Annotated in this window: 53 protein-coding genes and 1 pseudogene (1 of these 54 cut by a window edge); 33 read left to right on the forward strand and 21 right to left on the reverse strand. The window is 75.9% G+C overall.

What is annotated here, in order from left to right; translation table 11 throughout:
* The first annotated feature begins 126 nt into the window (after window positions 1-126).
* Complete coding sequence (locus tag HL054_RS16165) at window positions 127-684, forward strand: DinB family protein (protein ID WP_369140047.1); 558 nt, start codon at window positions 127-129, stop codon at window positions 682-684.
* Here the strand turns inward: HL054_RS16165 and HL054_RS16170 are convergent.
* The 3 genes from HL054_RS16170 to HL054_RS16180 form a co-directional block, all read right to left on the reverse strand.
* Entirely contained in the window at window positions 650-2,251 is a 1,602-nt protein-coding gene (locus HL054_RS16170; RefSeq protein WP_369140048.1) for a peptide chain release factor 3, read from the reverse strand. The genes HL054_RS16165 and HL054_RS16170 overlap by 35 nt on opposite strands.
* Before the next feature lie 61 nt (window positions 2,252-2,312).
* Complete coding sequence (locus HL054_RS16175) at window positions 2,313-3,500, reverse strand: GNAT family N-acetyltransferase (RefSeq protein ID WP_369140049.1); 1,188 nt, start codon at window positions 3,498-3,500, stop codon at window positions 2,313-2,315.
* On the reverse strand, window positions 3,497-4,756 hold the full coding sequence (locus tag HL054_RS16180) for an MFS transporter (protein ID WP_369140050.1): 1,260 nt from the start codon (window positions 4,754-4,756) through the stop codon (window positions 3,497-3,499). The genes HL054_RS16175 and HL054_RS16180 overlap by 4 nt, the downstream gene beginning before the upstream one ends.
* 152 nt (window positions 4,757-4,908) lie before the next feature.
* Here HL054_RS16180 and moaA point away from each other — a divergent pair, with 152 nt between their 5' ends.
* From moaA to HL054_RS16195, 3 genes are all read left to right on the forward strand, one after another.
* Entirely contained in the window at window positions 4,909-5,967 is a 1,059-nt protein-coding gene (moaA, locus tag HL054_RS16185) for a GTP 3',8-cyclase MoaA (protein WP_369140051.1), read from the forward strand.
* 4 nt (window positions 5,968-5,971) lie between these two features.
* A complete protein-coding gene (locus tag HL054_RS16190; protein ID WP_369140052.1) occupies window positions 5,972-6,223 on the forward strand; it encodes a MoaD/ThiS family protein in 252 nt (83 codons plus the stop codon).
* Window positions 6,224-6,313: 90 nt separating this feature from the next.
* Entirely contained in the window at window positions 6,314-6,514 is a 201-nt protein-coding gene (locus HL054_RS16195; RefSeq protein WP_369140053.1) for a hypothetical protein, read from the forward strand.
* 18 nt (window positions 6,515-6,532) lie between these two features.
* Here the strand turns inward: HL054_RS16195 and HL054_RS16200 are convergent, their stop codons facing one another.
* The 8 genes and pseudogenes from HL054_RS16200 to HL054_RS16230 all read right to left on the reverse strand — a co-directional run bounded on the left by HL054_RS16200 (window position 6,533) and on the right by HL054_RS16230 (window position 11,461).
* The gene (locus HL054_RS16200) at window positions 6,533-6,952 is read right to left on the reverse strand and encodes a molybdenum cofactor biosynthesis protein MoaE (RefSeq protein ID WP_369140054.1); all 420 of its coding nucleotides are present in this window, start codon (window positions 6,950-6,952) and stop codon (window positions 6,533-6,535) included.
* Between the two features lie 20 nt (window positions 6,953-6,972).
* Window positions 6,973-7,572 carry a nucleotidyltransferase family protein gene (locus tag HL054_RS16205; RefSeq protein ID WP_369140055.1) on the reverse strand — a complete coding sequence of 200 codons (600 nt, stop codon included), beginning with the start codon at window positions 7,570-7,572 and terminating at the stop codon, window positions 6,973-6,975.
* Window positions 7,569-8,192: a TetR/AcrR family transcriptional regulator gene (locus HL054_RS16210; protein ID WP_369140056.1), complete on the reverse strand. Its 624-nt coding sequence runs from the start codon at window positions 8,190-8,192 to the stop codon at window positions 7,569-7,571. Before HL054_RS16210 ends, HL054_RS16205 begins: the two co-directional genes overlap by 4 nt.
* 263 nt (window positions 8,193-8,455) lie before the next feature.
* Window positions 8,456-8,911 carry a TOBE domain-containing protein gene (locus HL054_RS22345; protein WP_440347951.1) on the reverse strand — a complete coding sequence of 152 codons (456 nt, stop codon included), beginning with the start codon at window positions 8,909-8,911 and terminating at the stop codon, window positions 8,456-8,458.
* 120 nt (window positions 8,912-9,031) lie between these two features.
* Window positions 9,032-9,472: pseudogene (locus HL054_RS22350) on the reverse strand (ATP-binding cassette domain-containing protein); the annotation flags it as partial.
* 29 nt (window positions 9,473-9,501) lie between these two features.
* Window positions 9,502-10,314 carry an ABC transporter permease gene (locus tag HL054_RS16220; protein ID WP_369140058.1) on the reverse strand — a complete coding sequence of 271 codons (813 nt, stop codon included), beginning with the start codon at window positions 10,312-10,314 and terminating at the stop codon, window positions 9,502-9,504.
* The gene (modA, locus tag HL054_RS16225) at window positions 10,311-11,072 is read right to left on the reverse strand and encodes a molybdate ABC transporter substrate-binding protein (RefSeq protein ID WP_369140059.1); all 762 of its coding nucleotides are present in this window, start codon (window positions 11,070-11,072) and stop codon (window positions 10,311-10,313) included. The genes HL054_RS16220 and modA overlap by 4 nt, the downstream gene beginning before the upstream one ends.
* Complete coding sequence (locus HL054_RS16230) at window positions 11,069-11,461, reverse strand: TOBE domain-containing protein (RefSeq protein WP_369140060.1); 393 nt, start codon at window positions 11,459-11,461, stop codon at window positions 11,069-11,071. Before HL054_RS16230 ends, modA begins: the two co-directional genes overlap by 4 nt.
* Before the next feature lie 185 nt (window positions 11,462-11,646).
* Here HL054_RS16230 and HL054_RS16235 point away from each other — a divergent pair, with 185 nt between their 5' ends.
* The 5 genes from HL054_RS16235 (at window position 11,647) to HL054_RS16255 (ending at window position 18,382) form a co-directional block, all read left to right on the forward strand.
* Window positions 11,647-13,371, forward strand: coding sequence for a RecQ family ATP-dependent DNA helicase (locus HL054_RS16235; RefSeq protein ID WP_369140062.1), 1,725 nt, complete (start codon window positions 11,647-11,649; stop codon window positions 13,369-13,371).
* Window positions 13,372-13,490: 119 nt separating this feature from the next.
* Window positions 13,491-14,696 (forward strand): HNH endonuclease signature motif containing protein, encoded by a 1,206-nt coding sequence (locus HL054_RS16240; RefSeq protein ID WP_369140063.1) that lies wholly within the window; start codon window positions 13,491-13,493, stop codon window positions 14,694-14,696.
* A 107-nt stretch (window positions 14,697-14,803) separates the two neighbouring features.
* Window positions 14,804-16,465 carry a carbamoyltransferase family protein gene (locus tag HL054_RS16245; protein ID WP_369140064.1) on the forward strand — a complete coding sequence of 554 codons (1,662 nt, stop codon included), beginning with the start codon at window positions 14,804-14,806 and terminating at the stop codon, window positions 16,463-16,465.
* Between the two features lie 123 nt (window positions 16,466-16,588).
* Entirely contained in the window at window positions 16,589-17,062 is a 474-nt protein-coding gene (locus HL054_RS16250) for a DUF4383 domain-containing protein (protein WP_369140065.1), read from the forward strand.
* A gap of 108 nt (window positions 17,063-17,170) precedes the next feature.
* Entirely contained in the window at window positions 17,171-18,382 is a 1,212-nt protein-coding gene (locus tag HL054_RS16255; protein WP_369140066.1) for an acyl-CoA dehydrogenase family protein, read from the forward strand.
* Window positions 18,383-18,403: 21 nt separating this feature from the next.
* On the opposite strand, the gene HL054_RS16260 is transcribed toward HL054_RS16255, so the two are convergent.
* Window positions 18,404-18,604 (reverse strand): hypothetical protein, encoded by a 201-nt coding sequence (locus HL054_RS16260; RefSeq protein WP_369140067.1) that lies wholly within the window; start codon window positions 18,602-18,604, stop codon window positions 18,404-18,406.
* Window positions 18,605-18,685: 81 nt separating this feature from the next.
* Entirely contained in the window at window positions 18,686-18,892 is a 207-nt protein-coding gene (locus HL054_RS16265; protein ID WP_369140069.1) for a hypothetical protein, read from the reverse strand.
* 96 nt (window positions 18,893-18,988) lie between these two features.
* On the opposite strand from HL054_RS16265, the gene HL054_RS16270 reads away from it, so the two are divergent.
* On the forward strand, window positions 18,989-19,984 hold the full coding sequence (locus tag HL054_RS16270; RefSeq protein WP_369140071.1) for a LacI family DNA-binding transcriptional regulator: 996 nt from the start codon (window positions 18,989-18,991) through the stop codon (window positions 19,982-19,984).
* 6 nt (window positions 19,985-19,990) lie between these two features.
* Here the strand turns inward: HL054_RS16270 and HL054_RS16275 are convergent, their stop codons facing one another.
* A complete protein-coding gene (locus HL054_RS16275) occupies window positions 19,991-20,953 on the reverse strand; it encodes an intradiol ring-cleavage dioxygenase (protein WP_369140072.1) in 963 nt (320 codons plus the stop codon).
* 119 nt (window positions 20,954-21,072) lie between these two features.
* On the opposite strand from HL054_RS16275, the gene HL054_RS16280 reads away from it, so the two are divergent.
* The 6 genes from HL054_RS16280 to galE all read left to right on the forward strand — a co-directional run bounded on the left by HL054_RS16280 (window position 21,073) and on the right by galE (window position 25,762).
* On the forward strand, window positions 21,073-21,360 hold the full coding sequence (locus HL054_RS16280) for an ArsR/SmtB family transcription factor (protein ID WP_369140073.1): 288 nt from the start codon (window positions 21,073-21,075) through the stop codon (window positions 21,358-21,360).
* Window positions 21,357-21,740: a VOC family protein gene (locus tag HL054_RS16285; protein WP_369140074.1), complete on the forward strand. Its 384-nt coding sequence runs from the start codon at window positions 21,357-21,359 to the stop codon at window positions 21,738-21,740. Before HL054_RS16280 ends, HL054_RS16285 begins: the two co-directional genes overlap by 4 nt.
* Before the next feature lie 64 nt (window positions 21,741-21,804).
* On the forward strand, window positions 21,805-22,578 hold the full coding sequence (locus HL054_RS16290) for a (Fe-S)-binding protein (RefSeq protein WP_369140075.1): 774 nt from the start codon (window positions 21,805-21,807) through the stop codon (window positions 22,576-22,578).
* The gene (locus HL054_RS16295) at window positions 22,575-24,053 is read left to right on the forward strand and encodes a LutB/LldF family L-lactate oxidation iron-sulfur protein (protein ID WP_369140076.1); all 1,479 of its coding nucleotides are present in this window, start codon (window positions 22,575-22,577) and stop codon (window positions 24,051-24,053) included. The genes HL054_RS16290 and HL054_RS16295 overlap by 4 nt, the downstream gene beginning before the upstream one ends.
* Before the next feature lie 37 nt (window positions 24,054-24,090).
* Window positions 24,091-24,723, forward strand: coding sequence for a LutC/YkgG family protein (locus HL054_RS16300; protein ID WP_369140077.1), 633 nt, complete (start codon window positions 24,091-24,093; stop codon window positions 24,721-24,723).
* Window positions 24,724-24,772: 49 nt separating this feature from the next.
* Complete coding sequence (gene galE / locus HL054_RS16305; RefSeq protein ID WP_369140078.1) at window positions 24,773-25,762, forward strand: UDP-glucose 4-epimerase GalE; 990 nt, start codon at window positions 24,773-24,775, stop codon at window positions 25,760-25,762.
* 18 nt (window positions 25,763-25,780) lie between these two features.
* Here galE and HL054_RS16310 read toward each other — a convergent pair whose 3' ends face one another.
* Window positions 25,781-27,421, reverse strand: a complete 1,641-nt coding sequence (locus tag HL054_RS16310) for an LCP family protein (protein ID WP_369140079.1) — start codon at window positions 27,419-27,421, stop codon at window positions 25,781-25,783.
* Window positions 27,422-27,747: 326 nt separating this feature from the next.
* On the opposite strand from HL054_RS16310, the gene HL054_RS16315 reads away from it, so the two are divergent.
* From HL054_RS16315 to HL054_RS16350, 8 genes are all read left to right on the forward strand, one after another.
* Window positions 27,748-28,710 (forward strand): acyl-ACP desaturase, encoded by a 963-nt coding sequence (locus tag HL054_RS16315; RefSeq protein WP_369140080.1) that lies wholly within the window; start codon window positions 27,748-27,750, stop codon window positions 28,708-28,710.
* Window positions 28,711-28,797: 87 nt separating this feature from the next.
* Window positions 28,798-29,682 (forward strand): alpha/beta fold hydrolase, encoded by an 885-nt coding sequence (locus tag HL054_RS16320; protein WP_369140082.1) that lies wholly within the window; start codon window positions 28,798-28,800, stop codon window positions 29,680-29,682.
* A 129-nt stretch (window positions 29,683-29,811) separates the two neighbouring features.
* Window positions 29,812-32,457 (forward strand): nitrite reductase large subunit NirB, encoded by a 2,646-nt coding sequence (nirB, locus tag HL054_RS16325; protein WP_369140083.1) that lies wholly within the window; start codon window positions 29,812-29,814, stop codon window positions 32,455-32,457.
* The gene (gene nirD / locus HL054_RS16330; RefSeq protein ID WP_369140084.1) at window positions 32,454-32,810 is read left to right on the forward strand and encodes a nitrite reductase small subunit NirD; all 357 of its coding nucleotides are present in this window, start codon (window positions 32,454-32,456) and stop codon (window positions 32,808-32,810) included. The genes nirB and nirD overlap by 4 nt, the downstream gene beginning before the upstream one ends.
* 43 nt (window positions 32,811-32,853) lie before the next feature.
* Complete coding sequence (locus HL054_RS16335; protein ID WP_369140085.1) at window positions 32,854-33,657, forward strand: exodeoxyribonuclease III; 804 nt, start codon at window positions 32,854-32,856, stop codon at window positions 33,655-33,657.
* 255 nt (window positions 33,658-33,912) lie between these two features.
* Window positions 33,913-34,188: a hypothetical protein gene (locus tag HL054_RS16340; protein WP_369140086.1), complete on the forward strand. Its 276-nt coding sequence runs from the start codon at window positions 33,913-33,915 to the stop codon at window positions 34,186-34,188.
* Between the two features lie 11 nt (window positions 34,189-34,199).
* Window positions 34,200-34,799 carry a hypothetical protein gene (locus HL054_RS16345; RefSeq protein WP_369140087.1) on the forward strand — a complete coding sequence of 200 codons (600 nt, stop codon included), beginning with the start codon at window positions 34,200-34,202 and terminating at the stop codon, window positions 34,797-34,799.
* A gap of 125 nt (window positions 34,800-34,924) precedes the next feature.
* Complete coding sequence (locus HL054_RS16350; protein WP_369140088.1) at window positions 34,925-36,040, forward strand: spore photoproduct lyase family protein; 1,116 nt, start codon at window positions 34,925-34,927, stop codon at window positions 36,038-36,040.
* 75 nt (window positions 36,041-36,115) lie between these two features.
* Here the strand turns inward: HL054_RS16350 and HL054_RS16355 are convergent, their stop codons facing one another.
* Together HL054_RS16355 and HL054_RS16360 are read right to left on the reverse strand one after the other, a co-directional pair.
* A complete protein-coding gene (locus HL054_RS16355; protein WP_369140089.1) occupies window positions 36,116-37,000 on the reverse strand; it encodes a PP2C family protein-serine/threonine phosphatase in 885 nt (294 codons plus the stop codon).
* A 90-nt stretch (window positions 37,001-37,090) separates the two neighbouring features.
* Window positions 37,091-37,849 (reverse strand): class I SAM-dependent methyltransferase, encoded by a 759-nt coding sequence (locus HL054_RS16360; protein WP_369140090.1) that lies wholly within the window; start codon window positions 37,847-37,849, stop codon window positions 37,091-37,093.
* A 54-nt stretch (window positions 37,850-37,903) separates the two neighbouring features.
* Between HL054_RS16360 and yaaA the strand changes: the two genes are divergently transcribed.
* Window positions 37,904-38,665, forward strand: a complete 762-nt coding sequence (gene yaaA / locus HL054_RS16365; protein ID WP_369140091.1) for a peroxide stress protein YaaA — start codon at window positions 37,904-37,906, stop codon at window positions 38,663-38,665.
* A gap of 76 nt (window positions 38,666-38,741) precedes the next feature.
* Entirely contained in the window at window positions 38,742-40,187 is a 1,446-nt protein-coding gene (locus HL054_RS16370; protein ID WP_369140092.1) for an amidase, read from the forward strand.
* Here the strand turns inward: HL054_RS16370 and HL054_RS16375 are convergent.
* Together HL054_RS16375 and HL054_RS16380 are read right to left on the reverse strand one after the other, a co-directional pair.
* Window positions 40,157-40,609, reverse strand: coding sequence for a PGPGW domain-containing protein (locus HL054_RS16375; RefSeq protein ID WP_369140093.1), 453 nt, complete (start codon window positions 40,607-40,609; stop codon window positions 40,157-40,159). The genes HL054_RS16370 and HL054_RS16375 overlap by 31 nt on opposite strands.
* Before the next feature lie 82 nt (window positions 40,610-40,691).
* Window positions 40,692-43,538: a helix-turn-helix transcriptional regulator gene (locus HL054_RS16380; protein WP_369140094.1), complete on the reverse strand. Its 2,847-nt coding sequence runs from the start codon at window positions 43,536-43,538 to the stop codon at window positions 40,692-40,694.
* A 185-nt stretch (window positions 43,539-43,723) separates the two neighbouring features.
* Between HL054_RS16380 and HL054_RS16385 the strand changes: the two genes are divergently transcribed.
* The gene (locus HL054_RS16385) at window positions 43,724-44,332 is read left to right on the forward strand and encodes a hypothetical protein (RefSeq protein WP_369140095.1); all 609 of its coding nucleotides are present in this window, start codon (window positions 43,724-43,726) and stop codon (window positions 44,330-44,332) included.
* Window positions 44,329-44,886, forward strand: a complete 558-nt coding sequence (locus HL054_RS16390) for a YceI family protein (RefSeq protein ID WP_369140096.1) — start codon at window positions 44,329-44,331, stop codon at window positions 44,884-44,886. The genes HL054_RS16385 and HL054_RS16390 overlap by 4 nt, the downstream gene beginning before the upstream one ends.
* On the opposite strand, the gene HL054_RS16395 is transcribed toward HL054_RS16390, so the two are convergent.
* Window positions 44,852-49,795, reverse strand: a complete 4,944-nt coding sequence (locus HL054_RS16395; protein ID WP_369140097.1) for an NAD-glutamate dehydrogenase — start codon at window positions 49,793-49,795, stop codon at window positions 44,852-44,854. The genes HL054_RS16390 and HL054_RS16395 overlap by 35 nt on opposite strands.
* Window positions 49,796-49,863: 68 nt before the next feature.
* Window positions 49,864-50,247, reverse strand: coding sequence for a phage holin family protein (locus HL054_RS16400; RefSeq protein ID WP_369140099.1), 384 nt, complete (start codon window positions 50,245-50,247; stop codon window positions 49,864-49,866).
* 241 nt (window positions 50,248-50,488) lie between these two features.
* Between HL054_RS16400 and HL054_RS16405 the strand changes: the two genes are divergently transcribed.
* From HL054_RS16405 to HL054_RS16425, 5 genes are all read left to right on the forward strand, one after another.
* Window positions 50,489-51,100, forward strand: a complete 612-nt coding sequence (locus HL054_RS16405) for a septum formation family protein (protein ID WP_369140100.1) — start codon at window positions 50,489-50,491, stop codon at window positions 51,098-51,100.
* A complete protein-coding gene (locus tag HL054_RS16410; RefSeq protein ID WP_369140101.1) occupies window positions 51,097-51,807 on the forward strand; it encodes a hypothetical protein in 711 nt (236 codons plus the stop codon). Before HL054_RS16405 ends, HL054_RS16410 begins: the two co-directional genes overlap by 4 nt.
* An 8-nt stretch (window positions 51,808-51,815) precedes the next feature.
* A complete protein-coding gene (locus HL054_RS16415) occupies window positions 51,816-53,030 on the forward strand; it encodes a hypothetical protein (RefSeq protein ID WP_369140102.1) in 1,215 nt (404 codons plus the stop codon).
* Between the two features lie 57 nt (window positions 53,031-53,087).
* Window positions 53,088-55,760 carry a LuxR C-terminal-related transcriptional regulator gene (locus tag HL054_RS16420; protein ID WP_369140103.1) on the forward strand — a complete coding sequence of 891 codons (2,673 nt, stop codon included), beginning with the start codon at window positions 53,088-53,090 and terminating at the stop codon, window positions 55,758-55,760.
* Between the two features lie 392 nt (window positions 55,761-56,152).
* Window positions 56,153-57,001, forward strand: partial view of an AAA family ATPase gene (locus HL054_RS16425; RefSeq protein ID WP_369140104.1) — the 5' portion only. 342 nt of this gene lie beyond the right edge of the window; the window shows 849 of its 1,191 coding nt (coding positions 1-849); it begins with the start codon at window positions 56,153-56,155; its stop codon lies off the right edge, out of view.

The following is a 57,001-nucleotide window of genomic DNA, read 5'->3' on the forward strand; positions in this document are numbered from 1 at the left end:
GGTTTCGCGCGCCTTCCCACGCGCGGTTTCGCGCGCCTTCCCACGCGCGGTCCCGCGCGCCTTCCCACGCGTGCACGCACGCCGTGCGCACCCGCCCCGAGGAGCCGACGGGGGCAGGATGCCGGGATGGGCATCCCTGCCGTCCCGGCGCTGCCGGCCGAGGACCACGTCTGCGCACCCTGCGGGCTGGGCTACGCCGACCTCGACGTCGCCGCGGCGGCCGCGGAGGTCGCGGCGGTGCCCGGACTCGCCCGGGCCGCTGTCGCGGGCCGCCCTGACCCGGAGCTGCGCCGCCGTCCGGGGCCGGGCACCTGGTGCGCCGCGGAGTACCTGTGCCACCTGCGGGACGTGTACGTCACCAGCACGATCCGGCTGCACCGCGCCCGCACCGAGGACCTGCCGGTGGTCGAGCCGATGCTCAACGACCTACGGGCCCGCCGCTTCCGGTACGCCGGCCGCGACGTGCCGGCGGTGCTGGACGAGCTCGCCGCCGCGGTCGCCGGGGTGGGTGACGAGGTGCGCCGGGTGGCGGCCGACGGCTGGGACCGGCGCGTCGTCCGGCAGCCCGGTGAGGAGCGGACGGCACGCTGGCTGCTCCGGCACGCCGCCCACGAGGGCCGGCACCACCTCGGCGACCTCACCGCGGTGCTCAGAGCTGCGCGGCCACCAGCGGCTCGAGGGTGAGCTCGGGGCTGCGCTGCTGCAGCGTGCGCAGGTCCCACTTGTCGCGGAACAGCGCCAGCAGCTCGCCGTCCTCGCGCTCCATGACCTCCACGCCGCGGGACGCCCCGACGGCCGGCGCCGAGGCGGCGTCGGTGCGCACCGCGATCGTGTAGGAGAGGTGGTCCAGCTCGACCGGCGCGCCGAACTCGTTCTCCATCCGGTGCTGGGCGACCTCGAACTGCATCGGCCCGACGACGGCGAGCACCGGGGCCTGGTCGCCGCGGCGGTCCGAGCGCAGGATCTGCGCGACGCCCTCGGAGCCCAGCTGGCCGATGCCCCGTCGGAACTGCTTGAACGTGGCGCTCGTGCGGGCTCGCATCACCGCGAAGTGCTCCGGCGCGAACGTCGTCAGCGGCGGGAAGGCCACCTTGGACTCGACGTACAGCGAGTCGCCGACGCTCAGCGCGTTGGCGTTGACCAGCCCCACGACGTCGCCGGGGTAGGCGACGTCGACGCTCTCCCGGTCGCGGCCGAACACGTGCTGGGCGTACTTGGTGGCGAACGGGCGGCCGGTGGTCGAGTGGGTGACCACCATGCCGCGCTCGAAGACGCCCGAGCAGATCCGGATGTAGGCCAGCCGGTCGCGGTGCGCGGCGTCCATGCCGGACTGGACCTTGAAGACGAACGCGCTGAACGGGTCGTCCAGCTTGCGCACCGCACCGTCGGCGTCCGGGCGGCCGGACGGCGGGGGCGCGAGGTCGACCAGCACGTCGAGCAGCGCACCGACGCCGAAGTTGGACACCGCCGAGGCGAAGATGACCGGCGTGGTCTCCCCGGCCAGGAAGCGCTCCTGGTCGTGGTCGGCCTCGGTGGCGTCGAGCAGCTCGCCCTCCTCGACCGCCTGGTCCCAGACGTCACCCTCGCGGGCGGCCGCGGCCGAGGCCGGCAGCACCTCCTCGGGGGCGATGGTCGCGCCACCGGCGGTCCGGGTGAACCGGTGGTAGGTGCCGTCGCGGCGGTCCAGCACGCCGCGGAAGTCACCGGCGATGCCGACCGGCCAGGTGAGCGGGGTGGGCACCAGGCCGGTGCGCTCGCTGACCTCGTCCATCAGCTCGAGCGCGTCCTTGCCCGGCCGGTCCCACTTGTTCACCACGGTGATCACCGGGATGCCGCGGTGCCGGCAGACGGCGAACAGCTTCATCGTCTGCGCCTCGAGGCCCTTGGCGGCGTCGATGAGCATCACCGCGGCGTCGACGGCGGTCAGCACCCGGTAGGTGTCCTCGGAGAAGTCCGCGTGCCCGGGGGTGTCGAGCAGGTTGACCACCGCGTCGCGGTACTCGAACTGCAGCGCCGCGGAGGTGATGGAGATGCCGCGGGCCTTCTCCATGTCCATCCAGTCCGACACCGTGCCGCGCCGGCCGGCCTTGCCGTGCACCGCGCCGGCCTGGCCGATCACCCGCGCGTGCAGCGCGAGGGCCTCGGTCAGGGTGGACTTGCCGGCGTCCGGGTGGCTGATGACGGCGAAGGTGCGCCGCCGCGCCGCCTGCGGGAGCACCTCGGCCGCGACGGTGCTCGGAGGGCTGCTCATGGACGTGCGGGATCTCCTCGGGTGGGGCCGGTGTACCCGTCGACTGTACGGCGGGTGCCGGTCAGAAGTAGTCGAGCAACTGGGCCCGCGGCCCGCTCGACAGCAGGTCCAACGCCGCCGGGTCGCCGTTTCCTCCCGCCAGGCCGGCCTGCGCGGCGGCCCGGCCGGTGGCGGCGCCGCAGTACAGGACGGCGAAGCCCCGCACGTCCAGCGTCAGGTCGGGCTCGGCCGCCGTCCGGGTCAGCGCGCCGGCGCCGTCGGCGACCGCCAGCTCCCAGGTCCCGTCGTTCCACGGCGCCAGCACGTCGGTCAGCCGGAAGGCGACCCGGCCCCGCACGTGCGCCGGCCAGCCCCGCGTGGCGACGGCGCGGACCACGTCGACCGGCCGGTGCATCCACGCCTCGCCCGAGCGCCGCTCGGCCCGCTCCAACGGCAGGACCTGGGAGACCGGGTCGCCGAGCAGCAGCGGCACCCGCACGGTGCGGGTGACGGTGCGCCAGCCGGCCAGCACGCCGACGAGCGCCCGGGCGGTCGCCGGGTCGCGGGCCACCAGGGTGCCGACGTCCAGGTGCCCCTCGGGTCCGTAGCCGCGGCCCCGGCCGTAGAGCAGCGCGCCGGTGAGCTCGCCGCCCACCTCGGCGAGGGTGACCGCGTCGACGCCGCGCGGCAGCGGGGTGTCCGGCGGGTCGAGCTCGAAGAAGCCGCCGCGCCGGGTCAGCAGGCCGTCGCGCACCCGGGCGACCTGCTCGTAGAGGTCGGTCACCCGGGGCAGGTCGGCCGCGCCGCCCGGGCCGAGCTGCACCGCGCCGGTGTCCCGCGGCCCGGGCAGCCCCGCGACGTCGAGGTGGACGGCGTCCAGCGTGCCGCCGACCTCCCAGCCGGCGGCGCGGTACACGGCCGACACCGTCGGGTGCAGCGTGCTGATCGCCGCACCCCGCTCGCGGGCGTGCGCCAGCAGCGCGCCCAGCAGCGTCCGGGCCACGCCGCCACCCCGGCTCTCCGGCCGGACGGCGACCCCGCTGACCCCCGAGGAGACCACCCGGCGGCCACCCCACCAGTGCTCGTGCGGCAGGTCGGTGATCTTGCCGACCAGCCGGCCGGCGTCGTCGAAGGCGCCCAGCCGGGTGACGCCGGGGACCTCGCGCAGCGCGGACGCCGGGGCCTCCTCGGGGCCGCCGAACGCCAGCCGGCCGAGCTCCCACGCGGCGGCCAGCTCGTCGGCGCGCACCGGGCGGACCTGCAGGCTCACGCGGCGACCTCGCCGGCGCCGACCTCCGCCTCGGCCGGTGCCCCGGCGGGCACCGGGGTGCGCCGGAGCACCAGCCAGGCGGCCACCGCCAGCAGCCCGGCCGCGGCGGCGCCCAGCGCGGGCACCACGAACGCGGTCTCGGCGCCCCACTCGTCGACCGCCGTCCCGGCCAGCGCGGAGCCCGCGGTGAGCCCCACGGTGAGCCCGGTCGACGTCCAGGTCAGGCCCTCGGTCAGCGAGGCGCGCGGCACCCGCGACTCCACCACCGACATGCCCGACACCAGCACCGGGGCGATGGCCAGCCCGGCGACGAAGGCGATGACGACCAGCGCCGGCAGCGAGCCGACCAGCAGCAGCGCCTGGGCGGCGACGGCGAAGAGCACGGTGGCCGCGAGGAAGCGGGTGGCCAGCGAGCCGGGCAGCCGGGCGATGCCGTAGGCCAGCCCCGCGACCAGGCTGCCCGCGGCGTAGGCGGACAGCGCGACCCCCGCGGCGGCGGGCCGGCCCTCGTGCTCGGCGAACCCGACGACGACGACGTCCATGGCACCGAAGACGGTGCCGACGGCGAGGTAGGTGATGCCGATCGCGACCAGCCCCGGGGTGAGCACCCGGGTGCGCACGCGCGGCTCGCCGGCCACCCGCCGGGCGACCGGCGGCGCGGTGGACTCCTGGCGGGAGAGCACCAGGGCGCCCACGACGCCGATGAGCATGCCGGTGAGGAAGCCCAGCGGCGGGGCGATGAGCGCGGCGAGGAAGGTGACCGCCGGCGGCGCCACCACGAAGACGACCTCGTCGGCGACGGACTCGAAGGCGAAGGCGGTCTGCCGCTGCTCGGGCCGGGCCAGGGCGTTGGCCCAGCGGCTGCGGACCACGGACCCGACGTTGGCCGCGGTGAGGCCGGCCAGCGCGGCCAGGGCGAACCAGGTCCAGTGCGGCGCGTCGGTCACCACGGCGGCGACGAAGGCCAGCCCGATGACGAGGGACAGCACGGCGGTCAGCCGCAGCACCGGGCCCTGCCCGACGCGGTCCATCGCCCGGGCCCACTGCGGGCTGCCGACGGCGAAGCAGAGCGACAGGGTGCCGGCGACCGCGCCGGCGAGGGCGTAGCTGCCGCTCTCGCCCTGCACGAGCAGGACCGAGCCCAGCCCGGCGGTCGACATCGGCACCCGGGCCAGCAGGCCCGCGGAGGAGAACGCACGGGTGCCCGGGACGGTGAACAGATCGGTGTACGGGGTGAGGACGGTGCGGGGTGACACAGCTGCTTCTCGCGCTTCCTGGCCACAGGCGAGTGCGGGGATGCCCGCCGGACCCTCGGGTGGCTCCCCGACCGTAACAGCGGAGGGCCCTTGTTCGCGGCTGCGTTCCCCGGCCGGCGCCATCCGTGCCGCCGTCGCACTACATTCGGCCTGTGACGACTCCCAGCCCGCTCCCCGACCCCCGGGTCCGCCCGCAGGTGGGCGCCGTGCCCGCGGGATCCGGCGGACTGGTCGACCGGCACGGCCGGGTCGCCACCGACCTGCGGGTGTCGCTGACCGACCGCTGCAACCTGCGCTGCACCTACTGCATGCCGCCCGAGGGCCTACAGTGGCTCCCCAAGGTCGAGCAGCTCACCGACGAGGAGGTCGTCCGGCTGGTCCGGATCGGCGTCGAGCAGCTCGGCATCCGGGAGGTCCGGTTCACCGGCGGTGAGCCGCTGCTGCGCCCCGGCCTGCCCGGCATCGTGGCTGCGACGACGGCGCTGGCCCCCCGCCCGGAGGTCTCGCTGACCACGAACGCGGTCGGGCTGTCGCGGATGGCGCCGGCGCTGGCCGCCGCCGGGCTGGACCGGATCAACGTCAGCCTGGACACCCTGGACCGCGAGCGGTTCAAGCAGCTGACGTACCGCGACCGGCTGCCCGACGTGCTCGCCGGTCTCAAGGCGGCGAAGGACGCCGGGCTGACCCCGGTGAAGATCAACACGGTGCTGCTGCGCGGGATCAACGAGGACGACGCCGTCCCGCTGCTGGAGTACTGCCTGGAGCACGGCTACGAGCTGCGCTTCATCGAGCAGATGCCGCTGGACGCCCACCACGCCTGGACCCGCGGCGAGATGGTCACCGCCGAGGACATCCTGGCCCGGCTCACCGCCAGCCACACGCTGGTGCCCGACGTCGAGGAGCGCGGCGCCGCCCCGGCCGAGCGCTGGCTGGTCGACGGCACCGGCCTGACCGTGGGCGTCATCGCCTCGGTCACCCGGTCGTTCTGCGGCGCCTGCGACCGCACCCGGCTCACCGCCGACGGGCAGATCCGCAACTGCCTCTTCGCCCGCGAGGAGTCCGACCTGCGCACCGCGCTGCGCGAGGGCGCCGGGGACGCGGAGATCGCCGACCGCTGGCGGATCGCCACGCTGTCCAAGCTGCCCGGGCACGGCATCGACGACCCGAGCTTCCTGCAGCCGTCCCGGCCGATGTCGGCGATCGGTGGCTGACGGCGTGACCGCCCCGACCGTGACCGTGCGCTACTTCGCCGGGGCCCGCGCCGCCGTCGGCGTGGACACCGAGACCCGGGAGGCCGGCACGCTCCAGGAGCTGGTCGGCCAGCTCGTCGACGCCCACGGCGAGCGGCTGGAGCGGGTGCTCACCGCCTGCTCGTTCCTGGTCGACGGAACCACCACCCGCGACCGCGCGTTGGTGCTGACGCCCGGCTCGGTGGTGGACGTCCTGCCGCCGTTCGCCGGAGGCTGACAGCCTCGGGAGCATCGCAGCGAGGAACGAGCGAGGAGCGGACCGAGGCGCGGAAGCCGACCCAGGGACATCGAGGGTGAGGAGGGCGAGATGAGCCTGTTCGGGAAGGCCAAGGCCAAGGCGGAGGAGCTGCTCGGCCACGCCGAGGAGGTCTACGGCCAGTCGCACGGCGATGCCGCGGCGACGCTGGACGGCGAGGCGCGCCGGCTGGAGGGCGAGGCCGAGGAGGAGCAGGCGGAGCGCACGGCCCGCCGCGACGACGACGGCCTGGCGGGTTCCGGGGTCCGCTGACCCCGCGCGCCGGTCACCTCACGGGCAGGCGACCCACTCCTCCTCGCCGTCGGTGAACACCTGGCGCTTCCAGATCGGCAGCCGGGCCTTCACCTCGTCGACCAGCTCGGCGCAGGCGGCGAAGGCCTGACCGCGGTGCGCCGCGCTCACCGCGCAGGCCAGCGCGACGTCGCCGATGGCGAGCAGCCCGACGCGGTGCGAGACGGCGACCGCCTGCACGTCGGGGCGGGCGGCGAACTCGGCGGCGATCTCGGCGATCAGCTCGGGCGCGGTGGGGTGGCCGACGTACTCCAGCTCGGTCACCGACCGCCCGCCGTCGTGGTCGCGGACGACCCCGGAGAAGGAGACGACCGCGCCGGCGGCCTCGTCCGCGACGGCGGCCTCGTGCTCGGCGACCGACAGCGGTTCCCCGGTGACCCGGGCCAGCAGGGTGTCCACGGCGCGACGGTACCCGCGGCTCAGCGCTGCGGGGGCTGGTCGGGTGGTGATGCGGGTGGCACGTCCAGGTCGGTCGGGTCGGCCAGCCCGGTGCAGTCGACCTCCACGACGTCGTGGGCGGCGAGGTAGCGGCGGGCGCCCTCGTCGCCGGTCGCGGTCGCGGCCACCCCGGCCCAGTGGTCGCGGCCCAGCAGCACGGGGTGCCCGCGGACGCCGTCGTACGCGGCGACGGCGAGCGCGTCGGGGGCCGCGTGCTCGGCCATCCGGTCCAGCGCCGCCGGCGTCATGCCCGGCATGTCGACCAGCTGCACCAGCACGGCGTCGACCCGGCCCGGCCAGCCGCGCAGCCCGTCGAGCCCGGTGCGCAGGCTGGAGGCCATCCCGGTCTCCCAGTCGGCGTTGGCCAGGACGACAGCTTCGGAGAGGTCGGCCCGGCGCCACACGTCCACGGCCTGCGCGCCGAGCACGACCAGCACCGGGTCGCAGACCGCGGCCGCCGTCCGGACCGCCCGCTCCACCAGCAGGCTGCCCCCGTACTCGACCAGCGCCTTCGGCATGCCGTAGCGGCGTCCACCGCCGGCGGCGAGCACCAGCCCGGCGACCGGCACGTCCGACGTCACGCCTGCCCCACGCCGGGCCGGGCGGCGAGCGCCGCGCGGACGAAGTCCGCCGTCCGGTCGGCGAGGCCGTCGGCGAGGTCGGCCCCGGTCGAGGAGAGCAGCTGCATGCCCAGGCCGCGGAGCATGCCCAGCAGCACCGCCGCGGTGGCGGCCGGGTCGGCGTCCGCCCGGACCGACCCGTCGGCGGCGCCGTCGGCCACGTAGCGGGCCAGGTCGGCGCGGAAGGCCGTGTCCCGCTCGGCGAACAGCGGCCCGAGCACCGGGTCCGCGGCGACCGACTCCGCCCACAACAGCAGGAACGCCCCGGTCGCCGGCCCGCGGCTGCGCAGCTGGTCGAGGTAGGCGTGCACCACGCCGGCGAGCCGGTCCAGCGCGTTGCCGGGCACCTCCGGGACGTCGAAGCGCTGGGCGTGCCGGACGACGGCGTCCAGCAGCTGCTCCCGGCTGCCGAAGTGGCTGTGCACGATCCCGCGGCTGTAGCCGGCCTCCCGGCCGACCTCGCCCAGGGTGACCGCCCGCGAGCCCCTCTGCGCGATCAGCCGGACCGCGGCGGCGATGACGCGCCGTTCGGTCTCCGCGCGCCGCTCCTGCTGCGTCCGCCGCCCGTCCTGCTCCACCACGGGGGTCACTGTGCCATCGACCGCCCTCGTCCTCCGTGGGTACTTGCTTGCGTGCATGCAAGCAAGTACCATCGAGGGCAGCCGCAGGTCACCCCGACCCGCGCAGAGGGGACAGCCATGACGCAGCCCGATCGAGACCCCCGCTCCCCGTCCCCGCGACGGCCGGTGCCGGCCGGCGGCGACTGGGGCACCGCGCCGCTCCGCCTGCCGTTGCGCCGTGCGCTCCGCGCGCAGGGGCGGCGTGCGGAGCTCTGAACCCGTCGTCAGCGGGCGTAGACGGCCACCTCGGAGGCCTTGACCGACGCCCAGACCGCGGCGCCCGGCGCCAGGCCGAGCTCGGCGAAGGCGGTGGCGGTGACGTCGGCGGTCAGCGGCACCTCACCGGCGAGGTCGCAGCGCACAACCGAGCCGTGCGGGGTCGCCGACACCAGCTGCAGCGGCCAGACGTTGCGCGGGCTGCCCGCCGGGCGCTCCAGGTACAGCGCCACCGACTCCGGCCGGACGGCGACGAAGACCTCGCCGGCGGCCTCCTCGGCCACCGCCACCACCCCGCCGCCGTCCAGGGCGACCTGCTGGCCGGCGCCGGTGCCCGGCAGCAGCACCAGCCCGACCAGCCGGGCGACGTAGTCGGTGCGCGGCCGGCGGGCGACGTCGGCCGGCGTGCCCGCCTGGACGACCCGGCCCTCCTCCACCACCACCACCCGGTCGGCCAGCGCCATCGCGTCGACCGGGTCGTGGGTGACCAGCACCGCGCTGCCGGCGTAGTGGGCGAGGTGCCGGTGCAGCTCGGCACGGACGGTGAGCCGGGTGCGCGCATCGAGGGCGGACAGCGGCTCGTCGAGCAGCAGCACCCGCGGGTCGCCGACCAGCGCCCGGGCCAGCGCGGCCCGCTGCGCCTGGCCCCCGGACAGCTCGCCGGGGCGCCGGTCGCCGAGGCCGGCCAGCCCCACCCGGTCCAGCCACTGACCCGCCGCCGCCCGGGCCGCCGGCCGCCGCACCCCCCGGGTGCGCAACCCGAAGGCGACGTTCTCGGTCACCGACAGGTGCGGGAAGAGCAGGTGGTCCTGGAAGACCATGCCCAGCGCCCGCCGGTGGGCCGGGACGTGCCGGTCGGCGGAGTCCCAGGTCTGGTCGCCGTCCACCACCACCTGGCCGCCGTCCGGGGCGAGGAGGCCGGCCAGCACCCGCAGCAGCGTGGACTTCCCGGCGCCGTTGGGGCCGAGCACGGCGAGCACCTCGCCGTCCGCGACGTCCAGCGCGACGTCCAGGGCCAGCGACCCGCGCCGGACGACGACGTGCGCGGCCAGGCTCATGCCACCCCGCCCTGTCCGGCGCCCCGCCCCAGCCACCGGCCGCGGAGCAGCAGCAGGGTGGCCAGCGAGACCGCCAGCAGCACCAGGCTGAGCACGATCGCGGCGTCCGGGTCGCGCTGCAGGGCCAGGTAGACCGCGAGCGGCATGGTCTGCGTCGTCCCGGGGAAGTTGCCGGCGAAGGTGATGGTCGCGCCGAACTCGCCGAGCGCCCGGGCCCAGCAGAGCACCGCGCCGGCCGCGACGCCGGGCGCGACCAGCGGCAGGGTGACCCGGCGGAACGTCGTCCAGCGGTCGGCGCCGAGGGTGGCGGCGGCGTCCTCGAAGCGGGCGTCGGCGGCCCGCAGCGCGCCCTCCACGCTGATCACCAGGAACGGCATGGCCACGAACGTCTCGGCCACCACGACCGCGGCGGTGGTGAACGGCAGGCTCAGGCCGGTCGTCTCGTACAGCCACCGGCCGACCAGCCCCTGCCGGCCGAGCACCAGGAACAGCGCGACCCCGCCAACCACCGGCGGCAGCACGAGCGGCACCGTGACCAGCGCCCGCAGCAGCGACCGGCCGCGGATCCGGGACCGGGCCAGCACCCAGGCCAGCGGGACGCCGAGCAGCAGCGAGACGACGGTGGCCAGGGTCGCCGAGACCAGCGACAGCCGCAGGGCCTCGCCGACCCCCGGCCGGGTCAGCTGCGGGCCGAGGTCGCCCCAGGGCGCGCGGACCACCAGCCCGACCAGCGGCAGCACCAGGAACGCCACGCCCAGCAGCGCCGGGACCAGCAGCGGTGCCGGGACGCCGGCGTCCCGGCGCCTCACGGACGCGCGAAGCCGGCCGCGGCCAGGGCGTCCTGGCCCGCCTCGGAGGTGACCAGCTGGACGAAGGCCAGCGCACCGGCCGGGTTGGGTGCCGCGGTGAGCGTGCAGATGGCGTAGCCGTTGACCGCATCGGCGGCCTCGGGGAACTCGATCCCCTCCACCGCGTCGCCGGCGGCCTGCACGTCGGTGCGGTAGACCAGCGCCGCGTCGACCTCGCCGAGCTGCACCTTGGTGAGCGCGGCCCGGACGTCCTCCTCCAGGGTGTCCGGCGCGGCGGTGAGCCCGGCGGCGTCGAACACCTCCTCGGTGGCGGCGCCGCAGGGCACCTCGGCCGCGCACAGCGCGATGGTCCGCGCGGGGTCGGCGAGGTCCGCCAGGTCGGTGATGCCGCCGGGGTTGCCCGGCGGGACGGCGATCTCGAGGGTGTTGGTGGCGAACAGCGTCGGCGCCCGGGACACCAGCTCGTCGTTGGTGACGACGTCCATCTGGTCGGTGTCGGCGGAGGCGTAGACGTCGGCCGGGGCACCCTGGGTCAGCTGGGCGGCCAGCGCGGAGCTGCCCGCGAAGTTGAAGCGCACCGCCAGGCCGGGGTGGTCGTCCTCCAGCCGGGCGCCGAGGTCGGTGAAGACGTCGGTGAGCGAGGCGGCCGCGAAGACGGTGACGGTGCCGCTGAGCTCGTCGTCCGCGCCGTCGTCGCCTGACCCGCACCCCGCGAGCGCCAGGACGGCCACCGCGGCCGCGGCGAATCGCCGCCTCACGGCACGTCCACGCTGACCTGCGTCGCCTTGACCGTCGCGACCGCGCGGACGCCCGGCTCCAGTCCCAGCTCGTCGGCGGCCTCCCGGGACATCAGCGAGACCAGCCGGAACGGCCCGGCCTGCAGCTCGACCTGGGCCATCACCGTGTCGCGGACGACGCGGGTGACGATGCCGGTGAGCCGGTTGCGGGCCGAGGACGACCGGGTGGCGCCCGGCTGCGGGGCGGCGTGCAGCTCCGTGGCGACCCGGGCGAGGTCGGCGCCGTCCACGGTCGTCGGGCCGGCCTCGCGGACCGCGGGCAGCCGGTCGCTGTCGATCCAGCGGCGGACCGTGTCGTCGCTCACGCCGAGCAGCGCGGCGGCCTCGGCGATCCGGTAGGAGGTGGGCACGACCGGCACCTTAGTACCGCACCTGCGGACGCCGAGCCCGCGATCCGCCCGCATCCTCGGAACCCCCGGGGCGAACATGGCCATCTCCGCCCGCTGCGGCGCGGCGATTATGGCCATCTCCGGCGTTGCCCGCAGGGCCGATGCGGTGCCGTTTGTCGATCTCGGGGCCCGGGCAGACGGCGTTGGTGACAGCGACCGAGCAGCGCTCCGCGGACCCGACGACGAAGGCGGGCGGCTCGGCGTCCGTGCGCACCCGCCGCATCCGGGAGACCGCCCGCGAGGTGCTGGGCTACACCGAGTTCCGCCCCGGCCAGGAGGAGGCGATGAAGTCCGTCGCCGCCGGCCGGGACACCCTCGCCGTGCTGCCGTCCGGGGCCGGCAAGTCCGCCGTCTACACCGTCGCCGGGCTGCTGCTGGACGGTCCGGTGGTGGTCGTCTCCCCGCTCATCGCCCTGCAGCGCGACCAGGTGCAGCGGCTCGAGGAGCTGGGCGAGGACGCCGTCGGCCGGGCCGCGGTGCTCAACTCCGGGCTGTCGGCGCTGGAGCACCAGGCCGTGCTGGACGGCATGCGTGACGGAACAGTCCGCTACTGCTTCCTGGCGCCCGAGCAGCTGGCGAAGAACGAGGTCGTCGAGGCGATCCGGACGTCGGCCCCGGCGCTGTTCGTGGTGGACGAGGCGCACTGCGTCTCCGCCTGGGGCCACGACTTCCGCCCCGACTACCTGCGGCTCGGCGGCGTCGTGCAGCAGCTGGGCCACCCGACCGTGCTCGCCCTGACCGCCACCGCCGCTCCCCCGGTGCGCGCCGAGATCGTCGAGCGGCTCGCCATGGCCGAGCCCGAGGTGGTCGTCGCCGGCTTCGACCGGCCGGAGATCCGGCTCGAGGTGGAGCGGCACGCCGACGCCCACGGCAAGCACACCGCCGTCCTGGACCGGGTCACCGCGCTGGCCGCCGACGGCATGGGCATCCTCTACAGCGCCACCCGCCGGGGCACCGAGGAGTTCGCCGAGGAGCTCACCGCGCGCGGCCTGCGGGCCCGGGCGTACCACGCGGGGCTGAAGAAGAGCGACCGCGACGAGGTGCAGCGGGCCTACATGGACGGCGAGCTGGACGTCGTCGTGGCGACCACCGCCTTCGGCATGGGCATCGACAAGCCGGAGACCCGGTTCGTGGTGCACGCCGAACCGGCCGACTCGGTGGACAGCTACTACCAGGAGGTCGGCCGGGCCGGGCGGGACGGCGAGCCGGCGGTCGCCGTCCTGGTCTACCGGCAGGAGGACCTCGGCATCCGGAAGTTCTTCGCCGCCGGGGCGCCGGCGGAGGAGGAGCTGCAGCAGGTGGCCGGGCTGGTGCGGGCCGGCGTCGCCAGCGGCATGGACGGCGTCGACGTCCGGGACCTGCGCGAGGAGACCGGCCTGCCCGCGACCCCGATCGTGCGGGACCTCAACCTGCTGGAGCAGGCCGGCGCCGTCGTGCTGGACGACGAGGGCTCGGCGGCCCCCGCGCCGGACGGCCCGGCACCCGGCGAGGCCGCCGCGGCCGCGCGCCTGCTGGCGGAGCACCACGTCCGGGTAGACGAGAGCCGGATCGAGATGATGCGCGGCTACGCCGAGACCACCGGCTGCCGGCGCCAGTTCCTGCTCGGCTACTTCGGCGAGGAGCTCGCCGAGCCGTGCGGCAACTGCGACACCTGCAGCTCGGGGTCGGCCTACGAGCACGCCGAGCCGGTCGTGGACGGCGCCCACCCGTTCGCCGTCGACACCGCGGTGCAGCACACCGAGTGGGGCCCGGGGATCGTCATGCGGCACGAGGAGGACCGGGTCGTCGTGCTGTTCGAGGAGGTCGGCTACAAGACCCTCGGGCTGCAGGCCGTCCTCGATCACGACCTCCTCCGCGAGCGCGCCGGCTGACCACGTGTCAAGGATCGGCGAACATCTGTGGACAAGCCTCTGACCTGCGGATACAGCTGGTCGTGTCGCGCCTGACGCGCTAGGATACGTACAGGTGTTCGAAGCGGTCGGGAGGTGTCGTGGGCGAGTTGCAGTCGGCCGTGGACGCCCTTGCCGCCGAGGACCTCACGCACCTGTTCGGCCCGGCGCTGCTGGAGCGGCTCGGGCCGTTGCTGGCGCTGCAGAACCGGCTCGCGGCCGAAGTCGCCCGCACGGTCCGGCAGTGCGAACTGACCGGGGCGGCAGAGCACGACGGGCTGAAGTCCATGGCCGCCTGGCTGCGCGGGCACGCCCACCTGTCGACGGCTGAGGCGGCGCGGGTGGTGCGGACCGGGCGGGCACTGGAGCACCTGCCGGCCACGGCGGCGGCGTTCGCCGACGGCGCGCTGACCGCGGGTCAGGTGGCGACTATCGCCCCGATCGCGGGCGAGGCGGAACGGGCGGCGGCCGAGGCGCAGGGAGTGGACCTCGGTGCCGTCGACCAGGCGCTGACCGAGGTCGCGCAAGGGCCGGCGCACGAGCGGCTGGCGCAGGCCGTCCACCACTACCTCGAAGCGCTTCACCCCGACGGCACCGAACCGGACCCGACCGAGGGACGCCGGTTGTCGGTCGCCCGGCATGCCGACGGGTCCGTCACCGGGCGGTTCGACCTCGACGCCGTCGGTGGGGAGAAGGTGCAGGCCGCGATCGAGTCCATCGTGCAGGCCAACCGCCCGCTGGGGGATGACCGGACCAGGTTGCAGCAGAACGCCGATGCCCTGGTCCAGTTATGTGACAACCAGCTCGCCGCCGGGAGCCTGCCGACGTTGCGGACGGTCAAGCCGCACGTCGTCCTCGGGCTGGATCTGGACGACGCCGTCGACCAGAGCACCGGCCCGGGTGCCGCCCGGACCGGGTTCGGCGCGCAGATCTCGGCCGCCCGGGCGCGGTGGCTGGCCTGCGACGCCAGCATCTCCCGGATCGTGATGGGCCCCGACGGGGTGCCGCTGGAGCTGGGGCGGGACCACCGGGTGGTCACCCCGGGCCTGCGCAAGGCCGTCGTCCGAAGGGACGGCAGCTGCGTGTTCGCCGGCTGCGGCGCCCCGCACTGGTGGTGCGACGTCCACCACCTCGTCCACTGGCTGCACGGCGGCGAGACCAGCCTGGCCAACTCCGGGCTGCTCTGCGAACGGCACCACACGAAGGTCCACCACGGGTTCCGCGTCGAACGACGACCCGGCGGCCGGTGGCGCACCTGGCGACCCGACGGCACCGAGATCCTGATCGGCACACCCCTGCGCGTCTGAGTCACCTCCGGGTGATCTGCCGCGCTCGACCTGCGGGAGGACGGACCAGCCTTGATCATCGAGTGGGGACCGGGCCGCTACGGAGCCCGGCCGAGAGGAGTGCGCGCGTGAAGGTCCTGGGCATCAACGCCATCTACCACGACCCGGCGGCGGCCCTCGTCGTCGACGGGGAGGTCGTGGCCGCGGCCGAGGAGGAGCGGTTCAGCCGGCGCAAGCACGGCAAGCGCCCGCTGCCGTGGAGCGCCTGGGAGCTGCCCGAGCTGTCCGCCGCCTGGTGCCTGCGCGAGGCCGGGATCCGCCCCGAGGAGCTCGACGCCGTCGCCTACTCCTTCGACCCGGCGCTGATGGCCACCCCCGAGGGCTCCGGCCTGTTCGACGACGGCGACGTCATGCGCAAGAAGTACGCCGAGATGGCGCCGGACTTCCTCGCCCACGCGCTGCCCGGGCTCGACCCGGCGAAGGTCCGCTTCGTCAAGCACCACGTCGCGCACGCCGCCTCGGCCGGTCTGGCCGCCCCGGGGCACGGCGGCCGGCGGGACAACTCCGTGCTCGTGCTCGACGGCCGCGGCGAGGCGCACAGCCACCTCGCCGGCCGCTACGTCGACGGCCGGCTCGAGGTGCTCGCCGGGCAGGCGCTGCCGCACTCGCTGGGCCTGATGTACGAGGACCTCACCGACCACCTCGGCTTCCTGCGCAGCTCCGACGAGTTCAAGGTCATGGCGATGGCCTCCTACGGCAAGCCGCGCTTCGTCGGCGACCTGGCCGACCTCGTCCGGGCCACCGACGACGGCGGCTTCCGCACCGAGAAGATCGACTTCACCGAGTTCGCCCCGCGCCTGGGCAAGGACGAGCCGTGGACCGAGGCGCACGCCGACCTCGCCGCCAGCGTCCAGCAGCGCCTCGAGGAGGTGCTCGTCGACCTGGCCCGCTGGGTGCACGAGCAGACCGGCGACCGCGTGCTCACCCTGGCCGGCGGCACCGCACTGAACTGCGTGGCCAACACCCGGATCCTGGCCGAGAGCCCGTTCGAGCAGGTCTGGGTCCAGCCGGCCGCCGGGGACGCCGGCACCGCCCTGGGCGCGGCCCTGCACGTCGCCCGCGAGCTCGGCGAAGACACCCAGCCGATGCCCGGCGCTGCGCTCGGCCGCGGCTGGAGCGACGACGAGATCGAGCGGGTCCTGCAGACGGCGGCGATCGACTACGAGCGCCCGGACGACGTCGCCGAGGCGGTGGCCGAGGTGCTCGCCGACAACGGCATCGTCGCCTGGTTCCAGGGCCGCAGCGAGTACGGCCCGCGCGCCCTCGGGCACCGGTCGCTGATGGCGCACCCCGGCTACGAGGCCAACCTCGAGCGGATGAACGACGTCAAGGGCCGCGAGCAGTTCCGCCCGGTGGCGCCGATGGTGCTGCTGGAGAAGGCACCGGAGATCTTCAGCCGCGGGCCGATCCCCTCCCCGTACATGCTCTTCGTGCACGACGTCGCGCCGGAGTGGAAGTCCCGCATCCCGACCGTCACCCACGTCGACGGCACCGCGCGGATCCAGACCATCGACCCGGAGTCCGACGCCCTCGTGCACCGGATGATCTCGGCGTTCGAGCGGCGCACCGGCATCCCGGTGGTGGTCAACACCAGCCTGAACACCGCCGGCCGGCCGATGGTGGACGACCCGAAGGACGCGCTGGAGTGCTTCGGGTCGGCCCCGGTCGACCTGCTGGCGATCGGCCCGTTCGTCGTCCGCCGGCCGAAGGCGACGCCCCGGCCGTCCTGAGCCCCACCGGTCCCGGTAACGCTTCGGCATACCTTCCCGGGCAGCCGTTTCCAGGATCAGGCGGTGGGCAATGCATGTGCGCTCGCTGAGCAGACAACGGGCGCGATGACATGGAGGACGCACATGTCCACTGCAGATCTCCCCGGGGCCGGCAAGCGCGGCTGGCCACAGCTCCTCGCTCTGGTGTTCGGCGTGGTCTACCTGCTGATCGGGATCGTCGGGTTCTTCATCACCGGCTTCGGCGACTTCTTCGGCAACGACAACGGCGGGTCCATGACCCACACGGACACCCTGCTCGGGTTCATGATCAACCCGATGCACAACGTCGTGCACATCCTCATCGGTGCGGCGGGCATCGCGCTGTCCCGCACGCTCCGGGGCGCCCGCACGTACGGCCTGCTGCTGCTGGTCGGCTACGGCGCCGCCTTCGTCTACGGCCTGATCGCCATCGACAAGGACTGGGACTTCCTCAACCTGAACTGGGCCGACAACATCCTGCACCTGGTGACCGCCCTGATCGGAGCGGTGATCGCCTTCGGGCCGGTCAGGACCGTGGCCACCGGACGCGGCCCGGACGTCTCCCTGCGCACCCGCTGACACCACCCGCGCACCACCCGACCGCCCCGGACGCCGCCGGCATCCGGGGCGGTCGCACGTCCGCACCCCGCTGAGGCGTGCGTCACGTCCGGCGCTACGGTCGCCGCCATGGACTTCACCCTCTCCGCCAAGGCCGAGGACGTCAGTGGCCGGATGTGGGACTTCATGCGGGAGCAGGTCTTCCCCGCTGAGCCCGTCTACGACGAGTGGCGTGCCGCCCGCGGCCACGACGACCACGCCCACCCCCCGGTGCTGGAGGACCTCAAGGCCGAGGCGCGGCGGCGCGGCCTGTGGAACCTCTTCCACCACGAGCTCGGCGGTATGACAAACCTCGAGTACGCCTCGATCGCCGAGATCATGGGCTGGTCGCCGGTGATCGCGCCGGAGGTGACCAACTGCGGGGCCCCGGACACCGGGAACATGGAGACGCTCATGCTCTTCGGCACCGAGGAGCAGAAGAGCCGCTGGCTGACCCCATTGCTGGAGGGCGAGATCCGCTCCGGCTTCGCGATGACCGAGCCGGACGTCGCCAGTTCCGACGCCCGCAACATCCAGACCTCGATCGTCCGGGACGGCGACGAGTACGTCATCAACGGCCGGAAGTGGTGGACCAGCGGCGCCGCCGACGAGCGCTGCGAGATCTTCATCGTGATGGGCAAGACCGACCCCGACGGCGCGCCGCACCGCCAGCAGTCGATGGTGCTGGTGCCCCGCGACACCCCGGGCCTGGAGATCGTCCGGCACCTGCCGGTCTTCGGCTACCAGGACCAGCACGGGCACTCCGAGCTGCGGTTCACCGACGTCCGGGTGCCGGTGACCAACATCCTCTCCGGCGAGGGCGACGGCTTCATGATCGCCCAGGCCCGGCTCGGCCCGGGCCGCATCCACCACTGCATGCGCGCCATCGGGATGGCCGAGCGGGCGCTGGCGCTGATGGTGGAGCGGGCCAAGGCGCGGGTCGCCTTCGGCCGCCCGCTGGCCGAGCAGGGCACCGTCCGGGAGTCCATCGCGCTGTCCCGGATCGAGATCGACCAGGCGCGGCTGTACGTGCTGCAGACCGCCGACCTCATCGACCGGTTCGGCGCCAAGGGCGCGAAGACCGAGATCTCGGCGATCAAGGTCGCCGCACCGCGGGTCGCCCTCGACGTCATCGACCGCGCCATCCAGTTGCACGGCGGCGCCGGGGTCAGCGGCGACACCGTGCTGGCCCGCTTCTACGCCAGCGCCCGCACGTTGCGCATCGTCGACGGCCCGGACGCGGTGCACATCCGCGGCGTCGCCAAGGAGGAGCTCGCCCGGCTGCGGCCGTTCAGCGGCTGACCGGGCCGGCCGGCGCGGCCCTCACATGGCCATGTTGCCGCCGAGGGACCCGCCGGCCAGCCGGGCCATCAGCGTGCTCCGGTCCAGCCCCACCGCCGCCAGCGCGTCGGCGTCCCGGTCGGTGTCGATCCGCTCGGGCAGCTGCGCGGCCACCGCGTCGGCCTGCTCGTTGTCGCCCTCGGTGTGCAGCAGCTGCACCAGTGCAGCCCGGTCGAGCTCCACGGTCCCTCCCCACGTCGGCGTGTGCTGCGGGTCACAGTGCCGCGTCGGCCTCGATCGCGCCAGCCACCGGACGACGGGAGGTCAGCGGGCCTGCGCCCGCCGCACCAGGAAGCCGCCGACGCCGGCCAGCACCAGGCCGAGCGCGACCTGGCCGATGCCGACCCCGCTGCGGTCGCTGCCGAACCAGGTGACCGAGGACAGCAGCAGGACGACGGCGATGCCCAGCACGAGCAGGCCGACCAGCCGCTCGCGCCGGGCCAGCCGGCCGCCGGGCTCTGGAGACGTCATGCCCGCGACCCTACGGCGGTCAGGGGACGGCGACTGGAAGCGGTTCCGGTCCCGCCGGGCCTCCCGCCACCGGCCCGCGGGGTGTAGGACGAGGGCGTGGACCACCCCGGCCGGCCGCCCGTGACGCTGGAGCACGTCGCCCGGGCCGCCGGCGTCTCCCGCGCGACGGCGTCCCGGGCCCTGACCGGTTCCGGGCCCTCCGCGGCCGGGACGCGCGAGCGGGTGCAGGCGGTGGCCGAGCAGCTCGGGTACGTCGCCGACCCGGTCGCCCGCGCGCTGGTCAGCGGCCGCGGGACCCGGGTCGTCGTCGCCGTCACCGGGATGACCGCCGACGTGCTGGACGACGCGTACCTGGCCCGGGTCGTGACCACCACCGCCCGGGTGTCCGGCGCCGAGGGGCTGGGCGTCGCGCTGCAGTGGCTGCCGCTCGACCGGCCCTGGCCGACGCTGGAGCAGCTCAGCCGGGACCGCACCGTGGCCGGGGCCGTGCTGGTCAACACCACCGCCGCGGTGCTCGCCGGGCTCCCCCGGTCGCTGCGTGGGCGGGCGGTGTCCATCGGCGCCAGCTCGCCGGACGTGCCCGCCTTCGACGTGGACAACGGCCACGGCGTGCGCGTCGCCGTCTCCCACCTGGTCCGCTCCGGCCGGCGCCGGATCGCGATGATCACCGGGCCGGCCTGGCTGTCCTGCCCGGAGGCGGGCGAGGCCTCCTACGCAGCGACCGTGCGGGCCGCCGGGCTGCCGGTCCGGATGGTGCCCGGCGACTTCACCGTGGCCGCCGGCCGGGCCGGGGTGCACGAGGTGCTGCGCCGCTGGCCGGACACCGACGCGGTCTACGCCGTCTGCGACGACACCGCGCTCGGGGCGCTGGCCGTCCTGCAGGAGCTGGGCCGGCAGGTGCCCGGCGACGTCGCCGTCGCCGGCTTCGACGACGTCCCGGCCGCCGCGTCCAGCGGCCCGGGGCTGACCACCGCCACCCACCCGGTCGAGCAGATCGCGGCGGCCGCGGCGCACGCCGTCCTCCACCGCCCGGACCGGGGCGGCGGGGTCACCCGGTTCCCGTCCGAGCTGGTGGTGCGCGCCAGCGCCTGACCCCGGTCAGCCCGTGGGCGGGGTGCCACCGGCCGGCGGAGCGCCCCCGGGGCCACCGGACGGCGCCCCCGACGGGGCACCGTCCCCGGAGAGCTGGCCCCCGGTGGGCGTCGTGGTGGTGTCCACCCCGACGGCGAGCGAGACGGCGTACCCGCTGGTGACGTTGCCGGTGACGGTGGCGAGCTGGCCGGCCCCGCCGTCGTCGCCGAAGACGTTGTCGCTGTCCAGGCCCACCTGCGCCAGGTTGGCCACCGACGCCTCGTAGCCGGTGGTGGCGTAGACCGCGGCGCAGACGTCCGCCGGCAGGGCCACCTGCGAGGTGGCGATCGCGTTCGCCGAGTCGGTGATCGACGCCTGGTCGGGGTACACCTCGAAGTGCACGTGCGGCCACCGCCCCGAGTAGCAGGCGGGGAAGACGCTGGTGAACGACACCCGCCCGGCCGCGTCGGCGACCTGCACGCCGCGGAGGTAGTTCTCCCCGGTGATGCCGTCGGAGTAGAGGGAGTAGCCGCCGGCCCGGTCGCAGTGCCAGACGTAGACGGCCACCCCCTCGAACGGGACGCCGTCCGCCAGGTCGGTGAGCGCCAGCTCGAGGGTCATCGGCACGCCCTCGGCGGTGCCGCTCGCGCTGCCGAAGCTGGACCGGATGTCCTGGCGGACGATCCCGCTCTCGGTGAGCACGTTGGCGCCGTTGGACCCGTCGCCCGGGTACGGCCCGGCGGTCTCGTCGGGGATCTCGGCCACCGCGGCGGCCGCGGCGGAGGACGACGTCGTCGCGGCGCTCCCGCCGCCGCCGGACCCGCAGGCCGCCAGGCCCACCCCCGCCGCGCCCAGGCCGAGCACGCCGAGCATCCGGCGCCGGCTGACGACGGTGGCCAGGTCGAACCCGAGGCCCTGGTCGACCACCTCCTCGTCGGGCCGGGCCAGCGGCCGGCCCTCGTAGCTGGGCCGTGGTGCACGTGCGGACATGTCGCTCCCGTCGTCGGTGAGGCCCCAGGCTCACCCGCGGACCGAGCTGCCGGCCCTGCGGCCGCTGGGCGTCCGCTGTGGGGTTGTCAGGCAAGCAGGGACTTGCCTATGGTGGCGGCGTGGGCGACGTCTTCAAGGCCCTCGCCGACCCGACCCGGCGGACGATCCTCGACGAGCTGTCCGACCGGGACGGCCAGACCCTGTTCGAGCTGTGCGCCCGGCTGGCCGCCCGGCACCAGGTGGCCTCCAGCCGCCAGGCCGTCTCCCAGCACCTCGACGTCCTCGCCGACGCCGGTCTCGTGCACCGGCGCCGGGAGGGCCGCTACACGTTCCTGCACCTGGACACCGCACCGCTGCGGGCCATCACCGACCGCTGGCCCGTCCCCCACCCCGAGGAGACCCCGTGAAGATCGCCATGACCAGCATCCACGTCGACGACCAGGACAAGGCGCTGCGGTTCTACACCGACGTGCTGGGCTTCGCGCTGAAGCACGACGTCCCGATGGGGGAGCACCGGTGGATCACCGTCGTCTCCCCCGAGGCGCCGGACGGCGTCGAGCTCGTGCTGGAGCCGAACGGCCACCCGGCGGTGCGGCCCTACACCGAGGCGCTGGTCGCCGACGGCATCCCGTTCACCGCCTTCGCCGTCGACGACGTGCAGGCCGAGTACGCCCGGCTGACCGCGAAGGGCGTGGTGTTCACCCAGCCGCCGGTGGCGATGGGCCCGGTCACCACCGCCGTGCTGGACGACACCTGCGGCAACCTCATCCAGCTCGTGGCCGTCTGAGCCACCTCCCCCGGGCCGTCGCCGCCCGTTCGTCGTCCGGGTCGCGGAGGAGCAGGATGGCGTGATGCGGGTCTCGCTCTTCGCCACGTGCCTCGTCGACACCCTCACGCCCTCGGTGGCGCACGCCACCGCGTCGCTGCTGCAGCGGCTGGGGCACGAGGTGGTCGTCCCGCGCGGGCAGGCCTGCTGCGGGCAGATGCACGTCAACACCGGCTACCGGCGCGAGGCGGTGCCGATCGTCGCCAACCACGTGCGCGCCTTCGCCGGCGCCGAGGCGATCGTGTCGCCGTCCGGGTCGTGCGTCGCCTCGATCCACCACCAGCAGGCCGCGGTGGCCCGCCGCGCCGGCGACGAGGGCCTGGCCCGGGCGGCGGAGGAGCTGGCCGGTCGGACCTGGGAGCTCTCCCAGTTCCTGGTCGACGTCCTGGGCGTCACCGACGTCGGCGCCTACTACCCGCACCGGGTCACCTACCACCCGACCTGCCACTCGCTGCGGCTGCTGCGGGTCGGCGACCGGCCCCAGCAGCTGCTGCGGGCGGTGCGCGGGCTGGAGCTGGTGGAGCTCCCCGGCGCCGAGCAGTGCTGCGGCTTCGGCGGCACGTTCGCGGTGAAGAACGCCGACACCTCGACCGCGATGCTCACCGACAAGATGGCCAACGTGCTGTCCACCCACGCCGAGGTGTGCACGGCCGGGGACGCGTCCTGCCTGATGCACATCGGCGGCGGGCTCTCCCGGCTGCGCGCCGGCACCCGCACCGTCCACCTGGCCGAGATCCTCGCCTCGACGGAGGAAGCCGTGACCCCCCAGCAGACGACCGAGCCGGCGGTGCCGGCGTGACCGCCGTCGACCTGGGCATGCCGGCCCTCCCGCACGCCCCGCGCGGGGTCGGTCACCTGCGCGGCGAGCGGTCCTTCCCGGACGCCGCCCGCGGGGCGCTGCGCGACGGGCAGCTGCGCGCCAACCTCGGTCACGCCACCGCGACCATCCGCGACAAGCGGGCCCGGGTGGTCGCCGAGCTGCCGGACTGGGCGCAGCTGCGCGAGGCCGGCCGGGCGCTCAAGGCCGCCACCATGGCCCGGCTGGACGAGCACCTGGAGGAGCTCGAGCGCCAGGTCACCGCCCGGGGCGGCGTCGTCCACTGGGCCCGGGACGCGAACGAGGCCAACGAGATCGTCACCCGGCTGGTGCTGGCCACCGGCGCGCCCGAGGTGGTCAAGGTCAAGTCGATGGCCACCCAGGAGATCGGGCTGAACGAGGCGCTGGAGGCCGCCGGGCTCGACGTCTTCGAGACCGACCTGGCCGAGCTGATCGTGCAGCTGGGCGAGGACCAGCCCAGCCACATCCTGGTGCCGGCGATCCACAAGAACCGGGCCGAGATCCGGGAGATCTTCGCCCGCACCATCCCCGGCGTCGACCCCGGTCTCACCGACGACCCGCGCAAGCTGGCGATGGCCGCCCGCAGCCACCTGCGCGAGCGATTCCTGCGCGCCCGGGTGGCCGTCAGCGGCGCCAACTTCGCCGTCGCCGAGACCGGCACGCTCACCGTGGTGGAGAGCGAGGGCAACGGGCGGATGTGCCTGACCCTGCCGGAGACGCTGATCACCGTGATGGGGATCGAGAAGGTGGTGCCCACCTGGCGCGACCTGGAGGTCTTCCTGCAGCTGCTGCCCCGCTCCTCGACCGGCGAGCGGATGAACCCCTACACCTCCACCTGGGCCGGCGTGACCCCCGGCGACGGGCCGCAGGAGTTCCACCTGGTGCTGCTGGACAACGGCCGGACGGCGGTGCTGGCCGACGAGGTGGGCCGGGAGGCGCTGCACTGCATCCGCTGCTCGGCCTGCCTCAACGTCTGCCCGGTCTACGAGCGCACCGGTGGGCACTCCTACGGCTCGGTCTACCCCGGCCCGATCGGCGCGATCCTGTCCCCGCAGCTCACCGGGGTCGAGGACAACGCCTCGCTGCCGTACGCCTCCTCGCTCTGCGGCGCCTGCTACGACGTCTGCCCGGTGGCGATCGACATCCCGAGCATCCTGGTGCACCTGCGGGCCGAGCACGTCGAGGCGCAGGAGCGGCCGACCGCGGAGGGCGTCGCCTTCGGGGCGCTGTCCCGCGCCATGTCGCACCCGCGGCTGTGGCACCTGGCGCAGCAGGCGGCGAAGCTCGGCCGGCTGGTCGCCCGCGGCCGGCCGACGCTGCCCAACGCGCTGCCGCCACCGGTCTCCGGCTGGACCCGCAGCCGGGACCTGCCCACGCCACCGCGGGAGACCTTCGTGGAGCAGTGGACCCGGGAGCACCGCGGGGGCCGGTCGTGACCGGGCGACGTTCCACGTGCAACACCGGGAGCCGGCGGTGAGCGCCCGGGACGACGTCCTCGGCCGGATCCGGCAGGCCCTCGGGCCCGAGCGGACCGTCCCCGCCGAGGTGGTGCGCGACTACCGGCTCACCGACGGCCGGCCGGCCGGCGACCCCGCGCTGCTCGACCTGCTCGTCGACCGGGTGGAGGACTACCGGGCCACGGTGCTGCGCTGCGCACCGGCCGGGATCGGCGCGACCGTGCAGGCCGCGCTGACCGCGGGGCTCGGCGCGGGCTGGGACGCGGCGGACGTCGTCGTCGCCCCCGGCCTGGACGGCGCCTGGCGGCCGGCCGGGTGCGACGTCGACGACGACCGGCCGGCGGTGCAGCTGGCCGACCGGGCCGCCTCGGTGACCGCGGTCGCCGTCGGCATCGCCGAGACCGGCACGCTGGTGCTGGACGGTTCACCCGCGTGCGGGCGGCGCGCGCTGTCGCTGCTGCCCGACTGCCTGGTCTGCGTGGTCACCGCCGACCAGGTGGTGGGCAGCGTGCCCGAGGGGCTGGCCCGGCTGGACCCGCTGCGGCCGCTCACCATGGTCAGCGGGCCGTCGGCGACCAGCGACATCGAGCTGCAGCGGGTCGAGGGCGTGCACGGGCCGCGCACCCTGGTCGTGGTCCTGGCGGGCTGACCGACGAGGCGTCGCGAGACCCGTCTGCTCCCCGATCTACGGTGGCGCCATGACCTGGCTCGTGACCGGCGGGGCCGGCTACATCGGCTCACACGTGGTGGCGGCGATGACCGCCGCGGGCCAGGAGGCCGTCGTCCTCGACGACCTGTCCACCGGCCTGGCGCACCGGGTGGCCGGCCGGCCCTTCGAGCTGTCCGGGGTGCACGACGAGGCGACGCTCGCGGCACTGCTCGCCCGGCACCAGGTGACCGGCATCGTCCACCTGGCGGCCAAGAAGCAGGTCGCCGAGTCCGTCGCCCGGCCGCTGCACTACTACGAGGAGAACGTCGAGGGCCTGCGCCGACTGCTCTCGGCGGCGACCACCGCCGGCGTGGGGTCGTTCGTCTTCTCCTCCAGCGCCGCGGTCTACGGCGCCCCGGACGTCGACGTCGTCACCGAGGAGACCGACTGCCGGCCGGTGAACCCCTACGGCCGGACGAAGCTGGTCGGTGAGTGGCTGGTCGACGACGTCTCTCGCACCACCGGGCTGCGGGTGGCCAAGCTGCGGTACTTCAACGTGGCCGGCGCCGGCCGGCCCGAGCTGGCCGACACGGTGGTCGCCAACCTGGTCACCCAGGTGTTCGACCGGCTGGAGCACGGCCGGCGGCCGCTGGTCTTCGGCGACGACTACGCCACCCCCGACGGCACCTGCGTCCGCGACTACGTGCACGTCGCCGACATCGCGGCGGCGCACGTGGCCGCGGCGCTGGCGCTGTCGTCCGGGGAGGTGCACGACGTGACCGCCAACATCGGCCGCGGCGAGGGGGTCTCGGTCCGCGAGATGTGCCGCGTCATCGCCGACGTCACCGGCGCGGGGCACGACCCCGAGGTGGTCGGCCGGCGGCCCGGCGACCCGGCCCGGGTGGTCGCGTCGGCGTCCCGGGCGGCGGAGGTGCTGGGCTGGCGCGCGGAGCGGGACGTCGAGGAGATGGTCCGCTCCGCGTGGGCGGGCTGGCGGCAGCTGCACGACACGCCGGCCGACGAGGCCCGCACGGCCTGACCGGGCACCGGCCCGCGCTCAGCGGGTGGGCGGCTCGCCCTCGGCGAGGGCGGCGGCCGCCTGGACGGGGTCGTAGGCGCAGGCGTCGGCGACCGTGTCGGCCGCGCCGGTGGCAGCAGGCGGGGTGGTCGGCGCCGTCGTCGGGGGCGAGGGCACGGACGGCGCCGGTGCCGGGGCCGGCGCGGAGGACGACGTCGTCGGTGCGGCCGGGGGCGGGGGGGCCAGGGCCTGCTGCACCAGCGAGCGGATCAGGTCGTAGTCCGGGTAGGCCGGGCGGATCACCGTGTCGTCGAAGACGACGCTGCGGATCTCGCTGTCCTTGACCTTCATCGCCACGTCCACGACGTCGCCGAGCAGGGCCTGCGGGACGTCGGTGGACACGATGTCCTGGGTGGTCGAGGCGAGCTCCTGGAAGCGGGTCAGCAGGGTGACCGGGTCAGCCGCGGTGACGATGGCGTCGAGCACGCACCGCTGGCGGTCCATCCGCTGGTAGTCGGTGAGCCCGAACCGGCCGCGGGCGAAGGCGAGCGCGGTCGGGCCGTCCATCCGCTGGTCGGGCCCCGGGACGATGTAGTCGTCCGGCAGGGTGCCCAGGGTCGGCTCGCCACCGACCGGCACGTAGTAGTTGACGTTCACCGTGATGCCGCCGAGGGCGTCGACGAGCCGGCTGAACCCGTCCAGGTTGACCAGCACGTAGTAGTCGATGTGCAGGCCGAGGGCCTCGCCGACGCCGAGCTTGAGGAAGTCCGCACCCGGGTCGGCGGTCGGGCCGAGCACCTCCGGGTGCTGCGCCGGCCCGTTGCGGTAGACGGCGTTGAGCAGGCTCTCGCTCTCGCTGCCGCCGTCGAAGCCGTCGGGGTAGACGGCGGCCAGCGGGCTGTCGGCCGGGAAGGGCAGCTGCTGCAGGTTGCGCGGCAGGCTGAACAGCGTCGTGGCCCCGGTGTCGGTCTGCACGTTGGCGACGATGACGGTGTCGGTGCGCACGCCGTCGCGGTCGGAGCCGCCGTCGCCGCCGAGCAGCAGGATGTTGACCTCCTCCTTGTCGCCGAAAGGGTGCGACCCGTCGACGGGGGCGGTCACGGTGGCGCTGTCCTGGTCGGCGAAGACGGTCTGCACCAGGTCGCGCTGCGCGGCGGCGATCTGCACGACCTTGACCGCCGGGGCGACCACCGCGGCGCACAGCGCCAGCACCACGACCAGGCCGAGGGCGTGCTGCCAGCCGCGGGCACCCCGGGGCAGCAGCGCGCGGTACCCGCCGACGACCACGGCCAGCCAGGCCAGCGCCAGCAGCACCACGACGCCGATGCCCACCATCAGCGCGCTGGAGTCGACGGCGAGGCGGATCGCCCGCCCGCGGCCGGCGGTGGCGACCCACACCCCGGCGCCCAGCAGCAGCAGGAAGACGACGAGGACCACGGCGCCCAGCCGGCGTCGGCCGCTGGCCAGGAACGCCGTCCCCGGGAGCAGGGCGCCGAGGACGGTGAGGCCGAGGGCGGAGCCGAACCCGCCGGCCGGGTGCCGGCCGTAGGTGCGCCGCCCGGACGCCGACGAGCCGAGCGGCAGACCGGTGTAGTCCTGGACCGCCGTCGGGTCGATCCACTCGGTGTCGCCGGGTGACCACTCACCGCGGTCGCGCCCGGGCGTGCGCGCGCTGCTCACGCGGCGGGCACGCGGGTCCGGCAACCGGTCATCAGGCCATGATGGCACCGATCGGGCCGCACACCACCGACCCCAGGGGTTCCTGTGGGCAGACGTGTCGGGCGGCACACCGTTGGCTCCACAGTGCCACACGTCGTCACGGAGGGCCACGGGGTGACCCAGGTCACCGGGCGGTGACTGAACCCCGCCGGGTGGGGTACGTACTGCCCTGACCGTCGCGCCGGGGCACCCCCGGCGGGCGGGCGACCCGGGACCGTGCCGGCACGGCCGTCGTCGTTCCGGTTCCCCAGGTCACGACACCGCAGGTACCGAACAGAGGAGCCACCGTGTCCCGGACGCCGCTGGAGGCAGCGCTGCTGACCGAGCTCGAGCCGGTCGTGGCCGAGAACCTCGACCGCCACATGGGCCTGGCCCAGGAGTGGCACCCGCACGACTACGTCCCCTGGTCCGAGGGGCGCGACTTCGCCTTCCTCGGCGGCGAGGACTGGTCGCCGGAGCAGTCGCGGCTGGACGAGACGGCCAAGGCCGCGATGTTCACCAACCTGCTCACCGAGGACAACCTGCCCAGCTACCACCGGGAGATCGCCACCCGCTTCGGCCGGGACGGCGCCTGGGGCACCTGGGTGGGCCGCTGGACGGCGGAGGAGAACCGGCACGGCGTCGCGCTGCGCGACTACCTGGTGGTCACCCGCGGGGTCGACCCCGTCGAGCTCGAGCGCGCCCGGATGGACTACATGACCTCCGGCTACGACTCCGGGGACAAGACCCCGCTGGAGGCCGTCGCCTACGTGTCCTTCCAGGAGCTCGCGACCCGGGTCAGCCACCGCAACACCGGCAAGGCGACCGGCGACCCCATCGCCGACCGGCTGCTCGCCCGGATCGCCAAGGACGAGAACCTCCACATGGTCTTCTACCGCAACATCGTCTCGGCGGCCTTCGAGATCGAGCCCGACGCGACCATGCGCGCGGTCGCCGACGAGGTCATGCGCTTCGAGATGCCCGGCGCCACCATGGCCGGCTTCCGCAAGAACTCGGTGATCATCGCCAAGGCCGGCATCTACGACCTCCGGCTGCACCACGACGAGGTCATCCAGCCCGTGCTGCGGGCCTGGAAGGTCTTCGAGCGCACCGACCTCGGCCCGGAGGGGGAGAAGGCCCGCGAGGAGCTGGCCCAGTTCCTGACCGGCCTGGACGCCCAGGCGACGAAGTTCGTCGAGAGCCGCGACCGGATGCGGGCTCGGCTGCAGGCGCGCTCGGACGAGAAGCTCACCCCGCTCCCCCAGGCCTGAGCCCGCGGCGGGCCGGCGTCCTTGACGCTGGACAACCGCGTTGTCTACTTTGGTGGACAACGCGGTTGTCTTCCTGAGGAGCTCGTCATGACCCCCGTCCACCCCGCCGGCGCGACCCTGCCCGGCGTCACCCACCACGTCGTCGACGTCGACGGGGCTCGGCTGCACGTGGTCACCGCCGGGGACACCGGCACCCCGGTGCTGCTCGTGCACGGCTGGCCGGAGACGTGGTGGGCCTTCCGCGGGCTGGTCCCGCTGCTGGCCGCCACGCACCGGGTCGTCGCTGTCGACCTCCGCGGATTCGGCGACTCCAGCACCGGCGACGGCGCCTACGACGCGGACACCTCGGCCGAGGACCTGCACCACGTCGTGCAGCAGCTCGGCCTCGGCCCGGTGCACCTGCTGTGCCAGGACATCGGCGGCAGCGTGGCCTTCCGCTTCGCCGCCCGGCACCCGGACGACGTCCGCAGCGTCACCGCGGTCGAGACGACCCTGGCCGGCTACGGGCTCGAACGCCTCGCCGACGTCACCGGCGGCGGCTCGTGGCACCTCGGCTTCCTCGGCACGCCCGGCATCCCGTCGATGCTGCTGCCCGGCCACGAGCGGGAGCTCATCCGCGACTGGGCCTACGGCTGGATGACCACGGGGGTGGTCGCGGACGACGACGTCGACGAGGTCGTCCGCACCTACGCCCGCCCGGACGGCTGGCGCGGCACCGAGGGCCTCTACGCCTCCGTCCTCACCGACGCCGGCCGGACCCCGGCCCTGGCCGCCGCGCACCCGCTGACCGTCCCGGTGCTGACCGTCGACTCCTCCGGTGCGCCCGTCACCGAGCAGACCTTCCGCCAGGTGTCCGCCGGCGAGGTCACCGCGGTGCACCTCGACGGCGTCGGGCACCTGGTGGCGCAGGAGGCCCCCGCTCTGCTCGCCGCGGTGCTGCTGGACTTCGTGGACCGGGTCGACGCCGGCTGAGCCCTCCCGGTGGCGCCGGCCGGACGGCGGACCTCACGACCCGGCCCGCGCCGCTGTGCGCGGGAGCTTCCCGGTGCGTAACGCCGAGGGGGCCCGGGCCGTAACGCGCCGGACATAGCGTCCGCCGCCATGAGCCCCTCCGCTGCGTCCTCCGCACCCCGGCAGCTGCTGGTCGTCGGCGGTGGCATGGTGGCCCACCGGCTGGTGGAGGCCCTGGTCGACCGGGGTGGGGTGACCGCCACCGGCTGGCAGGTCACCGTGCTCGCCGAGGAGCCGCGCGCGCCCTACGACCGGGTGGCGCTGACCTCGTACTTCGCCGGTCGCGACCCCGAGGACCTGGCGCTCGGCTCGCCAGACCTGTGGCGGACGCCGGGCGTGCAGCTGTGCCGCGGCGAGTCGGTCACCGCTGTCGACCGGGCGGCCCGCCGGGTCACCACCTCGACCGGGCGGCAGCTCGGCTACGACGCGCTGGTGCTGGCCACCGGCTCGTCGGCGTTCGTCCCGCCGGTGGACGGCCGGGACCTGCCCGGCTGCTTCGTCTACCGGACCATCGACGACGTCGCGGCGCTGCGGCAGTACGTGGCGGACGCCGGCGCCCGCGACGCCCGCCGGCGCACCCCGCGCGGGGTGGCCGGGGCCGTCGTCGGCGGTGGCCTGCTCGGGCTGGAGGCCGCCGGCGCGCTGACCGCGCTGGGCGTCGACACCCACGTCGTCGAGTTCGCGCCGCGCCTGATGCCGCTGCAGGTGGACGAGGGCGGCGGCGAGGCGCTGGCCCGGCTGGTCGGGACGCTGGGCGTGCAGGTGCACGCCGGGACGGCGACCGCGCGGCTCACCGCCGGCCGGGACGGCCGGGTGGCCCGGATGCACGCCGCCGAGGGCTCGGCCGCCGGCCTGGACCACCTGGACGTCGACGTCGTGGTCTTCGCCGCCGGCGTCCGGCCGCGGGACGAGCTGGCCCGGGCCTGCGACCTGCCCGTCGGTCCGCGCGGCGGCGTCGTCGTCGACGCGACCTGCCGCACCGAGGACCCGGCGGTCTGGGCGATCGGCGAGGTCGCCTGCCTCGACGGCCGGGCCTACGGCCTGGTCGCGCCCGGCTACACGATGGCCGAGGTGGTCGCCGACCGGCTGCTGGGCGGCCCGGCGGAGTTCCCCGGTGCGGACCTGTCGACCAAGCTGAAGCTGCTCGGCGTGGACGTCGCCAGCTTCGGCGACGCCTTCGGCACCTCCCCGGGCGCGCTGTCGGTCGTCTACGGCGACCCGGTGGCCGGCGTCTACAAGAAGCTGGTGCTCTCCGACGACGCCCGCACCCTGCTCGGCGGCGTGCTGGTCGGCGACGCGAGCGCCTACGCGGGCCTGCGCCCGCTGGTCGGCCGGGAACTCGGCGGCGACCCGGCCGCCTGGCTGCTGCCCGAGGGCGCCGAGGGCGGCCCCGGCTCCGCCGAGCTGCCCGACGAGGCCGCGGTCTGCTCCTGCAACAACGTCACCGCAGGCGCGGTGCGGGACGCGGTGCGCTGCGGCGGGTGCACCGACCTGGGCGCGGTCAAGGCGTGCACCCGGGCCGGCACCAGCTGCGGGTCGTGCCTGCCGCTGGTGAAGAAGCTGGTCACCGCCGAGCTGGAGTCCGCCGGGGTGACCGTCAGCCGGGCGCTGTGCGAGCACTTCGACCTCAGCCGCGCCCAGCTGTTCGACGTCGTCCGGGTGACCGGGATCGGCAGCTTCAGCGAGCTCGTCGAGCGGTACGGCCGCGGGCGGGGCTGCGACATCTGCAAGCCGGTGGTGGCCTCGGTGCTGGCCAGCATCGACGGCCGGCACGTGCTCGAGGGCGAGCGGGCCACGCTGCAGGACACCAACGACCACGTGATGGCCAACATCCAGAAGGACGGCACCTACTCGGTGGTGCCCCGCATCCCGGGCGGCGAGGTGACCCCGGAGGGGTTGATCGCCATCGGCGAGGTGGCCCGCGACTTCGGGCTCTACACGAAGATCACCGGTGGCCAGCGGATCGACCTGTTCGGCGCCCGGATGGAGCTGCTGCCGGCGATCTGGCAGCGGCTGGTGGACGCCGGCTTCGAGTCCGGGCACGCCTACGGCAAGTCGCTGCGCACGGTGAAGTCCTGCGTCGGGTCCACCTGGTGCCGCTACGGCGTGCAGGACTCGGTGGCCCTCGCCGTCGCCCTCGAGCTGCGGTACCGGGGCCTGCGCTCCCCGCACAAGATCAAGCTGGGCGTCTCCGGCTGCGCCCGCGAGTGCGCCGAGGCCCGGGGCAAGGACGTCGGGGTGATCGCCACCGACAAGGGCTGGAACCTCTACGTCGGCGGCAACGGCGGGTTCACCCCGCGGCACGCCCGGCTGCTGGCCGAGGACCTGGACACCGCGACCCTGGTCCGCACCATCGACCGGTTCCTCGTCTACTACGTGCACACCGCCGACCGGCTGCAGCGCACCGCACCGTGGCTGGAGGAGATCGAGGGCGGGCTGGAGCACGTCCGGGCCGTCGTGCTGGACGACGCGCTGGGCCTGGCCGCCGACCTGGACGCGGCGATGGCCGCGCACGTCGAGGGCTACACCGACGAGTGGCGGGCCACCCTGGAGGACCCGGAGAAGCTGCGCCGCTTCGCCTCGTTCGTCAACGCCCCTGACTCCCCGGACCCGTCGCTGGCCTACGTCGTCGAGCGCGGCCAGCCCCGGCCGGTCACCGCCGGTGAGCGGGCGAGCGGCACCGCGGAGGGCGCCGTCCTGGTCGCCGGCCCCCGGCTGGAGGTGTTCGCGCGATGAGCGCGACCGTCACCGGTGCGTGGACGCCGGTCTGCCGTTACGCCGACCTGCAGCCCGAGCGCGGGGTCGCCGCCCTGGTCGAGGGCCGGCAGGTCGCCCTGTTCCGGCTCTTCGACGGCAGCCTGCACGCGGTCGACCACCGCGACCCGTTCAGCGGTGCCCACGTCCTGGCCCGGGGCATCGTGGGCAGCCGCGGCGACGTCCCGACCGTCGCCTCGCCGATGTACAAGCAGGTGTTCGACCTGCGGTCCGGGGTGTGCCTGGACGCCCCGGACGACGCCGCGGTCCGGCTGCCGGTGCACGCCGTCCGGCTGCGGGACGGCGTCGTCGAGGTGGGCCCGCCCGTCGGCTGACCCCGCCCGCGGCTCCCGGAGCGCACGCCTAGGCTCGGGAACCGTGCGCCTGGCGACCTGGAACGTGAACTCCATCCGCAGCCGAGCCGACCGGGTGGAGGCCTGGCTGCAGCGCAGCGACGTCGACGTCCTGGCGCTGCAGGAGACCAAGTGCAAGGACGAGCAGTTCCCCGAGGAGCGCTTCCGGGCGCTGGGCTACGACGTCGCGCACGTGGGCCACTCGCAGTGGAACGGCGTCGCGCTGCTGTCCCGGGTGGGGCTCAGCGACGTCCAGGTCGGGTTCCCCGGCATGCCGTCCTGGTCGTCGAAGGAGGGCGTCGAGCCCGCGCCCGAGGCCCGCGCGCTGGGGGCGACCTGCGGCGGTGTGCAGGTGTGGAGCCTCTACGTGCCCAACGGCCGCACCCTCACCGACCCGCACCTGCAGTACAAGCTGGCGTGGCTCGAGGCGCTGCGGGTCAGCGCCGGAGGCTGGCTCGGCGCGGACGCCGAGGCCCAGGTCGCGCTGGTCGGCGACTGGAACATCGCGCCCCAGGACGACGACGTCTGGGACATCTCGGTGTTCAGCCACTCCACGCACGTCTCCGAGCCCGAGCGCGCGGCGTTCCGCGGCATCGTCGAGGCCGGCTTCACCGACGTCGTCCGGCCGTACACGCCGGGTCCGGGCGTCTACACCTACTGGGACTACACGCAGCTCCGGTTCCCGCGCCGCGAGGGCATGCGGATCGACTTCCAGCTCTGCTCCCCCGCGCTCACCCGCCGGGTCACCGGCGCCTCGATCGACCGCGAGGAGCGCAAGGGCAAGGGCGCCAGCGACCACGCCCCGGTGGTCGTCGAGCTCGCCGACTGACCGACCGTCCCGGGCGCCGGCAGGTGCAGCCCGGTCTCGAGTGGCCGGCCAGCCGCCGGTGCCGTAGGAATGGTCCCTGGTGGGTTCCAGCAGTGCGGACCCCCGCATCCGTGCGCTCCCGGACCACGAGCGACGAGCACGTCACCCCCCTTCGCTCCCGCCGCCGTCCGCCTCGCCCCCGCGCGCGCCGGTCATGGCTGCGGCCGCGTGTGCCCCGTGGCGTGCTCACCCGACACACACCCCAAGGAGCACCCCGTGGCGAACACTGCCCAGCGCAACAACCGTGACCGTCGGCTCAGCACCGAGACGAAGGCGTCGACGAAGACCACCGAGCTCTACGTCTACGTCGCCGCGGTGCTCGCCGTGGTGATCACCGCCTTCGTCGTCGGCAACGACGAGGGTGGCGGCGGCGACCCCTTCGGCGCCTCCGAGGCCATCCGCTACATCACCTACCTGACCATCGGCTACATGCTGGCTCGTGGGCTGGCCAAGTCGGGCAGCCGCGACTTCTACGACGAGCACGGGAACTGACCTCTCCCCCCATGTCCCGGAACCAGCGCCGGAAGAAGCGCAACAAACCGAGCGGCAGCCAGCAGGCGAACCGCAGCGCGAGCCGGGCCGACACCCGGGCCCCGGCGCCGGCGGCGGTGCTCCACCGCTCGAGCACCGAGACGAAGTCCGCGTCCCGGACGACCGAGTTCATCGCCTACGCGGCCGCCGTGCTCGCCGTGGTCATCACCGCGCTCGCCGTCGACGCCGACGGCCGCGGGGGTGCCGACCCCTTCGGGGCCGAGACCGCACTCCGCTACCTCGCGCTCCTGACCATCGGCTACGTGGTCGCCCGCGGCCTGGCGAAGTCCGGGAGCCACGAGGGGGACGTCCAGGGCCACGTGGAGGGCCACGTCGAGGGCCACGTCGACAGCCACGTCGACGGCCAGGACGACGGCCAGGACGAGCACGTCGAGCACGACGCCGACGACACCGCGCGCACCCGCGTGGCACACGACCGGGGCGACGACCACCAACACGAGGACCACGCGCAGCGGGACCAGCACGACGGCGAGCACGACGGCGAGGCAGCCACCGTGCCGCCCGAGCGGGATCAGCGCCCGGCGGACGAGGGCGTCGACGGGCGGCCGTGACCCCGTCGCGTTGGGCGCCGCCGTTGTGCGCTCATGGCGGTCTCCCGCGCCCTGAGACCGCCATCAGTGCACAACGGCGGGGCTGCGCAGGAAGGACGGCGGGCGGGACGTCGTTGCACCTGGCGATGACCACCGCGCTCGCCGCCGCCGTCCTCTCCCCCGCCGCCGCTCCCGCTCCCACCCGCCTCTGGACGCCGTCACGCGTGCTCGTCACCCGGTCGGCCGCCGAGCGCCCGCACGGGCAGCGCGTCCTGGCCCGGCTCGAGGCCGCCGGGGTGGACGCCATCGAGCTGCTGCCCGGCGACCGGCTGCCCAACCTCCGCGGTGACGGCGACCGGGCGGCGTTCATGGCGGCCAAGCAGACCCTCGCCGTGGTCGTCCCGCCGCCGTCCAAGCGCCGGCTGCAGCCGATCCCGCCGTCCGCGGACTGGCGCTTCGACCTGGCCGAGGGCTGCCCGGCGCACTGCCAGTACTGCTACCTCGCCGGGTCGCTGTCCGGACCCCCGATCACCCGGGTCTTCGCCGACCTCGACGAGGTGCTCGGCGACCTCGAGGCGTACGTCGGCCTCGGCGCCGTCACCTCCGGCACGGCCGCCCGCGGCGACGAGGGGACGACGTTCGAGGCGTCCTGCTACACCGACCCGCTGGCGCTGGAGCACCTCACCGGTGGGCTGGCGACCGCCGTCGAGTACTTCGGCACCCACGCCTGGCCCGGCCCGGTGCAGCTGCGCGCGACCACCAAGTTCGACGACGTCGCCGGACTGCTGGGCCTCCCCCACGGCGGCCGCACCCGGCTGCGCTTCTCGGTGAACGCCGACCAGGTGGCCCGCCGCTTCGAGGGCGCCACCTCCCCGGTCGCCGGCCGGATCGCCGCGCTGGCCGCGGTCGCCGCCGCCGGCTACCCCGTCGGGCTGACCATCGCGCCGATCATGCCGGTCGAGGGCTGGCAGGAGCAGTACGGCCGGCTGCTGGACGACGTGGCCGCCGCCCTGCCCGCCGGCACCGACCTCACCGTGGAGTGCATCACCCACCGGTTCACGCCGGGCAGCAAGGAGACGCTGACCGACTGGTACCCGCGCACGAAGCTGGACATGGACGAGGCCACCCGCACCACCAAGCGCGGCAAGTTCGGCTCGGTCAAGCACGTCTACTCCAAGGAGACGATGGCCGAGCTGCGCGGCTGGTTCACCTCAGCGCTCGCCGAGCAGCTGCCCACCGCCCGCGTCCTGTACTGGACCTGATCGCGCCGCTCGTCGGCCCCGCTGCAGGGGCCCGCGGCGAGCTCGCGAGTCGCGGGGGGCAGCGGGGCCCTTGGTCTAGCGGGGGCGGTGTTGGACGAGGCCGACCGGGACCGGGCCGGGCCAGACGGCCTCCAGCGACTCGGCGGTCTCCTCGCGCAGCTCGCCGGCCGCGCCGACGGTCAGCACCCGCGCCGGGGTGTCTTCGCGGGTGGTCTCCCGGACGTCGGCGACCACGACGGTGATGTTGTCGGTCGGCGGCCCGGCCAGCGCGGCGTCCCGCAGCGCCGCTGCGGCCTGCGCCGGCGGCCCGGAGGCCAGCAGGTCGCGGATGACCGAGGCCGGGACGACGTCGGACAGCCCGTCTGAGCAGACCATCAGCCGGTCACCGGTGCGCACGTCGAGCCGGATGACGTCCAGCGCCGCGACGTCGTCGTCGGCGCCGTGCAGCGCGGCGTAGACGGCCGATCGCTGCGGGTGCACCCGGGCCTCGGCCGGGGTGAGCGAGCCGGCGTCGATCAGCGCCTGCACCAGGGTGTGGTCGGTGCTCACCTGGGTCAGCTCCTCACCGGCCAGGTGGTAGGCCCGGGAGTCGCCGATGTGCAGCAGCGCGATCCCCTCGGCGTCCACGTGGAACGCCGACAGCGTGGTGGCCATCGTGCGCAGCCGGGGCCGCTCGGTGTAGGCCGCGCGGATCCGCTCGTTGGAGCTGGCCACCACCCGGACCGGGTCGTCGGCGCCCTCGCCGAGGCTGCCGGTCGCCAGGGGGGCCAGCCAGTTGACCACCAGCGAGGAGGCCACCGCGCCGCCGACGTTGCCGCCGACGCCGTCGGCGATCGCGATCAGCAGGGGTCCGGCGACCGCGGAGTCCTGGTTGTCCGGCCTCGGTCCGCGGGTGGAGACGGCAGCACTGTCCAGCACCAGCACCGCTCCCACCCCCTGGTCCACCACCCGGACTCGCACGCATCGATCCAGGGGACGGTAGATGACGCGGTCCGGGGACGCGTGGGAACGGTCCCCGACGTGCCGTACGCCACACCACCCGTCGCGCTCTCACCACCCGCCCGGGCGCCAGCGGAAGCAGACGCTGACGCGGTGCAGGGGCACGGTCTCCGCGCCGCGCCGGTGCGCCTCGGCGGTCACGACCGCGGCGCTGGCGTCCAGCAGCTCGTCCCGCTCGCGTTCGGGCAGGACGGCGATGCGGGAGTCGGTGGCGAGCATCGCCCGGACGTCGTCCGGGGCGAGCTCCCAGGTCCAGTGGACGCTGGTCCGCTGCACCTCGCCGGCCGGCAGGCCCTCCACCTCGGGCGGGCCGCTCGTGGGGACGAGGGCCCGCGAGCGCACGTCCCGTTCCGGGTCGAGCTCGGCGAGGTCGCGCTCCCACGGCTCCCGGTCGTCCGGGAGGTTCCACACCACGCCCAGCCACCCTCCCGGCCGGAGCACCCGCCGCACCTCGGCCACGGCGGCCTCGTGCGGGAACCAGTGCCACGCCTGGCCGACCACGACCGCGTCGACGCTGCGGTCGGGGAGCGGCAGCGCGTCCGCGCCGGCCCGGTGCACCACCACCGACGGGTGCGCCCGGGTCAGGACGGCGAGCATGGCGGGGTCCGGCTCGACCACGGTCACCCGCAGGTCGCGCGCGAGCAGGGAGGCCGTCAGCTTGCCGGTGCCCGCGCCCAGGTCGAGGACGTCCCGGGCACCGGGCGGCAGCAGCCAGTCGACCGCCTCGTCGGGGTAGCCGGGGCGCCACCGGTCGTACTCCTCGGCGAAGCTGCCGAAGACGGTGGCCTGCCGGACGTGCTCGTCGCTCACCCCCTGCAGCCTGCCACCGGAGCGGCCGGATGCGAACACGTACCGTGCTCTGTCGTGCTCGTGCTGTTGCCCCCCTCGGAGACCAAGCACCCCGGCGGCGACGGCGCCCCGCTCGACCTCGCCGCGCTGGGCGCGCCCGAGCTCACCCCGCTGCGCGAGCAGCTGGTCGAGGCCGTGGTGGCGCTGTCCGCCGACGTCCCCGCCGCCCGGGCCGCCCTCGGGCTGTCGCCGAAGCAGGACGACGAGATCGCCCGCAACGCGACCCTGCGCACCAGCGCGACCATGCCGGCGATCGAGCGGTACACCGGCGTCCTCTACGACGCGCTGGACGTGCGGTCGCTGACCCGGGCGCAGCGGCACCGCGCGGACCGGCGGCTCGCGGTGGGCTCGGCGCTGTTCGGCGTGCTGCGCGCGGGCGACGCCGTCCCGGCCTACCGGCTCTCCGCGGGCAGCTCGCTGCCCGGCCTGCCGACGCTGCGCTCGCTGTGGAAGCCGGTGCTCACCGACGTGCTGGCCGGCACCGACGACCTGGTGGTGGACCTGCGGTCCGGCGCCTACGCCGAGCTCGCCCCGGTGCCCGGCGCGGTCACCGTGCAGGTGCTCAGCGAGCGCCCGGACGGCAGCCGCGCGGTGGTGAGCCACTTCAACAAGGCGCACAAGGGACGGGTGGCCCGGCTGCTGGCCACCACCACCGGCGAGCCGGACTCGGTCGTGCGGCTGCGGGCGGTGCTCCGGCGGGCGGGGTTGCACGTGGAACATGCCGGCGGCACGGAGCTGACCCTCGTCGTCCCCGCCGGGCCGATACCTCAGCGCTGACGGAAGGACCCCCCTGCCCCCCGGCCCTCGCACGCTCGCGCCGGGCCCCTACAGGGGGGCCGTTACGGTCGTTCACATGGACGACGACCTGTGCACCCGCCCGGCGACCGAGCTGGCCGCGCTCGTGCGCGACCGCCAGGTGTCCGCGCGGGAGCTGATGGACGCCCACCTCGACCGGATCGAGCGGCTGAACCCATCGCTCAACGCGATCGTCACGCTGGACGCCGAGGGTGCCCGGGCCGCCGCCGACGCGGCCGACGCCCGCCTCGCGGCCGGGGAGCCGGTCGGCCCGCTGCACGGCCTGCCGGTCGCGCACAAGGACACCCACGCCACCGGCGGCATGCGGACGACGTGGGGCTCACCGCTGCACGCCGACACCGTGCCGGCGCAGGACGAGCTGGTGGTCGCCCGGCTCAAGGCGGCCGGGGCGATCCGGGTGGGCAAGACCAACGTGCCGGAGTTCGCCGCCGGGTCGCACACCTTCAACACGCTGTTCGGCGCCACCCACAACCCCTACCGGCACGGGCTGTCCGCGGGCGGGTCCTCCGGTGGCGCGGCCGCCGCGCTGGCGGCCGGGCTGGTGCCGATCGCCGAGGGCAGCGACATGGGCGGCTCGCTGCGCAACCCGGCCGCGTTCTGCAACGTGGTGGGCCTGCGGCCGACGCCCGGGCGGGTGCCCACCCACCCCGCCTCGATCGGCTGGTCGCAGCTGTCCGTGCAGGGCCCGATGGGGCGCACCGTGGCCGACGTCGCGCTGGGGCTGTCCGCGCTCGCCGGTCCCGACCCGCGGGTGCCGATCTCGCTGAGCGACCCCGGGGCCTCCTTCGCCGCCCCGCTGCCCACCGAGCTGACCGGGCTGCGGGTGGCCTGGGCTCCGGACCTCGGCGGCCAGGTGCCGGTCGACCCGGCGATCACCGCGGTGCTGGAGGCCTCGCTGGGCGTGTTCACCGACCTCGGCGCCACCGTCGAGCAGGACTGCCCGGACCTGACCGGCGCCGACGAGGCCTTCGGGGTGCTGCGCGCGTGGTTGTTCGAGGCGAGCTTCGGCGACCTGGTGCGCCGCCACCCGGACCAGGTCAAGGAGACGATCCGCTGGAACGCCGCCCGCGGCGCCGAGCTCACCGGCGCCGACGTGGGCCGGGCCGAGGTCGCGCACACGGCGCTGTTCGAGCGGGTGGTCGAGTTCTTCGAGCGCTTCGACGTGCTGCTCGCGCCCACCACGCAGGTGCTGCCGTTCCCGGTGGAGGTCGAGTACCCCACGGCGGTCGCCGACGTGCAGTTCGACGACTACCTGGGCTGGATGCGCTCCTGCACGCTGGTCTCGGCGACCGGGTGCCCGGCGCTGTCGGTGCCCGGCGGGTTCACCCCCGACGGCCTGCCGGTGGGGCTGCAGGTCGTCGCCGCCCCGCGCGCCGACCGCCGGGTGCTCGAGGTCGGGCACGCCTTCGAGCAGGCCACCGGCTTCGGCCGGCGCCGGCCCGACCTGAGCGGTCAGTCGGCCTTCGGCCCGGCGACGCGGTAGGCGCCGTCGCTGCCGGGCGTGGCGGCGGGCAGGTGCGCCCTCGCCTGCTCGCGCTTCTCCTGGCGGCGGGCGAGGACGACGCTGCCGACCAGGAAAAGCCCGGACAGGACCAGGATCACGGCGGTGAAGGCGTTGAGGAACGGCAGGTCGATGCCGGCCAGCGTCAGCACGCCCACCGCGATGAGCGCGAGCGCGGCCAGCGCGGCCCCGGCAGCGCGCAGCGGGCTCTTGCCGATCTCCTCGATCCCCTGCTGCGCCTTGTCCTGGGCGTAGTCCAGCGGCTTCTTCGCCCACTCGAACCGGGTGGCCAGCACGGCCAGCCCGGCGAAGATGACGATGAAGCCGGGCCCGGGCAGCACGAGCAGCCCGATCCCGGCCAGGGTCAGCAGGCCGCCGAGGACGGCGATCACGACGGTCTTCACGGCTCGGTTGTGCCCCACCGGACGGCCGTTCATGCGAGACCGACCGGTCCGGTCCGGACGCGTGCCCGCCGCCGGCCGGGAGTCAGCCCTCCGGCGCCCGGCGGCGGAGCCGCGACGTGGCGATCTCCGTGCGGTTCGCGAGACCCAGCTTGGCCAGCACGCTCCGGACGTGGCTCTCCACCGTGCGCTCGGAGAGGACCAGCCGGTCGGCGATCTGCCGGTTGGTCAGCGCCGCGGCCACCAGGTCGGCGACCTCCGCCTCCCGGCCGGTCAGCGGGTCCCGCGCCCGGGCGTCGGCCCGCAGCCGGGCGAGCAGGGCGCCGGCGGCCGCCGCCGGACCCGGCATGCCGAGCCGGTCCCCCTCCTCCAGCGCCTGCCGGGCCGCGGTGGCGGCCACCCCGAGGTCCCGGTCCGTGCCGACCCGGTCCGTGCCGACCCGGTCCGTGCTGACCCGGTCCGTGCCGCTGCCGGCCAGCGCGGCGGCCAGCCCGAGGCGGCACTGCACGACCGCCGGGCGGGCGCCGGCCGCGGCGGCGACCTCGACCCCGCGCCGGAACCACCGCACGGCGTCGTCCCGCCGGCCCAGGACGGCGGCGAGCCGGCCCAGGTAGAGGTCGCAGGGCTCGGAGCAGTAGATGCCGGCGCCGCCGGAGACGAACGGCCGCTCGGCGAGGTGGCCGAGCAGGAAGGCCGCGGTCTCCCGGTCCCCGAACGCCTCCACCAGCGGCACCAGGTCGATCGGCACCCCGTGCACCATGCTCGCGAAGCCCGGCTCGGCCACCTGGCCCCGCAGCTCCGCGTACCGGGCGGCGGCTGCCTCCCGCTGACCGAGCAGCAGCGGGTGCAGCGCCCGGGACACCTGGACGATCGGGCTGGGCGGGGCACCGGCGAGGGTGCGGCCCATGTCGTCGTCCCAGCGCGCGGTGTCCCCGGTGACGAGGGCCAGCTGCAGCAGGAAGGCGTGCGACATGCCGAGGGCGGACCGGTCCTCCACGAGGTCGCCGCGGGCCAGCTCGGAGGCCCGGTCGTTGAGCTCCAGCGCGGCGTCGAACCGGCCCCGCAGCGCCTCGACCGAGGCGCGCAGCCGGAGGTCGTGCCAGCGCACCAGCGGCAGCCGGGTCGCCTCGGCCAGCGCCGCCACCTGCGCCAGCTCGCCGTCGACGGCGGCCATGGTGCCCAGCTGGAGCGCGACGTCGATCCGCCACTTGTGGCCCCACAGGGTCACCAGCGGCTGCCCGGTGGCCTGCCCGAGGGCCACCGCGGTCCGCCCGAGCCGCAGGCGCTCGGCCGGGTCCAGGTCGTCCGGCGCGCACTTCATCCGGGCCCGGACGGCGTCCACCGTCGCCGTCGGGTCCCCGCAGCGCTCCGCGAGCCCGAGCGCCTCGGCCGACAGCTCGTCGGCGCGGTGCACCGCACCGTCCTCGGCGAGCGCGGCGGCCAGCTGGGCGAGCAGCCGGGCCCGGACGGCGTCGGTGCCCGGCCCGGTGACGACGGCCAGCGCCCGCTCCGACAGCCGCGCGACCACCGCGGGGATGCCCGGTGACGCGACGTCGTGCACGGTCAGCGCGGCCGCCGCGACCAGGTCGGCCCGGCCGCACCCGGCCGCGAGGTCGGTGGCCTCCTCCGCGTGCCGCAGCGCCTGGGCGAACCGGCCGGCCCGGAACTCCGCCGCGGCCAGCTCCACCAGCAGCTCCGCGGTCTCCCCGGCCCCGGCGCCGGCGCGGGCCAGCGCCTCCTGGGCCAGGCGCAGGAAGCGGGTCGCCTCGTCGAAGGCGATCGACCGGGTGGCGGCCGCGGACGCCCGGCGGGCCCAGCGCGCGGCCCGGCGCAGGCTCCCCGGGTCGGTGGCGCCGCGCAGCCAGTGCCCGGCGACGGGCCCGGCCGTCAGCAGGTCGGTGGCCCCGGCGTCCTCCAGCGCCCGGGCGGTCCGCCGGTGCAGCTCCTCCCGCAGCCCGGGCGCCAGGTCGGCGTAGACGCCGTCCCGCACCACCGCGTGCACGAACCGGCGGCGACCGGGGGTGCCCGGCACGGTGGTCAGCACCCCGGCGCGGCCGGCGGCGTCCAGCTGCCCGGTGACCACCGGCACCGGCGTCCCGGTGACGGCGGCGAGCACGCCGGCGTCCACCTCCTCGCCGACCACCGCCGCCACGGCGACCAGCTCCCGCACCTCTGCCGGCAGCCCGGCCAGCGTCGTCCGCACCAGGTGCCGCAGCTCGCCGTCGCCGTCCGCGGCCGGCGGCCGCCCCGGCCGGAGCGCCTGGCGGGCGAGGGCGCGGAGGTAGAGCGGGTTCCCGCCGGACCGGCGGTGCGCCACCTGCACCGCCGGGCCGGACGCCGCCGGGACCCCGACCGCGGCGAGGTACTCCCCCACCTGCGGCTCGGACAGCGGACCGAGCACCAGCGAGCGCGCCGGCGCGCCGGCCAGCGGGCCGGGCGCCGGGCTGCCGCGGGAGGTGCCGACCACCAGCACCCGCGACCGCGGCACCTCCCCGGCGAGGTGCCGGAGCAGCCGCAGCGACGTGCCGTCGGCCCAGTGCAGGTCCTCCAGCACGACCACCAGCCCCTCCGGGTCCGCCTCGGTCAGCAGGGCGTCGGTGACGGCCGTGACGAACCGGAACCGCGCTGCCTCCTGGTCGGTGCCGGCCCCGGCCCCGGCGTCGGCCGCGACGTCGGCGCCCGGGAGGTCCTGCAGCACCCGCCGCCACACCCACAGCGGCGGGGCACCGGGGTCGTCGACCGCGCGGCCCCACCGGACCGGCACCGCGTCCGGCACGCCGGCGACGGCCTCCTCGACCAGCCGGGTCTTGCCGATGCCGGCGGGGCCGGCCACGAGCAGCACGGCACCGCTGCCGGCGCGGGCGTCCGCGACCGCCTCCCGCAGGTCGGCCAGCTCCGCGGCACGGCCGACGAAGGGGCCCCGGTGCGCCATCCCGGGAGTGTCCCGCCCTCCCTGGCGGTTGGGTAGCCGCTCGAGTCCCCCGGATCCCGGAGTCCTCCGTGCCGGCTCCAGTGGCCGGGTCCAGTGGTGCCACTGAGGCGTCGGGGCGCCGGGCACCGGAGGGTCGTCGGTGCCCGGCGGACCGGCCGCCGGGGCACCGAGCCCGAGGAGTCCCGATGTACGCCACCGTCCACCAGTTCCGCCGCTCGGTCGCGGCCGAGTCCCCCGGCTGGGGCGCCGCCCTGGCCCGCGACCTGCACGGCAGCGCCCCGGCGGGCAGCTGCACCCTGGCCCAGCTCGCCGGCCTCGAGGGCAGCGTCGTCGCCTGGTGGCCGACCGCGGAGGCGGCCGCCGGGGCCGCTGCCCGGCGGACCCCGACCGGGCCGACCTGGCTGGACGCCGCGGCCTACGAGGTCGTCGACGACCACGCCGGCAGCGCCGCGGACCGGCCGCCGCGGGTCGCCCAGCTCACCTGCTTCGACGGGCCGCGCAGCGCGGCGGAGGTCGCCGCCGCCGACCACGCCGGCCGGGACCGGCTCTGGCCGGCCGTCCGGGACGTACCGGGCCTGGTGTCGGTGTCGGTCCTCCGCGAGGCCGACGGCGGCACGATCGTCCTGGCGCTGGCCACCGACGTGGCGACCCACGAGGCCGTGCAGCGCGCCGTGTTCGGCACCGAGCTGCTGCCCGACGAGGACCCGGCCCTGCTGCGGGACCCCGACCGGGTGCAGCTCGCCACCGTCGTCGACGTCCGCCTGCCCGTGCCGGCCGCCGGGGCGTCGTCGTGACCGCGACCACCGCCCCGGTCCGGCTGGCGCCCGGGCGGTGGACGACGGACCCCGGGCGCACCGAGGCCTCCTTCCGCGTCGGCAACCTCGGGCGGACCGTCCGCGGGACCGTCCAGGTCACCTCCGGCGAGCTGGACGTCGACGACGCCGGCCGGCCGGTCGCCGTCCGGGCCGTCCTCGACCTGGGCACCGTCGCCACCGGGCACCCCCGGCGGGACGCCGACCTGCGCCGGCCGGGGCTGCTGGACGCCGAGGGGCACCCGGCGATGACCTTCGAGTGCGGCGCCGTCCGGGTCGTCCCCGGGGGCTGGTGCGCCGACGGCCGGCTCGGCCTGCGCGGGACGACGTGCCCGCTGCCCGTCACCGGCGGGGTGCAGGACGACAGCACCGCCGACCGCGTGCACGTCGTCGGCACGGCGACGCTGGACCGGACGGCGGCCGGCATCCGCGCACCGCGGCTGCTCATCGGCCGGACGGTGACCGTCACCGTCGACGCCTGGCTCACGCCTCCCGGGCGGGTCAGCGGCGGGAGCGCAACCCCCGCAGCGTCCTGACCGCGACCAGCAGCTCGGCCAGCTCGTGCCGGTCGCCCCCGGCCAGCTCGGCCAGCTGCGCCGCCGACCGCTGCTGGGTGACGTCCCAGGCCTCCACCCAGCGGGCCACCAGCGCGGCGGCGGTGTCCGCGTCGGAGGACCGCAGGCCCAGCACGTCGGCGGTCAGCACCGCCTGCTCGGTGGCCAGGTCGTCGCGGAGCGTGGCCCGGGCCATCGACGGCCAGCGCCGGTCCCGCGGCAGGCCGATGACCAGCTCGCGCAGCGGCACCAGCCCGAGCCGCTCGGCCAGGCACTGCGAGACCTGGCCGGCCAGCGCGATCGGGGCGCCGGTGCCCTCGGTGACCACCGCGAGGTCCAGCGCGGTGGGCAGCAGCGGCGCGGCCGCCACCTCGGCGGCCAGCTCCGGGGGCACCCCGGCCGCCCGCAGCTCCGCTGACCGCTCGGCGTACGCCTCGGCGTCGGCACCGAGCAGCCAGCCGGGCAGGCCGGCGCGGACCGTGGACACCGCGGCGGCGAACCGGCCCGTCACGTCGCCCAGCGTCGCCGCCGGCTCCGCGGTCAGCTCGGGCACCCGCAGCAGCCAGCGGGTGCCCCGCTCGGCCAGCCGGGTGCCCTCGGTGCGCAGGTGCACCTGGACGGTCGCCGGCACCCGGTTGTCCAGGTCGCGGGCGGCGTCCCAGAGCCGGTCGACGTCGAAGACCGCCCGGGCCACCGCGTGCGCCCGGACCACCGCGGCCAACGGCGCGCCGGTCTCCTCGGCCAGCCGGAACAGCCCGGTCACCCCGGCCACGTTCACCGCCCGGTTGGTCAGCGCGGTGGCGACGATCTCCCGGCGCAGCGGGTGGCTGGCCAGCGCGGTCGGGAAGCGGCTGCGGAGCGCTGCCGGGAAGTAGTCCGCCAGCAACGTCTCCAGCGCCGGGTCGTCGGGCAGCCCGGAGTGCAGGACGGCGTCGCTGACCTCGATCTTGGCGTAGGCCAGCAGCACGCTGAGCTCGGGGTTGGTCAGCCCCAGGCCGTCCCTTCGCCGCTCGCCGATCGCCCGGTCGTCGGGCAGCGCCTCCACCGCCCGGTCCAGCCGGCCGGACCGCTCCAGCGCGCGCAGGTGGCGCTGGTGGGCGTCCAGCAGGCCGCGGGCGGCCGCCTGCTCGGCGGCCAGCGTGGCGTTCTGCGCGTAGTTGTCGGCCAGGACGTCGGCGGCGACCTCCTCGCCCATCTCGACCAGCAGCCGGGCCCGGCCCGCGGCGTCCAGCCGGCCGTCGTCGACCACCCGGTTCAGGGCGATCTTGATGTTCACCTCGTGGTCGGAGGTGTCCACGCCGGCGGAGTTGTCGATGGCGTCGGTGTTCACCCGCCCGCCGGCCAGCGCGTACTCGACCCGGCCGCGCTGCGTGAGCCCGAGGTTGCCGCCCTCCCCCACCACCCGCACCCGCAGCTGCCCGCCGTCCACCCGCACCGCGTCGTTGGCCTTGTCCCCGACGTCCAGCGCGCTCTCCGTCGCGGCCTTCACGTACGTGCCGATCCCGCCGTTGAACAGCAGGTCGACCGGCGCCAGCAGGACCGCGCGGACCAGCTCGGCCGGGCTGAGCGCGGTCACGTCGCCGGCCAGGCCGAGCGCGAGCCGCATCGGCTCGGACACCGGCACCGACTTCGCCGTCCGCGGCCAGACCCCTCCCCCGGCGCTGATCAGCGTGCTGTCGTAGTCGGCCCACGAGGAGCGGGGCAGCTCGAACAGCCGGCGCCGCTCGGCGTAGGAGGTCGCGGCGTCCGGGGTCGGGTCGACGAACACGTGCCGGTGGTCGAAGGCGGCCACCAGCTGCAGGTGCTCCGACAGCAGCATCCCGTTGCCGAAGACGTCGCCGGACATGTCGCCGATGCCGACGACGGTGACCTCCTGGCTCTGCACGTCCACCGCGAGCTCGCGGAAGTGCCGGGTCACCGACTCCCAGGCGCCGCGGGCGGTGATGCCCATCGCCTTGTGGTCGTAGCCGACCGAGCCGCCGGAGGCGAAGGCGTCGCCCAGCCAGAAGCCGCGCTCGATCGCCACCGAGTTGGCCAGGTCGGAGAAGGTCGCCGTCCCCTTGTCCGCGGCCACGACCAGGTAGGTGTCGTCGCCGTCGTGGCGCACCACCCGCTCCGGGGGCACGACGCCGCCGTCGACCATGTTGTCGGTGAGCGCCAGCAGCGCCCCGATGAACAGCGTGTAGCAGGCCTTGCCCTCGGCCAGCACGTCGTCGCGGGAGGCGCCCTCCGCCGGCCCCCGCAGCACCACGAAGCCGCCCTTGGCCCCGGTCGGCACGATCACGGTGTTCTTCACAGTCTGCGCCTTGACCAGGCCCAGCACCTCGGTGCGCAGGTCCTCGCGACGGTCGCTCCAGCGCAGCCCGCCACGGGCCACCGCGCCGAAGCGCAGGTGCACGCCCATCACCCGCGGAGAGCTGACCCACACCTCCCGCGCCGGCCGCGGCTCGGGCAGGTCCGGGACGGCGTGCGGGTCGAGCTTGAGCGCCAGCGGGGCGCCGCCGGTGAACACCCCGGCGGTGTAGGCCGTCGTCCGGAGGGTCGCCCGGACCGCGGCGAGCAGCGAGGTGAGCACCCGGTCGGCGTCCAGCGACTCCACCGACCCGATCGCCTCGACCAGGGAGTCGACCAGTGCGGCGGTGCGGGCCTCCCGGCCGGCCGAGCGGTCGGGGTGGAAGCGGGTCTCGAACAGGGCGACCAGCCGGGCGACGATCCCGGGGTGCGCGGCCAGCGTCTCCTGCACGTAGCCCTGGCCGAAGGGCAGCCCGCCCTGGCGCAGCCACTGCACGTAGGCCCGCAGCACCGCCACCTGCCGCCAGGTCAGCCCGGCCAGCAGCACCAGCGAGTTGAGCGCGTCGTCCTCGGCGCGGCCGGACCACACGGCGCTGATCGCGTCGGTGAACCGCTCCGGGAGCGTGCCGGCGAAGGGCACCTCGCCGGTGGGCGACGCCAGCCCGAAGTCGTAGACCCAGGCCATCGGCGCGCCGATCCGGTCGACCTCGTAGGGGCGTTCGTCCAGGACGTCGACGCCCATGTGCTGGAGCACCGGCAGCACGTCGGACAGCAGCAGCCGCTCCCCCACCCGGTAGACGGTCAGCCGCCGCTCGCCCTCGGGGCCGGACGCGGGCGCCCACAGCCGCAGGTCCGTCCCCCCGGCGGTCAGCCGGTCCAGCCGGGCCAGGTCCTCCACGGCCACCGCGGCCGGGAAGTCCTCCTGGTAGGCGGCTGGGAACGCGTCGGCGACCCGGGCCAGCATCCGGGCGGCGTCGTCGCCGTGCCGGTAGGCGAGGGCGTCGGCGAGGTCGTCGGTCCAGCTGCGGGCGGCCGCGGCCAGCGCCGCCTCCAGCGCGGGGACGTCGACCTCGGGCAGCGTCGCCCCACCGCGGCGGCTGACGGGCACCCGGACGACGAAGTGCAGCCGGGTCAGCACCGACTCGCTCGACCGGACGGTGAACTCGACGTGGGTGCCGCCGAGGGACTCCAGCAGCAGCCGCTGCATCGTCAGCCGCACCTGGGTCGTGTACCGGTCGCGGGGGAGGTACACCAGCGCGGAGAAGAACCGGCCGAACGGGTCGCGGCGCAGGAACAGCCGGGTCTGCCGGCGTTCCCTCAGGTGCAGCACGGCCAGCGCGACCGGCAGCAGCTCGTCGACGCCGATCTGCAGCAGCTCGTCGCGCGGGTAGGTCTCCAGGACGTCGAGCAGCTCCTTGCCGGAGTGGCTGTCGGCCGGGACGCCGGAGCGCTCGAGCACCGCCTCGGCGGTCCGCCGGACGAGCGGCACGTCCCGGACGCTGCTGGTGTAGGCCTCGTTGGGGAAGAGCCCGACGAGCAGGTGCTGCCGGCCGCGGCTGCCGGGGACGTCGCTGGGCAGGTCGACGACGACCAGGTCCAGCCAGGCCGGGCGCTGCACGGTGGAGCGGGCGTCGCCCTTGGTGACCAGCACCCGCCGGCTGCCGACCGCTCCGGGGGCGGCGAGCGCGGCCGGGGCGACGGAGGTGGTGCGCCGGGGCCCGCCGCGCAGGACGCCGAGCTCGGAGGCCTCGACGACCGTGGGGTCGGTGGTGTCCCCGACCAGCTCGACGGTGCGGGCGCCGAGGAAGAGGAAGTTGCCGTCGGCCAGCCAGCGCAGCAGCGCCGCCGCCTCCGCGGGGTCGTCGGCCGGGTGCCCGCCGTCCGCGGCGGCCGGCTCGCGGTCCAGGGTGTCGGCGACCTCCCGCGCGCGGGCGGCCAGCGCGCCGGCGTCGTCGTGGGCGCGGCGCACGTCGGCCAGCACGGTGGCCAGCCCGGTGACCAGGTCCCCGGCCGCCTCCTCGTCCACGGAGCCGGCGAGCACCACGGCCATCCAGGACTCGGCCAGGGCGTCGGCCCCGCAGGAGGCGGCGTCCGCGCTGTCGCAGAAGGCGGTCAGCCGGCCCCCGGCGTCCCGGCGGACGACCACGATCGGGTGGACGACGTGCTGGGCGACGATGCCCTGGCGGACCACCTCCGCGGTCACCGAGTCGACCAGGAACGGCATGTCGTCCACGACCACCCGCAGCACCGCCCGGCCGCCGTCGGCGCGGTGCACGTCGACCACCGGCGTGCCCGGGGCGCGGCTGGCGGCCAGCCGGAGGTGGTCCAGGGCGAGGGCGGCGAGCTCGGCCGGCTGGTGGCCGACCACCTCCGCCGCCGGTTCCCCCGAGAAGAAGCGGTGCATCAGCGCGGCGCCGTCCTCGGGGCCGAGGCCCGCGGGCAGCGCGTCGGTGCCGGTCAGGAGGTCGGCAGCCGCGGCCGCGGCGTCGTCCAGCAGCCGGCGCTTCTCGTCCTGCGCGGCCTCCAGCGAGGCCATGTCGACCGGGACGTCAGGCGTGCGATCGAGCATGCGGTCCGAGAGGTGTCCGGTGCCGACCATGTCCAGCGACGCTAGTCACCCCGGTGCCCCGCTGCACGGTCATCCGCGTGCCGTCCCGGCACGTCGGGTCAGGCGCGCACCTTGAGCGGCAGCAGCAGCTCGGCGATCCAGCTGAAGACGGCGATCAGCAGGCCGCCGAGCACCGCGGGCAGGAAGCCGTCGACGCTGAACCGGTCCGACAGCGCGGCGGTGAGGCCGAGCAGCGCCGCGTTGACCACCAGCAGGAACAACCCGAGGGTGAGCACCACGAACGGCAGCGCCAGCAGCCGGACGACCGGGCCGACCACGGCGTTCACCACGGCGAACAGCAGCGCCACCCACAGGTAGGTGCCGGCCTCGCCGTAGCGCCCCCCGGCGGTGTCGACGCTGATGCCGTCGACCAGCCGGGTGACCGCGTAGATGATCACGGCCAGCACGACGACGCGGACGGCGAACTTCCCGATCGTGGCCACGGCGGCACGGTAGCGCCCGGTGATCACCGACCCGGTCGCTGTCGCCGTCTACGGCACTCTCGCGTCGTCGCCAGAGATGCCTAGAGACCGGGGCCCGGTACCACGCCGTGCCGATCACCGTAGCCCGGGCCGGGAAGTGCAGTAGTGCCTACGGTGCCGCGCTGACCTGCGACTTCCCAGGATGGACCCGTCCTGCTGGAGCCGGGGACCACACCCCGGCCGCACCGATCCGGAGCACACCGTGACCATCCTGACCCGCCGCCGTGGCAAGCACCGCGCCCCGCGCACGCCCCGCCGTCCCGCCTCCGCCGTCGCCGGTCTGGTGACCGCCGCCGGGCTCGCCCTGACCCTGGCCGCCTGCGGCGACAGCGGCTCGGGCGTCCCGGACGAGGACGCCGTCGCCGCAGCGGTGGAGGACGCCGTCGGCGACGCCGACGTCGAGGCCGCCCTCGAGGAGTGGGCCGAGGACGTGTCCGGCAAGCCGGACGCGCCCGACGAGCCGCTGGCCGTCGGCGACTGCGCCGAGACGATCTGGTGGGAGACGCCGGCCGCCGGCCTCCCCTCCATCGACTGCGACGAGGAGCACGACGCGGAGGTCTACCTGGCCGTGGCGCTGGACGAGCTGGGCCCGTCCTTCCCGGGCAGGTCCGAGATCCAGGACCACACCGAGCGGGACTGCGAGACCGGCTTCGAGGACTTCGTCGGCATTCCGGTCGACCTGTCGGTCAACATGTTCTCCGTCGTGTACCCCACCGAGGAGAGCTGGGCCGACGGCGACCGCACCGCGCTGTGCTACGCCACCGGCCGGACGATGGAGCCGCTGACCGGTTCGCTCGAGGGCGTGGCGGAGTGAGCGTCTCCCTCGCCCCGGGCCTCGGCGAACGGTCGCCGGCCCTCCCCGGCAGCGCCGGCGTCCTCGTCCGCGGCCTGCACTCCGTCGCGCTGGGCACCGCCGCCGGCGGCCTCACCGGCATGGTGGTCGCGCCGCACGGCTGGTTCGTGCTCGCGTTCTGCGCCGGCTTCGCGGTGTGGCTGCTGCTGACCATGGCGCGGCTCTCCGGAGCGGTCTCCCGGGCCCTGCCCGGACCTCCCCCGGCGGGGAGCCGGCTGGCGCTCGCCCGGGTGGAGGCCATCCGGCGCACCGGGCTGGAGGTGAACGACCAGCCGCAGTGCGAGCTCACCCTGGTCGTCAGTCCCGCGACCCTGCGCCAGGACACCGGCCCGGCCTACGCCACCACCACCCCGGCCGTGCTCGACGTGGTGACGCTGCCGTCCTTCCAGCCCGGCTCGGTGGTCGTCGTCTCGCGCCCCGACCCCGCGCGGCCCGACGTCGTCGTGGTGCCGGCCCCGCCCGCCGACGCCCGGGCCGCCGCCCGGGCCGAGGCGCGGGTCGAGCCGGGCAACGGCGCCCTCCCGCCCCTCGGCCAGGTGCACCACCGCGCGTCGACCCCGACGCCCGGGCTGGGCCTGCGCCGGCCGACCGCCGGGGGGCTGCTGGTCGGGCTGGTGCTCACCGCGGGAGCTGCGGTCTCGGTGCTGCTGCCCGCCTTCCTCGGCTGACCCCGACCATGGGCACGCCGGGGACCGCCCGCTCGGTGGTCGGCTGGGCAGCGTGGGACCCGCGGGACGTCCCCGACGCCCGGCGGGGGCGTCCCGCCGTCGACCTCACGGCCTGGGCCGCGGCCCGCGGGTTCGACTCCCACGGCAGCGCGAACGCCGGCGGCTGGTCCGGGGTGCTGCCCGGGGAGCCGGAGCTGCAGGCCAACGTCGTGCGGGGCACCACCGCCGGCGGCTGGGACTGCTGCCTGTGGCACTGGCGCCGGCCGGTGCCGGTGGTGGACGGACTGCAGGGGCCGACGCTGCTCGCCGGCCCGCGGCACGACCTCACGGTGCGCGCGGCCCCCGACGGGCTGCCCCGCACGGGCGGACGACGCCACGTCGGCGTCCCGGTCACCGCGGCGGCCGTCGCCGTCCCCGAGGCCGCGCTGCTCCCCCCGTTCACCCTCGGCGCCCCTGACCCCGGCGCCGCAGGTCCCGGCGCCCCTGACCCCGGCGCCGTCGGCCCCCAGCCGGTGCCCGGGCTGCCGGCCCGCCTGCTGGACGGCCCGGTCGGCACGGTCCTCCGGGCGGGGGCCCGGTCTGCCTTCTTCGAGCTCTCCTGGGGGCACGGCGTCCTGGCGCTGCACCGCAACGGCTACGCGGACGAGGCAGGCATGGACCAGCTCCTGACGATGCTCGACGACTGCGCCGGGGCACTGGCCCGGGAGTGCGCCCCGCTGCACGCCCCGGCGCCCTTCGCCGCGCCGCTGCCCGCGGCGGCGTGGCCGGGGTCGGAGACGGCGACCGACTGCCCGTGGCCGTCGTCCCCGCTGCTGGAGGCGGTGCACCGGCTCGGCCGCCGGCTGGGCATGCAGCTGGAGGACCCGCGGGCCTACCACCGGGCCTTCCCCGCCGTCCCGGTGCCCGGCACCGCCCGCGCCGTCCTGCGCGGGGCCCTGCCGGGCCGGCCACCGCCCGCCCGGATCGCCCTGCACGGCGAGGGTGCGACGGCGACGACCGGTGGCCGGACGGCGCTGCTGCTCGCCGCCGACGCCGCGGCGCCGACCGCACCGGGCGGCGTCCGGGTGGTCGGCAGCCCCGTCCCGATGCGCTACGCCGTCCGGGCCGGGGTGCTCGGGGTCTGGGTCCTCCGGCGCCCCCCGCCCGACCTCGGTCCGGTCGACGAGCTGCTGGACGCCGCCGTGGGGCTGGCGGACCGGCTGGGGATCCGGGCGCGCTCCTGAGCCCGGCTGTCCTATCCTCACCGGCGTCCGGGCCGTCGAGCAGCGGGGTGACCAGCGGTGCACACTCCTCCCCGCGGCGGACCCGTCGCGCCGCCCGGCCGGTGGACGGTGCGCCCGCGGCCGGACCTGCTCGCCCACGCCCTGGCCGAGCTGGCCCGGCCCGGCGTCGTGGGCATCGCCGTCACCGGCGAGGCCGGGTCGGGGAAGACGACGCTGGCCACCCAGGTCGGCGCCGCGGAGGGCGCCCGCTGCGCCGTGCTGCTGGTCCGCGGGACCTCGCTGGCGGCCCGGCACCCCTACGGCGCCCTCTCCCCCTACCTGGACGGCCTCCCGGCGGACGTCGGGGACTCACCGCCCGACCCGCTGACGGTGACCCGGGCCCTGCAACTGCGGCTGCGCGGGCTGGGCGGCGCCACCGCCCCGCTGGTCGTGGTGGACAACGTCGACCAGGTCGACGAGCACAGCGCCGGCGTGCTCGGCGCGCTCGCCGGGTCGGGCGCGCTCCGGCTGCTCGTGGTGGCCGACGACGTCACGACCGGCCCGGACGCCGTGGTCGACCTCTGGCGGGACGGGCTGCTCGGCGCGGTCGTCGTCCACCCCTGGAATGCGGAGGAGATGGACGCCGCGATCCGGGACCGGCTCGGCGGCCCGGTCCCGGCCGGGGTCCGCCGGCACCTGCAGGAGTCCAGCGACGGCAACCCGATGCTGCTGCGGCACCTGCTCGAGCTCGGCGTGCACAGCGGCGGGCTGGTGCGCTCGCACGGCAGCTGGACCATCGACCCCTTCCGCTGGTCGGCCCCCGAGGCCGGTGGGCTGCTCGACGCGCCGCTGGCCCGCTGGACGGCGGCGCAGCGGCAGCTGCTCGAGCTGGTCGCGCTGACCGACCACGTGCCGCTGACCGCGGTCGACCGGCTGCTGCCCCCCGACCAGCTGGAGGCGCTGCAGCGGGCCGGGGTCGTGGTGGTGGAGGCCGGCCGTGCCGGGGGCCTGCCGGGTCCGCCCACCGCCCGGCTCGCCAGCCCGGCGCTGGCCCGGGCCATCGGCCAGCAGGTGCCCTGGGCCCGGCGGCGGGCGGTGCTGCAGACCGCGATGGAGCTCGGGGTCGGCGGCGGCGACCCGAGCGCCGCGCAGGAGCTCGGGCTGGCCGCGCTCACCCTGGACACCGGCGCCGTCCTGGACCCCGCCCTGGCGGTCCGGGCCGCCGGCACCGCCCTGCTCCAGCACGACGCGCCCCTCGCCCTGCGGCTGGCGGGCGCGGTCCCGGGCGGCGACCACGAGGTGGCCGCGACGATGCTGCGCTCCCAGGCGTCGCGGATGCTGGGGCTGATCGACGACGCGGTGAGCGCCCTGGAGGAGCTGCGCGCCCGCCGCTGGGCGACCATGTCCGCCGGCGAGCGGGTGTACTGGGCGATCGAGCGGGCCGACACCGCCCGCTACGCGCCGACGTCGGTGCGGGAGACCGCGCTGGAGGTGCTGGACTCCCTGCGCACCGGCGCGCCGGTGACGGACGCGGACCCCGAGGCGATGCTGGACGTCGCCTGGGCCTCGCTCGCGTTCTCCGGCGGTCGGTACGCCGAGCTCGTCGAGCGGCTGCGCCCGGTGCACGACGCCGGCACGTCGTCCGGGGTCGAGCGGTGGGCGGTCAGCGGCTCCCTCCTGGCGGCCGGCCTGGCCGCGCTCGGCCAGCAGCAGGAGGCGCGGACGGTGGCCGCGGAGGTCGCGGAGGTGTGGCACCGCGGGCAGCTGCCGCCGGACCTGTCCATGGTCGTGCTGTCCGGGCTGAACGTCGCCCTGGTGACCTGCGGCGAGTGGAGCCGGGTGCGCGACCAGCTCGCGCTGCCCGGGCCCCACCGTGATGCCCGCAACGGCAACCCCGACGACCTCGGGCTCGGCCTGGTGCACGTGCTCTGCGGCGACGGGCACCGCGCCCGGCCGCTGCTCCGGGCGGCCCTGGCCGGGTTCGCGCTGCGCGACCCGCACCGGCTCGAGGGGCTCGCCCGCGCGGCGCTGGCCTGGGCCGAGGCCCAGGCGGGCGACGCCGCCGCGGCACGCTCCGAGCTGTCGCGGTACGCGCCGACCATGTGGCTGGACTACGACGGCCCGGTGACCCCGCAGCTCAGCCTCTCCGGCGCCCGGCTCGCGCTCGGCGACGACGTGCAGGACGACGTGGTCGAGCGCGGGCGCGTGCTCCTGGAGCGCGGCCACCTGGGCAACGCCGCCGTGGTGCTCTCCCAGGCCGCCCGGCACGGTTCCGCCGCGGCCGTGGCGCTGCTGCGCGGCATGCCGATGGACTCCCCGGGGCCGTGGATGCGCGCCGCCCGCGACCACGCCGAGGGGGTCGCCACCGGGGACGCCGACCTGCTGGTGCGCACGGCGCAACGGCTGCTGGCCGCCGGCGACCTGGGCTTCGCGGTGGACGCCGCGACCGCGGCGCTGGACGTCCCGGACGTGGCGCGGGAGGCCGAGCGCGGCGCCGCCAAGGTGCTCCAGCTCGCCCGCCGCCAGCTCGCCGGCCCGGCGGGCGACACCGGGGCGGTGGCCGGTCCGCTCACCCGGCGCGAGCGCGAGGTGGCCGAGCGGGCGGCGCGCCGGCTGTCCAACGCCGAGATCGCCGCCGACCTGCACCTGTCGGTGCGGACGGTGGAGAGCTACCTGCAGTCGGCGTTCGGCAAGCTCGGGATCAACAGCCGGACCGAGCTCACCGCTGCCCTGGCGGAGTCCGCCGGCTGACCGCCGGGTGGGGGTGTCGGCGGAACAAGCCGGGGGTGCCCGCGCTTGTACGGGGTGCCGGCCCGGACAGACCCCCGGGCTCCACCCCTTCGTCGCTGCGAGCGACCACTCGCCGAGAGGCGGCTGCCGGGCCGGCCATCGCGCGCCCCGCCGGGACGACCTCCCGACGGGGCGCTGCGCTGTCCGTGGGATGCGCCGTCGTTCGAACACGTGTTCGACGTCCGTGCTACCGTCGGATCGGTACGCAGAACGGAGGCGACCGGCCTCTGACGCAGTATGGGGATGTCTAGCGTCGCCGCTAGACAGCGCCAGACTGCCATCGAGACGGTCGACCATGCCGTGGTCTACGCGTGTCTATCGCCGTTGCTAGACGACCGCATACGCTGCTCGACATGGACCCCGTGCGCAACCCGTACGCCCCCGGCGCCGGGCAGCGCCCACCCGAGCTCGCCGGCCGGGACACCGAGCTGTCCGCCTTCGACGTGGTGCTCGAGCGCATCGCCCGCGGCCGCCCCGAGCGCTCGCTCGTGCTCACCGGGCTGCGCGGCGTCGGCAAGACCGTGCTGCTCAACCAGCTGCGCTCGGCCGCCATCACCCGCGGCTGGGGCACCGGGAAGATCGAGGCCCGGCCCGACCAGTCGCTGCGCCGGCCGCTCTCGGCCGCCCTGCACATGGCGCTGCGCGAGCTCCGGCACCCCGACCAGGAGTCGACCGACGCCGTCCTCGGGGTGCTCAAGGCCTTCGCCCAGCGCCAGGCGCCCGCCGACGCGAAGGTCCGGGACCGCTGGCAGCCCGGCATCGACGTCCCGGCCAGCACCGGCCGGGCCGACTCCGGCGACATGGAGATCGACCTGGTCGAGCTGCTCACCGACGTGGCCGGCATCGCCGCCGACGTCGGCAAGGGCGTGGCGCTGTTCATCGACGAGATGCAGGACGTGCAGGCCGACGACGTCTCGGCGATCTGCGCGGCCTGCCACGAGCTGTCCCAGCAGGGCTCGCCGCTGATCGTGGTCGGCGCCGGCCTCCCCCACCTGCCGGCGGTGCTGAGCGCCTCGAAGAGCTACTCCGAGCGGCTCTTCCGCTACCTGCGCATCGACCGGCTCGACCGGGACGCCGCCGACCGCGCCCTGCTGGCCCCGGCCGAGCGGGAGGACGTCGAGTTCGAGACCGCCGCGCTGGACGCCCTCTACGCGGCCGCCGACGGCTACCCCTACTTCGTCCAGGCCTACGGCAAGGTCACC

This window comes from Modestobacter versicolor (genome assembly GCF_041028285.1).
Lineage (GTDB): Bacteria > Actinomycetota > Actinomycetes > Mycobacteriales > Geodermatophilaceae > Modestobacter > Modestobacter versicolor_A.

Coding starts and splice junctions, on each gene's coding strand:
- HL054_RS16165 (WP_369140047.1), top strand. CDS start 127: ATGGGCATCCCTGCCGTCCCGGCGCTGCCGGCCGAGGACCACGTCTGC.
- HL054_RS16170 (WP_369140048.1), bottom strand. CDS start 2,251: ATGAGCAGCCCTCCGAGCACCGTCGCGGCCGAGGTGCTCCCGCAGGCG.
- HL054_RS16195 (WP_369140053.1), top strand. CDS start 6,314: ATGAGCCTGTTCGGGAAGGCCAAGGCCAAGGCGGAGGAGCTGCTCGGC.
- HL054_RS22345 (WP_440347951.1), bottom strand. CDS start 8,911: ATGGCGCTGGCCGACCGGGTGGTGGTGGTGGAGGAGGGCCGGGTCGTC.
- HL054_RS16250 (WP_369140065.1), top strand. CDS start 16,589: ATGTCCACTGCAGATCTCCCCGGGGCCGGCAAGCGCGGCTGGCCACAG.
- HL054_RS16255 (WP_369140066.1), top strand. CDS start 17,171: ATGGACTTCACCCTCTCCGCCAAGGCCGAGGACGTCAGTGGCCGGATG.
- HL054_RS16265 (WP_369140069.1), bottom strand. CDS start 18,892: ATGACGTCTCCAGAGCCCGGCGGCCGGCTGGCCCGGCGCGAGCGGCTG.
- HL054_RS16275 (WP_369140072.1), bottom strand. CDS start 20,953: ATGTCCGCACGTGCACCACGGCCCAGCTACGAGGGCCGGCCGCTGGCC.
- HL054_RS16290 (WP_369140075.1), top strand. CDS start 21,805: ATGCGGGTCTCGCTCTTCGCCACGTGCCTCGTCGACACCCTCACGCCC.
- galE (WP_369140078.1), top strand. CDS start 24,773: ATGACCTGGCTCGTGACCGGCGGGGCCGGCTACATCGGCTCACACGTG.
- HL054_RS16320 (WP_369140082.1), top strand. CDS start 28,798: ATGACCCCCGTCCACCCCGCCGGCGCGACCCTGCCCGGCGTCACCCAC.
- nirB (WP_369140083.1), top strand. CDS start 29,812: ATGAGCCCCTCCGCTGCGTCCTCCGCACCCCGGCAGCTGCTGGTCGTC.
- nirD (WP_369140084.1), top strand. CDS start 32,454: ATGAGCGCGACCGTCACCGGTGCGTGGACGCCGGTCTGCCGTTACGCC.
- HL054_RS16345 (WP_369140087.1), top strand. CDS start 34,200: ATGTCCCGGAACCAGCGCCGGAAGAAGCGCAACAAACCGAGCGGCAGC.
- HL054_RS16350 (WP_369140088.1), top strand. CDS start 34,925: ATGACCACCGCGCTCGCCGCCGCCGTCCTCTCCCCCGCCGCCGCTCCC.
- HL054_RS16370 (WP_369140092.1), top strand. CDS start 38,742: ATGGACGACGACCTGTGCACCCGCCCGGCGACCGAGCTGGCCGCGCTC.
- HL054_RS16380 (WP_369140094.1), bottom strand. CDS start 43,538: ATGGCGCACCGGGGCCCCTTCGTCGGCCGTGCCGCGGAGCTGGCCGAC.
- HL054_RS16385 (WP_369140095.1), top strand. CDS start 43,724: ATGTACGCCACCGTCCACCAGTTCCGCCGCTCGGTCGCGGCCGAGTCC.
- HL054_RS16395 (WP_369140097.1), bottom strand. CDS start 49,795: ATGGTCGGCACCGGACACCTCTCGGACCGCATGCTCGATCGCACGCCT.
- HL054_RS16415 (WP_369140102.1), top strand. CDS start 51,816: ATGGGCACGCCGGGGACCGCCCGCTCGGTGGTCGGCTGGGCAGCGTGG.